We start from the raw sequence: 57,671 nt of genomic DNA, 5'->3' as shown, positions 1-57,671 counted from the left end.
GCCGGAAAATCGACGTGCAGTTCGGAGTTGTAGGAGTCCAGGTTGCCGACGCCGGCGACGGCGCGCATGCCGAACTCGCCCGTGGGCTTCTTGGTCACCAGCGACAGGGCGCCGCCTTCGGTGTTGCGGCCGAACAGGGTGCCTTGCGGCCCCTTCAGGACTTCCACCCGTTCGATGTCGAGCAGGGCGGAAGCGAGGCCGTGCTGACGCGCCAGATAGACGCCGTCGACATAGACGCCGACGCCCTGTTCGCGGGCGGGTTGGTTGGCGTCGTTCGGCACAATGCCGCGAATGCCGATGGTTAGGGCCGATTGGCGCGCTTCAAAGGTGGCGACGCGAAGGCTGGGCACAGCGCCGTCGGCCAGATCCATCAGGCTCTGAACGTGGCGGTTTTCCAGCGATTCCGAACCCATGACCGAGATGGAGATCGGCGTGTCTTGCAGATTGGTTTCACGCTTGGTGGCGGTGACGACGATGTCGGCCAGGCCGGTCGGCGTCGGATCGACGGCGACGGGATCGCTGCCGGCGAAGGCGGAAACGGGCGCGGCGAGAAGCGCGGTCCCCAGCAAAAGCTGGAGGCGGAGTTTGTTTTGACGTTGCATTTATTTCCCCTGCTTGGTCAGGCCGGGGATTAGGGCATTACTGCAATGATCAGTTTAAAGAAATATAACGCACTCGTGCATTATTGTTGAATAGGGTCTCAATCAGTATTCGACGAAAATCAACTCAAAATCCACCCGATCTCCACAATTGTCTAGGCTGTCGCTACGGCGGTCGTGTCGCGGATGAAGCCGCCGCCCAGGACGCGGTCGGGGTCGGTCGAATCGTACAGGGCGCAGGCCTGGCCGGGGGCGACGCCTTCCTCGCCTTCGTCGAAAACCACGCAGACGTCGCCGTCGATCAGGGCCAGACGGGCGGGGGAGGACTGGCGGGTCGAGCGGACACGGGCGAGGACGGGGAGGCCGGACGCAGCGGCCTCCTGGATCGTGGCCTCGTCGCCCAGCCAGTTGGTTTCTTCCAGCGTCAGAGACGCGGTCAGCAGGGCTTCGCGCGGGCCGACGACGACGCGGCGGGTTTCGGGCTCCAGCCTGACGACGAACAGGGGCTCGCCCACCGCGACGTTCAGGCCCCGGCGCTGGCCGATGGTGTAGTCGGTGATGCCGGCATGGCGTCCCAGCACCCGACCGTCCATGTGCACGATCTCGCCGGCCTCGCGCCCTTGCGGGCGCAGGCGGTCGATCAGGGTGCGGTAGTCGCCGGAGGGCACGAAACAGATGTCCTGGCTGTCCGGCTTGGCGGCGATCTTCAGCCCCAGTTCGGCGGCGACGCCGCGCACCTGGGGCTTTTCCAGATCGGCCAGCGGAAAGCGCAGATAGTCGAGCTGGTCCTGGGTGGTGGCGAACAGAAAGTAGGACTGGTCGCGCGAATGGTCGACCGCCTTGCGCATCTGCGAGCGATTGCCGACGGCGGCGCGGCGGACGTAGTGGCCCGTGGCCATGGCCTCGGCGCCCAGGTCGCGGGCGACGTCCAGCAGGTCGCGGAACTTGACCGTCTGATTGCAACGGATGCAGGGGACCGGGGTCTGGCCCTTCAGATAGGAGTCGGCGAACTGGTCGATCACCGCGTTCTTGAACCGGCTTTCATAGTCCAGGACATAGTGGGGGATGCCTATGGTCTCGGCGGCTAAACGGGCGTCGTGAATGTCCTGGCCCGCGCAGCAGGCGCCCTTCTTCTTCAGGGCCGCGCCGTGGTCGTAGAGTTGAAGGGTCACGCCGACGACGTCATAGCCCGCCTTGTGCAGCAGGGCGGCGACGACGGTGGAATCGACCCCGCCGGACATGGCGGCGACGACGCGCGCTCCGACCGGCAGGCCGACCGCCGCCCGAGCGCTCTCGACCGCCGCATCCATGTCAGTGCGGCGGATGTCGGGAACGGGGCAGAGATCTTCGACCAGGGTCATGGCCGCCATTTAGTGCGGAACCGGCGCGATTTCGAGGCTGGGAAACGAAAAGGGCCGCATCCGTCGCCGGACACGGCCCTCTTCGTCTTCGGGGAGAAGCCTTAGGAGCGGTAGCTCTGGATCCGCGTCGTGCGCAGGCCCTGCATGCCCCATTTGTCGATGGCCTTCTGCCAGGCGAGGAATTCTTCCGCCGTCAGGCGGTACTTCGCCAGGGCGTCGTCCAGGCTGAGCAGGCCGCCGCGAACGGCGGCGACGACCTCGGCCTTGCGGCGGATCACCCACCGGTCCGTGTTGGCCGGGGGCAGATCGTTCAGGGTCAGGGGCGTGCCAGTCGGTCCGACCACGTATTGTTCGCCTTTGCTATTCAGGCGTCGCTCTTGCAACATGGGCTTATGCCTCTTTCACCATCACCGTAGTGAGATGACTGTAGGCCTGCCCCTCTAAGGTCGGTTTAAGCGTCGTGGTGAAGAAACGGATAAAATCCGACCTCGCCAGAGGGACTCTGTAAACCTTGCTTGAGCGACGATTCATTAGAACTAACGGTTACTTACTGGCCGATCAGCGTTTGATGTTGATCAGTTCAGCGAGCATTTCGTCCGCCGTGGTGATGATCTTGGACGAGGCGGAATAGGCGCGCTGGGTCGTGATCAGGCCGGTGAATTCCGCCGACAGATCGACCGTGGAAGACTCCAACTGCTGGGCGGCGACCTTGCCCGCGCCGCCGGTGCCTGCGGCCTTCAGATTGTAGGTGCCGCTCTCAAGGCTGACCGCATAGGCGTTGCCGGACACCTCCTTAAGGCTGTCGGGGCTGGGGAAGGTGGCGATGGCGACCTGGGCGATCCGACGCATCACGCCGTTGTCGAAGATGGCGGTGACGAAGCCGCCCTCGTCGATGGTGATCTCGCTCAGATTGCCGAAGGCCGTGCCGTTGGTGACCGTCGATTGGACCACCGAGGCGGTGTTCAGCTGGCTTAGGCCGCCCGCGGAGGTGTTCAGGTCCAGGGTCACGGTCTGGGCCGCGATGCCCAGGCCGTCGGCCCATTTGACCTTGCCGTTGTCGCTCGGATCAGCGGGGTCGATCGTATTGTTCGGATCGGATTCCAGGAAGTTCAGGCTCGCCTGTTCCGGATCGTCGAACAGCCCCTTGCCTGCGGGCCAAGCCTGCATGGTCTCGATATCCAGGCGGCCTGAGGGGGTGAAGGCGATAAGGCCGGTCTTGATCTGACCGTGGGAGTAGGGCGCGCCGGTGACGACGTCGCTGGCCGGCACGGCCACCACTTCCGCATACCATTGGTTCGGTTCGGCGCTCTTCAGGAAGCGGATTTCCAGGTTGCGCTGGCCGCCTTTCGAGTCCGACACCGGGATGTTCATCTTGAAGTCCGGCTTGACGCCCACCGGATTGTCGTCCTCGGCGTTGTACATGGCCATGGAGTTGGCCGAGGGGTCGTACTTGGTCTTGGCCACGCCGTCCGTCGACATGCCGATATCGGCGAAGTTGATCGCGAAGGGCGTGCCCGCGACAGGCGGCGTGCCGCTGGTCGGGGTGATGGTGAGGGCCGTCGCGGTTGCGGTGGCTGAACCGTTGCTTCCCGCAGTGGGGGTGAAGCCCGTCAGGGCGCCGGCGGCGTAGGTCGCGGTGCCGGTGATCTTGGTGATGCCCGTCTTGATCGTCACCTGATAGGTGTTGGCGCCGGTGCGGACGTAGGAGACGTCCACATCATGTTCGACCGGCGGGGTGGCGGCGTCATCGACGCCGTTATAGCGATTGGCGGCGGCGGCGGAGGAAACCGTCTGGGTCGAACGCAGATTGGCGTTGATCTGAACCCGGGTCGTCGGTTCGGCGGTGCCGCCGACCTGGCCGATGTTGATCGAGCGCAGGCGCGACAGGTCGGACGGATCGGTCGAGATGTCGCCGTTCGAATCCACCGGCCAACCCTGAAGATAGAGGCCGGCGCTGTTCTTCAGATAGCCCAGATTGTCGACCCGGAAGGCGCCGGCGCGGGTGAACAGGCGGGTGTCGGTGGCGCCGACGTTCTCGGCCTGGGTGGTGGTGACGAAGAAGCCCTGACCGCTGACGGCCAGGTCGGTGTTCTCGGTCGTGCGCTGAAGCTGGCCTTCCTGGCTCACGAAGGAGCGGGTCGCCGACATCACGCCGCCGGCGGAATAGGAGCCGCCGGTCCGGGTCTGGCTGTTGACCAGGGTCTGGAACTCGCCCTGCGATCGCTTGTAGCCGACGGTGTTGACGTTGGCGATGTTCTGGGAAATCGCCGCCAGGGCGGCGGAGTTGGCGGCCAGGCCGGACACGCCGGCCAGCATTGCGCTGTTCAAGCTCATGAATACGCTCCTTGAATGGAAGTCATCGGGAAGGCGGCGGAGCGCATCATGCGGCCGCCTCCTCGGTCGGGACGTCCGGCTTCTCCGTATCGTCATTGTCTGCGCGATCCGTGATCTCGTTCAGCGAAATCACGGTCGAAAGCGGAAGGATGGAATCGCCGATCACCAGATAGGGGGCGCCGTCGTACATCTCGACGCCGGTGACGCGACCGCGGATCAGGGCCTGGCTTTCGACGGCGGCGCCCGCCTCGTTGGTGGCGCTGACCTTCAGGGTGTAGACACCGCCGTCGTCCAGCTGATCGCCCTGGGTCGTCTTGCCGTCCCAGACGAAGTCGTGCAGGCCCGTCGTCTTGTTCGGGGCGTCGCCTTCCCAGACGACCTTGCCGGCGCTGTCGACGACCTGCAGCTTCGCGCTCTCGGCGTTGGAGGCCAGTTCGTAGCTCCAAGTCGCCTTGCCTTCGTCCAGGGTGGTGGCGGTCCAGGCGGCGGTCACCTGTTTGCCAATATAGTTGGCGGCGTTGTCCAGGCCGCCCCCCGTCTGGGCGGCGACCAGGCTTTTCAGCAGGTCGTTGGTCAGCAGTTGCTGCTCGACGCCCGCCATCTGGGTCAGCTGGGCCGTGAACTCATTGGAATCCAGCGGCGACAGCGGGTCCTGGTTCTTCATCTGGGTGGTCAGCAGGGTCAGAAAGGTCTCGAAGTTCGAGGCCATCATCGCCTTGCCGCTGTTCAGGCGGCCTTGGGCGTCGACGGAAGAGATCGCGGTGGCCATGTGTCAGACCCTCACATCGACGCGGTCGCGCGTCTGGGAATGGTTGGTCCAGGCGCCCGGAGGCGGCGAGACGGGGAGATCGGTCTCGGCGGTCAGCCGGGCGGCGCCGGTGAATAGGGCCTGGCGTTGCTGGTGCTGACGCTCAAAGCCGCCGCCGGACGAGGAATCGCGCTGAGTAAAGTCGAGGGAGTCGTTCGACAGTTGGAAACCGGCGTCCTGAAGCTGGCGACGCAGTTCATCGGCCCGGCCGCGCAGTTCGGCGGCGGCGGCGGGATTGTCGAACGCCAGTCGAGCCGCCAGTTGGCCGTCGGAGCCGATCTCAAGGCTGACGTCGACCCGTCCCAGATCCTCGGGCGTCAGAACCATGTCGAACCGCGTCGAGCGGCCTTCCAGCTTGCGCGCCATCTGGGCGGCCAGATGGGCCGTGGTTTCGATGGTGGCGTGCGAGAGGGCGGAGGCGGACGGCGCCGGACCCGATCCTGCGAGGGTCTCCGCAGCGTGGGCCGTCTTGTGCCCTTCGATCGGCGTCGCCGCATCGGAGGGGGCGGGAGGAACTGACGGAACGGCGGCCTCGGCCGACGCCGCAGCGGCGGGAGCCGCGGTCTGAGCCGAGGACGAAGGCGAGGATGGCGCCGCCGGCGCCGCCTGGGCTGAGGCCGCAGCCGTGTCGGCGTTAGACAACGAGCCGGCCGGGAGCGCCTCGGCCGAGGCCGGCGTGGGAGACGACTCTGCCGCCGGACGACGCTGAGGCGCCGGTTGCGGCGTCGGCTGCGGTGACGTGGAGCCGGCCTTGGCGAGGCTGTCTCGGGACGCCGCCTCGGCGGTCGCAGGCGTCGCGGCGTTCACGGACGTCTGCGCCGTCTGCTCTTCGGCGGGGACGGCCGCCGTTTCGATCGCTGCGATCGCCTCCAGGGCATCGGCCGCCGTCAGGACGGACGCGACGATCGGAGCCGCGGGCGACGCCGGCGCTACTGCAGGCGCAGGCGTGATCGCCGGGCGAACCGTGACCTTGACGTCCAGTCGGGTCGGGTCGATGTCGGGTTTCGCCCCAAGGTCTGGAGCGAGGCTCTGGACGGGGGGCGTCGCGGGCGATTGAGGCTTGGCCTCTTGAGCGACCTTGGCCCCCGTAACCGTAGGCTGTTCTGCGACCTTGGCCTCGAGGGGCGGGGGCGAGGAAGAGCTGGAGGCGAGGTCCGGCGTCGGCTTCATCGTCGCGCCATGTTCGATAGAGGCGGCCGCCTTCAGGGCCGCGGCGACGTCTGACGACGTCTCGGGCTTATCGGACGAAGGCGTCTTCGTGACGGAGACGGTTTCCATCGCGGCGGTCGGCGCTGTTTCAGGCTCGGCCTTCAATGCGATGTGAGCGATCGTCGATTGGACCGGCGCAGCGGGCGCGGCCTGGGTCGCCGACTGCGGGGCGGTCGTCATTGGCGTGGACGCGTCCTCTGGCCCGGCTGCCGTGCCGGCGGTCTCGCCGCTTACGTCGCCAGTTGCAGCCGCCTCTTCTTTGTTTGAGATCGACGGGAAAGAGACCAAGGACGCCGCCGGTTCGGCTGAGACGGTCGCTTGATCGACGCTGATCTCGGCCGTGTCGCCGGGCTGAAGGACCACAGGCGGCGGGGCAATCGGCGCCGGCGCAACCGGCGCAATCGGCGGAGCCGCGAGCGCCGCTTCCGTGTCGGACGCGGGCTCGACGGAGGCTTCAGGCAAGACGGGCGCGGGCGTACCGCCTGATGCCTCGGCGACCACGGGGCCGGGCTGAGCGGTCGCCGTCTCGACGACAGGGTCAGCGGTCTGCGCCGCGTCCTGTTCTTCCGCCATGACGACCACCAAGGACAGAAGCGTCGCCGCACGGTGGGCCGGTTCGACGGGCGTCGCCTCGGTCTTGCCCACGGCCTGAAGCACGTCCCCCAATTTCGAAGAGAACAGCCCAGCGGTTTCGTCGGTCACAGCGCCGGACGCAGCCTCTGGCGCTCCGGTCGAAACCGGAAGCGGGGCGGCGAACAGGGCGGATGCAGACGGCATGAGGGCGCAGGCGGCTTTCAGATGGGGCGGCGCCTGCTGCGCCTGGTGATTCCGTCAGCCCGTCGCAAGCCTCAGGCCAGTTCTTCATTCCTTGTTTTGTAAAGAAAAATCGCGCTCGCCCTACTCGTGTCGCTCATCAGCCTGGGCCTTTCTTGCCGTGCTTTCGCCCCTTTTTGCCCGGCGCCGATCGCCGTGAGGGCGCTGCAAGCTTACGGCGCGCCCGGTCGGCGCCGCCGACACAGCCGCAGTCTGGCCTGACCCTTGCGCCGCATCTTCACCATGAAGTCTGTGCTGTCAGCTATGTCGTTTAAAAACAACGCTCTCCCTGGGCGTCGACAATGCGTCGCCAGGCAAGATTTGCGCGCGACGGGGCAGGGGCTGCCGGGCGCCGGGTCGCCCGAGGCGAAGGGGATGCGTCCATGTCGCTGACGTCCATCATGAATATTGCGACGTCGGGCCTGCAGACGGCTCAGGCTCAGTTGCGGGTCACGTCGGACAACATCGCCAACGTCAACACCGCCGGCTATGTGCGGAAAGTCGTCGATCAGACTTCGGCGGTAACCCAGGGGCGCGGCGCTGGCGTCGACGCCGCGCGCGTTCGGCTGGCGACGGATCGCTTCCTTCAGGCCGCAGGCATGGCCGCCAAGTCGGATGCGGCGCGCGAGACCGTTCGCTACGAGCTTTACGATCAGATCCAGACCCAGTTCGGCGACCCCAGCGGCAACGGCGGCTTCTTCGCCGACATCGACAAGCTGTTCGCAAGCTACGCCACCCTGGCGGAAAGTCCGACGTCGTCGGCGGCGCGTCAGGACACCGTCTATAAGACCCAAGCTCTGTTCAATGAGGCCGCCGGCATCGCCGCCCAGATCCAGTCGGCGCGGCAGGAGGCGGACGGGCGGCTGCAAAGCGCGATCGAGACGGTGAATCCGCTACTGGAACAGATCGATACGCTGAACAAGACGATCTCGGCCGGGTCGATCATCAATCAGGACGTCACCGGCGCTCAGAACGCGCAACAGACGCTGATTAACGAGCTGTCCAAATATATGGACGTCAAGATCGAGCAGCGGCCGAACGGCGGCGTCACGGTGCGGACGGGCACCGGCATGACCCTGGTCGGCGACGGGCACGCCACCCTGTCCTATCAGGCGGCCGGCACGGTCGACGCCACGACCGCCTTCGCCGACATCATGATCACCGAGCCCAACGGCACGCGCTGGCCGCTGCTGGACGGGGTGTCGTCGGGTGAGATTCGCGGACTGATCGATCTGCGCGACACCGATGCGCCCAAGGCCGCGGCGCGGCTGGGCGAGCTGACGGCGAAGCTGGCCGATGAGATGAACCGCGCGCACAACGCCCACAGCAGCGTGCCGGCGCCGGCCAGTTTGAACGGGCGCAACACCGGCCAGTCGCTCGAAAACGCGCTGACGGGCTTCACCGGCAGCACCACCATCTCCGCCGTGAACAGCGCCGGGGTGGTGCAGGGGTCGGCGACGATCGTCTTCTCCGGCGCCACCATGACCATCAACGGCGTCGCGGCTGATCCGACCACCTTCCTGGCGACCTTGAACGCTCAGCTGGGCGGAACGGCCACCGCCACCTTCTCGGACGGCCGTCTGAGGCTGGAAGGGCAGGGCGGGAACGGAGTGGCCGTCGCCGACGACGCCGCGACGCCGAGCGCAAAGGGCGGGCGGGGCTTCTCCCACTGGTTCGGACTGAACGATCTGGTCAGCACGACCACGCCCACCTTCTATGAGACGGGTCTGACCCTGGCCTCGCAACACGGCTTCGACCCCGGCGAGAGCCTGACCTTCCGCATCGGCAGCGAGACGGGATCGCGTCTGCGCGACGTCACCGTGGCTGTGCCCGCCGGGACCGGCACGATGGGTGAGCTGCTGACCGCCCTGAACGATCCGGTCACCGGTATGGGACGCTACGGCGCCTTCAGCCTGGACGCCGCCGGCGCGCTCAGCTTCAGGGCCTATGACGGCGGCACGACGATGAGCATCGTCAAGGACGCCACCACCCAGGCGCCGTCGGGCCTGTCGATGTCGCAGCTGTTCGGCCTGGGCGGGACCGGGGCGACCCGCGCCGGCGCATATTCAGTGCGCAGCGACATTCAGCAGGATCCGGGCAAACTGGCCCTGTCCCAGTTCAATCTGTCAGCGGCGGCGGGCACGGCTGCGCTGAGCAAGAACGACGGGCGCGGCGGCCTGGCGCTGGCCGACGCCGGCAAGAAGAACGTCAACTTCGCCGCCGCCGGCGGTATGGGCGCCGCGACCAAGACGGTTTCGGCCTATGCCGCCGATTTCGCCGGCGACATCGGCGCCAAGGCGTCTGCGGCCAAGACCCGCAGCGAGACGGCCGAGGCCCTGGCGAAGGAGGCCGAAAGCCGCAGATCCTCCGCCGAGGCCGTGAACATGGACGAGGAACTGGTCAATATGACCACCTTCCAGCAGGCCTATAACGCCTCCGCCCGCCTGATCCAGGCGAGCAAGGACATGTACGACACCTTGATCGGGATCCTGAGATGACACGTGTCGCCACTCATGCGGGCTATCAGTCGGCCCTGTTGAACCTGATGAGCGCCCAGAGCCGGGCCCAGCAGGCCCAGGAGCGGATCGCCAGCGAAAAGATCGCCACCGACATGGCGGGCTACGGCCGCAGCGCCGAGCAGTTGACGACCCTGACCGCGACCCAGGAACGGCTGGAGGGCTTCATCGGCGCAGGCCAGAGCGCGGCGGCGCGGCTGGACGCGCAGGACCTGGCCATGGGGCGGATCTACGAAGGCGGCGCCGGCGCGCGCGAAGCCATCGCCAACTCCCTGGCGGCCGGCGGCGTGACCAATCTGATGACCGAGCTGCAACTGCACTATCAGACCATCCAAGGCGGGCTGAACGCTCAGCATCAGGGCAGCTATCTGTTCGGCGGCGGCAACAGCGACGACGCTCCAGCGACCGCCTCCACCATGGCTGATCTGGCCGCCGCTCCCTCCACGGCCTCGACCTTCGCCAATGACACCCTGAAACAGAAGTCGCGCATCGACGAGAACACCTTGGTCGAGACGGGCTTTGTGGCCAGCGAGCTGGGCGGCGGTCTGACGGACGTGTTTCGCACCATCCAATCCTACCAGAACGGCAATGCTGTCGTCATAGACGGCGTGACCTATACCCCCGCCGCGCCCGGTTCGATCACCGGCAAGCCGACCGCTGAGGTAGAGGCCTTTTTGAAGGCGACGCTGAAGGCTCTGGACGCCGCCAATACGGAAGTCACCAACCAGACCGCGAAGAACGGACTGGTTCAGAACCAGGTCAAGTCCGCGCTGGACGCCCATGAGTCGCAGAAGATCGCCTTGGAAAAGCTGATGAACGACAAGACGGGCTATGATCCGGCCCAGGCGGTCACTGATCTGCAGATGGCGCAGGTCGCGATACAGGCGTCGGCCCAGGTGATCAACACGCTGCGCAGCACCTCCCTGCTTGACCTGCTCCGTTAAGCCTTCCCCAAAATAGATTTAAAGCCACGCTGGACGGCGTCGCCGATTGGAACGTATCATGAACATATGGCGCGTCTCGATCTCCGAAAGAAGCTGTCGATCCTTGCAGATGCGGCCAAGTACGACGCCTCCTGCTCGTCGTCGGGGACGTCGAAGCGGGATTCGGTCGGCGGCAGGGGGATCGGTTCGACCGAGGGCATGGGCATCTGCCACGCCTATACGCCGGACGGGCGCTGCGTCAGCCTGCTGAAGATACTGCTGACCAATTTCTGCATCTACGACTGCGCCTATTGCATCAACCGGGCCTCGTCGAATGTGGAGCGGGCGCGGTTCAGCGTGGACGAGGTGGTGGACCTGACGCTGAACTTCTATCGCCGGAACTATATCGAAGGGCTGTTCCTGTCGTCGGGGGTCATTCGCAACAGCGACTATACGATGGAACAGCTGGTCCTGGCGGCTAAGACCTTGAGAGAGGTCCACGACTTCCGCGGCTATATCCACCTGAAGCTGATCCCTGAGGCCGACCCGAAACTGGTGGAGATGGCGGGGCTGTACGCCGACCGACTGTCGGCCAATATCGAACTGCCGCGCGACGAGGCCCTGGCGCGGCTGGCGCCCCAGAAGGACGTCGCGGTCATCAAGAAGGCGATGGGGCAGGTGCGGCTGGGCGTCGAGGCGGCCAAGCCGGGCAAGCGCGACAAGATCAAGCCGCCGAAGTTCGCACCCGGCGGTCAGAGCACTCAGCTGATCGTCGGCGCGGACGGGGCGCCGGACACTGAGATCCTGGACCGTAGCGCCTCGCTGTACGGCGGCTATGGGTTGAGGCGGGTCTATTATTCGGCCTTCAGTCCGATCCCCGACGCCAGCTCGGTCCTGCCGCTGTCGAAGCCGCCGCTGATGCGCGAGCACCGGCTGTACCAGGCGGACTGGCTGATGCGCTTCTACGGCTTTTCCGCCCCCGAGATCGGGGAGGGGACCGCCGGCGGGATGCTGGACCTGGCGGTCGATCCCAAGCTGGCCTGGGCGTTAAACCGGCGTGAGCAGTTCCCCGTCGATGTGAACCGGGCGCCGCGCGAGATGCTGCTGCGGGTGCCGGGCCTGGGGGTGAAGGCGGTGGACCGGATCGTGTCGGTGCGCCGGTATCGGACGCTGAGGCTGGAGGACGTCGGGCGACTGACCCGATCAGTGGACAAGGTCCGACCCTGGATCACCGCCCTGGACTGGACGCCCGGCGGCCTGACCGACGCGGCGGACCTTAGGGCGCGGGTGGCGACGGGGGCGCCGCAACAGTTGAGCCTATTCTGATGCGGACGGCGATGCTGGCGTCGGAAACGGATTTCGACGCCTGGAGGACGGCGGCGCGCGAGATGCGGTTGGCCGGAGTGGAGCCTGCGGCGGCGCGGTTCGTGGTCGAGGGGGCTGAGGCGTCCGGGCAGGGCGGGTTGTTCGACGAGCCGCCTATGGTCGCTCACCCGCCTGCCACGCCTCGTCATCCTCAAGGGGGGGGCGAGCGGAAGGAGAAGGGCTTCTCGGCGCCCGCCGCCTTCGTGGACCTGGCGCGCGAGGTGATCCTGCACCGCTCCGCCGACCGGTTCGATCTGTTGTACCGGCTGCTGTGGCGGCTGAGGGACGAACCGGACCTGATGAAGGTGATCTCCGACCCGGACGTAGCCGAGGCGATGGAGCGGGCCAAGACCGTCAGCCGGGCCTCGCACAAGATGAAGGCCTTCGTCCGGTTCCGGCAGGTCGAGGATGCGCGGGGCGAGGCCTGGGTCGCCTGGTTCGAGCCGCCGCATCGGGTGCTGGAGAAGACCGCCCCCTTCTTCCAGCGCCGGTTCCCGACCATGCGCTGGTCGATCCTGACGCCGGACGGCTCGGCGTTTTGGGACGGGGAGCAACTGGCCTTCGGGCCGCCGGCCACCCGCGACATGGCGCCGGCCGAGGACGAGATCGAGGCGTTTTGGAAGACCTATTACGCCTCGACCTTCAATCCCGCCCGGCTGAAGGTGAAGGCGATGAAGGGAGAAATGGCCAAGGGATACTGGAAGAACCTGCCCGAGGCGGGGCTGATCCCGGAACTGGTGGCCGCGTCGTCGGTTCGGACCGATGTCATGGTCGCCAAGCCCGCTCCTGAACCCAACGCCCGTTTCGCCCGAGTGATCGCGCCGGATCTGCACGCCGCGCGGCCCACAGCGGATGCGGTTCCCGACGATCTGAGCGAGGTCGAGCGCGGGGTGCAGGCCTGTCGCCGCTGTCCCCTGTATCGCGACGCCACCCAGGGGGTCTGCGGCGAGGGGCCCAGCGGCGCGCGTCTGATGATCGTGGGCGAACAGCCGGGGGATCAGGAGGATCTGGCCGGCCAGCCCTTCGTCGGCCCCGCCGGCGGGGTGCTGGACGCCGCCCTGGAAGAGGCGGGGATCGAACGCGCCGATGTCTATGTCACCAATGCGGTCAAACACTTCAAGCATGAGCCGCGCGGGAAGCGAAGGCTGCACAAGACCCCGAACGCGGGCGAGGTCCAGGCCTGCCGCTGGTGGCTGGACGCCGAGCGTCGCCTGATCCGCCCCAGGCTGGTCCTGGCCCTGGGGGCGACGGCGGGACTGGCGGTTCTGGGTCGCAAGCCGGCCGTGACGAAGGAGCGGGGGCGGGCCCTGCCTCTGGACGACGGCTCGGTCGGGATGGTCACCGTTCACCCCTCTTATCTGCTTCGCCTGCCGAATGCGGATTCGCGGGCGGAGGCGCGTCGCGGATTTGTCGATGATCTGATCGCCGCGCGTGGGCTTATAAGCCGGTCCTAGAACCAAACCGGGTCGGCGGCGTTTTAACACGCCGCCAGCGTGGCGGCTGGAGGGGTGATGAGGCGCGCAGGTTCGACACAGTGCACGGGGAAAGCACGGCGCCAATGTCATCGCACGTTGACTAAGGTCCAAGGCTTCACCATTAGCCGAGGCGGTATTTCGGCTGTTCCTTGCGCGGCTTGGGAGCGTTCGAAGGCCTTTCTGACTGCCGGGGCGCGATGAGCCAGACCGATTACGAAATCACGGATGCGGGCGGCGGCGCGGCGAAGCTTCGTCTCGTCGGCGACTGGACGACGACGGCCCTGGGGCGGCTGCCGCAGCGACTGGACAAGGATCTGAACGGGCGGAAGATCGAGAGCCTGGACACCCGCGACCTGGGTCGGTTCGATACGGCCGGCGCCCTGGCCCTGGTGAAGGCTTCGCAGCACGGCGTGCCGAAATCGGCCTGGGCGGACCGACCCGAGGCCGGGCGCATCTACACGATGATCGAGGCGCTGGAGCGCAAGAGCCAGCCGCCGCCGCAGAGACCCAACGCCTTCACCCGCAGCTTCGCCAAGATCGGGCGGGGCGTTGACGACTTCGGTCAGGAGGCCATGTTGTCCTTGGCCTTCCTCGGTCGGTTGATGGCGGCGGTGGTCGAGGCCGCCAAACATCCGGGCGGCATCCGCTGGCCCGCCTGGGTCAGCCAGGGCGAGCGGGCCGGGCTGGACGCCATTCCGATCGTGATGGTGACGAACTTCTTCATCGGCGCGGTGGTGGCTTTCATCGGCGTCGATCTGCTGACCGACTTCGGGGCGCAGGTGTTCGCGGTGCAGCTGATCGGCGTGGCCATGTTCCGCGAGTTCGCCGTGGTGATCGCCTCGGTCCTGCTGGCCGGGCGGTCGGCGTCCGCCTTTGCGGCCGAGATCGGCTCGATGCGGATGAACCAGGAGGTCGACGCCATGCAGGTGATGGGCGTCAATCCGTTCCAGGCCCTGGTGGTGCCGCGCTTGGCGGCCCTGGTGCTGATGCTGCCGCTGCTGACCTTTACGGGCATGATCGGCGGCCTGATCGGCGGGCTGATCGTCTGCTGGAGTTCGCTGAACCTTGGGCCGGCCTTCTTCTTCCAGCGTCTGGTCGAGGACGGCAGCATGGCCCAGCACATGATGGTCGGTCTGGTGAAGGCGCCGGTCTTCGCCCTGGTGATCGCGGCCATCGGCTGCCGCCAGGGCATGTCGGTGGCGGGCGACGTCGAAAGCCTGGGGCGACGAGTGACGGCGGCCGTGGTGCAGGCGATCTTCGCCATCATCCTGCTGGACGCGGTCTTCGCCCTGATCTTCCTGGAGCTGGACATATGACCGACGCTCCCCAAGCCAAGACCGAGACCCTGATCGAGGTGCGCGGTCTGCTGAGCCAATTCGGCGAACGCACCATCCATGAGAATCTGGACCTCGATCTGGAACGCGGCGAGGTGCTGGGCGTGGTCGGCGGGTCCGGGGCGGGCAAGACAGTGCTGCTGAACACCATCATCGGCCTGAAGGAGCCCGAGGGCGGGTCGGTCAAGGTGCTGGGCTATGACCGCGCCACCCTGACCAGCGATGAGGCGGCCGACATCGAGCGCAGGACCGGCATTCTGTTCCAGCAGGGGGCGCTGTTTTCGTCGCTGAGCGTGCTGGAGAACGTCGCCTCCCCCCTGGTCGAACACACCAAACTGCCCAAGGCCGTCATCTATGAGCTGGCCGAGCTGAAGATCGCCATGGTGGGGCTGAAGCCCGAGCACCATCACCTGAAGCCCGCCGAACTGTCGGGCGGGATGAAGAAGCGGGCCGGTCTGGCGCGAGCCCTGGCTCTTGACCCCGAACTGGTCTTTCTGGACGAGCCGACGGCGGGCCTGGACCCGATCGGGGCCGCAGCCTTCGACGAACTGATCCGTCAGCTGTCGGACGACCTGGGGCTGTCCGTCTTCATGATCACACACGACCTCGATAGCCTGTACGCCATCTGCGACAAGGTGGCGGTGTTGGCGGACAAGCGGGTCGTCGAAAAGGCCACGGTGAAAGAGCTGGAAGGCTCCGACCATCCGTGGATCAAGGAATACTTCCTGGGGCCGCGCGGTCGCGCGGCCACAAAGGCGGCTTGAGGAGAGCCAGGTATGGAAAGAGACGCACACTACGCGGCCGTCGGCATCGCCACCGTCGCCCTTCTGGCGGCCCTGGCGGTGTTCACCATCTGGCTGGCCCGGCTGCAGTTCAACAGCGACTATGACCTGTACGACATCGTCTTCTACGGGCCGGTCAACGGCCTGTCGGAAGGGGGCGAGGTGCATTTCAACGGCATCCGCGTGGGCGAGGTGACGGACCTGAATATCGACACCAAGCGCGGCGACCAGGTCATCGCCCGGGTTCGGGTGGACGCCTCGACGCCGGTGCGCGTGACCTCGCGCGCCCAGCTGGAGCCGCAGGGGATCACGGGTCTGAACTATATCCAGATCACTGCGGGTTCGCCCAACAGCGCCCTGCTGAAGGATCAGTATCCGGACAATGTGGTGCCGGTTCTGCAAAGCCAGCCGTCGCCGATCGCGGAACTGCTGAGCGGGTCCGGCACGGTCCTGGCCCAGACGGTGGACGCGCTGAACCGGATCAACCGGGTCATGTCCGACGACAATATCCGCAGCTTCTCGACCAGTGTGAAAAACGTCGAGGCCCTGACGACCGAGCTGGAGGCGCGCAAGGCCATCTTCGCCGAGCTGGAGGAGGCGGTGAAGAACGCCAACGCCACCATACTGGAATACCAGGGGCTGGGCGCCGACATGCGCGCCGTCGTCAATACCGACGGCCGCGAAGCCATCGCCAACATCAACCAGGCCACGGCGGAGGCGCGGGTCGCCATCGCCTCGGCCAATCGCTCGATAACCGGACTGGAGCGGCCGCTGGGCGACTTCGCCACCTCCAGCCTGCCGCAACTGAGCGGAACCATCGAGGAGCTGCAGGAGGCGACGCGCTCGCTGCAGGCCCTGATCGACGACGTCCGCGCCAGCCCGCGCGACTTCATCGGCAAACCGCAATCGAAAGAGCTGGAGGTGCAGCCGTGATCCGTTCCCTGGTCCAACTGGGCGCCGTCGCCGGCGTCGTGGTCTCTCTGAGCGGCTGTTCGCTGCTGTCCACGCCGGACCCGGTGCAACTGTATCGGTTCGGTCTGCCCATGGATGCGCCGTCCGCGGAGGGCGACACGCCGGCGCCCCTGTCGGTGTCGATCCGGCGCATTGAGTTCCCGGAGGCCAGCAGCGACGACCGCATCCTCGGCGTGACGGGCACCGAGACCGCCTATGTCGGCGGGGCGCGCTGGGTGTCGCCGGCTGCGACCCTGTTCGACGACAGTCTGAAGGCGGCCTTCGCCAATCGGGCCGACCAGATCCGGGTGCTGGGCCGACGCGAGCCGGGCACGCCGCCGCTCGTGTTGCAGGTCACGGTGACGACCTTTGAGGTGCGCTACGCCGCGCCGGGGGCGACCCCGGACGTGGTCATCACGGCCAGGGCCCAGCTTCGCTCGACGCCCGAGCGCCGGGACGAGGGCGCCATCCGGCCGGAAGAGGGACGTTCGGTCGAACGGGTCTTCACCGTGACCCAGCCGGCGAGCGAGAACCGGGTCTCGGCCATCGTCGCCGCCTTCGATACGGCGACGCGCGACATCAACACCCAGATCGCCGACTGGACCATCCGCTCGGCGCGCTGAGGGCGGTTCTTCGCCTCAACCGAAGAGCAGCCGGCCGCCCACAGCGCCCGAAACGACCAGGACCGGCGGCGCCCAGCGGCCCTTGGCGAACAGGGCCGCGATCAGGGCGACCAGGAACAGCAGGCCTGCGCCCCACAGGGACGGGGCGCGCTGGGCGGTGGACCACAGCAGCTGGACCGCCGTTGCGGCGATGACGCCGGTCACCGCCGCCGCCACCCCGGCGAGGGCGCGGTGCAGGGGCGGGTGGTCGACCACCGCCTCCAGTCGTTCGAACAGGATCATCGAAAAGGCGAATGCGGGCAGAAACATCCCCGCCGTCACCGCCAGGGCGCCGGTCCAGCCGCCCGCCAGATAGCCGACGAAGGTTCCGAAGATCACCAGGGGGGCGGGCAGGACGCCGGCGACGGCGACCCCGTCCAGGAAGGCGCCGTCCGAGATCCAGCCCCGCCCCACCGTGTCGGCGCGCAGATAGGGAATGGCCGTATAGGCGCCGCCGAAGGTCAACAGGCCGCCCTTCAGTCCCGCCAGGAAGAGGTCCAGGCCTCCCGCCGGCGCGCCCGTCGGTTGGATCAGGGGCGTAGAGAACGCCCCGTCGCCGCGCAGGAAAACGGCCAGAACGACGGCGGCGACGGCGAGGCCTGCGGCGATCCAGGGCCGACCGCCGAAGGCGTAGACCAGACCCCCGGCGACCAGGGGGATCCAGAAGGGGGCGCCGATCAGGCTGGCGGCGCAGGCGAAGGCCGCGACCAGCCACAGCAGCCGATCCTGAAGCGTGTGACGTCCGATCCGCCGCACGGCCCAGACGATCAGGGCCAGGACCACGATCTGCATGCCCAGGAGCGGGCCGGCCCAGGCGGCGCTGTCGGCGACCAGCCGCTGATAGGCCCAGGCCGCCGCCAGCATCAGGAGGAAGCCGGGCGCCATGAAGCCCAGGCCCGCCAGCAGGCCGCCGAGACGGCCCCGCGCCATCATCCCCATGTGGACGCACAGTTCGTGCGCCTCGGGCCCCGGCAGGGCCTGCATGACGGCCAGCAAACGGTTGAAACGGGCGCCGGACATCCAGCGCTCGCGCTCCACCAGGTCGCGACGGATCATGGCGATCTGGGCCACAGGCCCGCCGAAGGCCAGGAGGCCGAAACCGAGGAATTTCAGGAAGAGGGCCGCCAGGGACAGGTGGGGGACCTGGGGTTCCAGTTCATCCACGGCGCTGGCCTCCGGTCTGTCGCGCGGGCCGGGTCAGCCCGCCTTTAGCGCCTCGGAGACCGTATAGACCGCCTCGGTCTTGGCGGCGACCTCGTCCAGGTTGACGCCCTCGGCCAGCTCGATCAGCTCCAGCCCCGCGCCGTCCGGCTTGACGTCGAAGGTCGCCAGGTCGGTGATGATGCGGCTGACCACGCCCGTTCCGGTGAGGGGAAGGGTGCAGGATTTCAGCACCTTGGACTGGCCGTGCTTGTTGGCGTGCTCCATGACCACGACCACGCGCTTGACGCCTGCGACCAGGTCCATGGCGCCGCCCATGCCCTTCACCAGCTTGCCGGGGATCATCCAGTTGGCGATGTCCCCATTCTGGGCCACCTCCATGGCGCCCAGGATGGACAGGTTGATATGGCCGCCGCGGATCATGGCGAAGCTGTCGGCGCTGCTGAAGTAGGACGACTCCGGGATCTCGGTGATCGTCTGTTTCCCGGCGTTGATCAGATCGGGGTCCTCGTCGCCCTCATAGGGGAAGGGGCCCATGCCCAGCATGCCGTTCTCGGACTGGAGGGTCACGGTCATGCCAGCGGGGATGTAATTGGCGACCAGGGTGGGGATGCCGATGCCCAGGTTCACGTAGAAGCCGTCCTGAAGCTCCTGGGCGGCGCGTTCGGCGAGTTGTTCGCGGGTGCGGGGCATTATGCGGTCTCCCGGCTGCGGACGGTGCGCTGTTCGATGCGCTTCTCGGATACGGTCTGGACCAAGCGGTCGACATAGACGCCCGGGGTGTGGATGTGGTCGGGGTCCAGAGAACCGACGGGAACGATCTCCTCGACCTCGACGACCGTGACCTTGCCGGCGGTGGCCATCATCGGGTTGAAGTTGCGGGCGGTCTTGCGGAAGACGAGGTTGCCGCGCTCGTCGGCCTTCCAGGCCTTGACGATGGACAGGTCGGCGACCAGGCCGGTCTCCATGACATAGTCGCGGCCGTTGAAGTTGCGGACTTCCTTGCCCTCGGCGACCAGGGTGCCCACGCCGGTGGCGGTGAAGAAGGCGGGGATGCCGGCGCCGCCGGCGCGGATGCGTTCGGCCAGGGTGCCCTGGGGGTTGAACTCCAGCTCCAGCTCGCCGGCCAGATACTGGCGCTCGAACTCCTTGTTCTCGCCGACGTAGGACGAGATCATCTTGGCGATCTGGCGAGTGCCCAGCAGCTGGCCCAGGCCGAAGCCGTCGACCCCGGCGTTGTTGGAGATGACCGTCAGCCCCTTGACGCCGCTGTCGCGCAGGGCGGCGATCAGGTTCTCGGGGATGCCGCACAGGCCGAAGCCGCCGGACATGACCGTCATGCCGTCGAAGGTCAGACCCTCCAGCGCGGATGTGACGTCAGCGTAGATCTTACCCATCGCTCTCCCTCTTTTCATCGCCTGATGAATATCGGCGTGTTGGGCCACGCCTAACCCGGCGCGGACGACAGGGCAAGCCGGGGATGGTTCGACCGTTCGGCTGTCGGCAAAAAACAGTGTCCGAAGTGTCCGGACTGTCCGATTTGCCCTCGAGACGCGCGACCTTCGGAGAGGTGGGGAAGGGCAATCCAGGCGGCAAGGGCGGCGCAGCATCCGCAAGAGGCCACCGGGCGTATGATTTTCGAAACCGCCGCAACCGCCGATCAGAGCCTCCGATGAACCTGACCAATGTCGCGATCCGTCAGTTTCAGGACGCGCCGTTCCCGGACGTCATCACCCGCCCGGCCATCGACAGCCTGGTGACGGAAGCGCGCAGGCGGCTGGACAAGGACGGCCCGCACGACGAAGCCGCCTTCGCCGCGGAAATGGCCCGGCGCGCCATCGCCGAACACGCCGACGCCGCCAACGCCCAGCACTACGAACTGCCGCCAGAGTTCTTCCGCCTGTGCCTGGGCGAACGGCTGAAATATTCGTGCTGCCTGTATCCGACGGGAGCGGAGACGCTGGACCAGGCCGAGATCGCGGCCCTGCTGGAGACCTGCGCTCACGCCGATCTGTCGGACGGGCAAACCATCCTTGAGATGGGCTGCGGCTGGGGTTCGCTGTCGCTGTGGATGGCCGAGACCTATCCTCGGGCGCGGATCACGGCGGTGTCGAACAGCCACGGCCAGCGGGGTCATATCGAAGCCCAGGCGCGGGCGCGGGGTCTGACCAATCTGACGGTCGTGACCGAGGACATGAACCGTTTCGACACCGACCAGAGGTTCGACCGGATCGTCTCGGTCGAGATGTTCGAGCATATGGCCAACTGGCGCGCCCTGCTGACCAAGGCGAAGTCCTGGTTGAAGCCCGAAGGGCGGATGTTCATCCATGTCTTCACGCACCGCGACGCCCCCTATCGGTTCGATCACACCGACAGCGGCGACTTCATCGCCCAGCATTTCTTCACCGGCGGCATCATGCCCAGTCGCGGCCTGATCCGGCAGTTCCCCGACCTGTTTGCGGTGGAGGAGGAATGGACCTGGAACGGCGGCCATTACGCCCGGACCGCCAATCACTGGCTGGCCAATATGGACCGCAACGCCGCGCGGGTCGCCGTGCTGATGCGCGAGACCTATGGGGCGGACGCCAAGCTTTGGACCCGGCGGTGGCGGCGCTTCTACCTGGCGACCGCCGGTCTGTTCGGCAACGACGGCGGCCGCACCTGGGCGGTCAGCCACTATCGCCTGAAACCGGCCTGAAAACCCGTCTGAGGAGTTTGTCGTGATCAAATATGTCTTCGCCTATCTGGGCGCCGGGATCACCTTCGCGGTGATCGACGCTGTCTGGCTGACCACCATGACCAACCGCTTCTACAAGCCGGTGTTGGGCCCGATCCTGGCCGAGAAGCCGGACATGAAGGCGGCCGTGCTCTTCTATCTGATCTCGATCGCCGGGACGGTCTTCCTCGCCATCGCCCCCGCCTTGAAAGAGGGAAGCTGGACCAAGGCGGCGATCCACGGGGCGGTCCTGGGCTTCGTCGCCTACGCCACCTATGACCTGACCAACCAGGCCACCCTGGCCGCGTGGCAGACCAAGCTGACCGTCGTCGATCTGATGTGGGGCACGGTCCTGACGACGATCTCGGCGACGGGGGGCTATTTCGCCGCGCGCTGGGCCGAGGGGCGGTTCGGCTGAAACTTCCGTTCGCCTGACAAGAGTCAGCCATGGCGCCCGGCGCATGTTAAGCTATAGGTAACCGCTTTACGTCGGAGGGGCGCCCCGCTTTGCGTGTCGGCATAAACGGACTGACCTGGGCGCTGGTCGTCGGGGTGGTGATCGGCCTGGCCCTGACGCCGGACGGGCGCGGCTGGCTGCGTCATCCCACCCTGATGCTGGGCGGATCGGCCGTCGCCTCGGCCAGTCCGCCTGAGAACCGCGCGCCTTCGCCCGAAACCGCCGCACCGCCCGTCGCGCCGACGCCGGCCGTTCAGCCCCTGGTCACGCCCTTGAAGGCGCGACTCGCTGAGGGGCGTCTGAGCGTGGGGGTGTTCGGCGACTCCATGGCCGACGGCTTGTGGGCCGCCCTCTATCGCGATCTCAACCACCAACCCGGCGTGACGGTGACCAAGTTCAGCGAGGTCTCCACCGGTCTGTCGCGCTACGACTATGTGGACATTCAGGCCAAGACCGAGCGCCAGCTGCGCGAGACCCCGGTCGATGCGGCGGTGGTGCTGTTCGGCACGAACGACGCCCAGGGCATCAGCCTGGACGGGGTGATCCACGACTTCGGCACGCCGGGCTGGAAGGCCGCCTACGCCAAGCGGATCGACGACCTGGTCGGCCTGCTGCGCGCCAATGACGTCGCCGTCTATTGGGTCGGCCTGCCCAAGATGAAGCGCACCGGGTTCGACGCCAAGATGGCCGTGATCAATGCGGTGGTGCGCGAGCGGATGACGGCCCTGAACGTGCCCCTGATCGAGACGTCCGCCCTGACGGCGGATGCGGCGGGCGACTACGCCGCCTATCTGCCCGGCCCCAGCGGGCGGCCCCAGCTGATGCGCGCCAATGACGGCATCCACATGAGCATGGCCGGCTATCTTCGGATCGCCGCCCCGGTGGCCGAGCGGTTGAAGCGCGACGCCGGCCTGATCGAGGCGAAGACGGCCTATCCCCGGCTCGACACCCCGCCGACCGGCTGATCATGAGCCTGGGGGCCGTGGGGGCGGCGATACTGATCCTGGCGGGGCAGGCGGACGTGCAGGCCGGAACGGGCGCGGTCGCCTATAGGCCGGTCGCAGCGCCGACGCCGGGCGTGTCTTCGATCTGTCCGGACGGCCTGTGCGGCGAGGCGGCCCTGGAGGGGCTGCTCCAAGCTCTGGAGGCGACGGAGGCCGGCGCGCGCGACCGCCCCGTCCATATCCTGCAGATCGGCGACAGCCATACGGCCGGCGACCGGATCACCGGCGCCGTGCGCGCGCGCTGGCAGGCCCGGTTCGGCGTTGGAGGACGAGGCGTTCTGCCGCCGGGCGTCCCCTACGCCGGCTATGCCCCGATGCAGGTTGAGGTGACGACGACCGATTGGCCGCTGCGTACGGATGTGTTGTCTGGCGGGCGTCTGCCGGTCGGCGTCGGATTCACAGGCAGCGAGGCGGACGTCGCGGACGGCGCGGTGATGACCATCGCGGCCGAAAACAGCGCGGCCTTCGACAAGGTCCAAATCTGCGGAGAGGGTTGGCCGAAGGACGCCGAACTGGCTCTGACGGGTAGCGCGGGCTTGCGGACGATGGTGTTTCCCGGTTCCCGCGACGAAATCTGGCAACCCGTTTGTCAAACCGCGATCTTCGACACGCTCCAGACGCGGCTCGAGATTCGCCCGACGGGCAGGGTGAAGCTCCATGACGTGCGGCTGACGCGACAGGGGCCGGGCGTGGAGCTGTCCAATCTCGGCGTCGTCGGAGGGACCATTCAGGATTTGGTGCTGAGGAACGGCGACTGGACGCGATTGGAGCTGGACGCCTGGCGACCGGACCTGGTCATCATCGCCTTCGGCGTCAATGACGGGTTCGCGCCGAACTTCGACGCCGACGACTATGAGTCCTGGCTGCGCGGAGCCTTGGCGGTCCTGCCTTCGGGGCTGCCTGTACTGATCCTCGGCGCGCCGGAGGGACTGAAGGCCGGAACCGGCGGGCGGTGCGGCGGGCGGGCCGCGCCCGCATCTCTGGCGGTGGTCCGGGACGTGCAGCGTCGCGTCGCGAGCGAGACGGGCGTCGCATTCTGGGACTGGTACGGACGCATGGGAGGCGACTGTTCGGCGGAGCGGCTGGCGACTGCGCCTGAGCCCTATATGCGGCCCGACCGGGTGCATTTCACTTCCCCGGGGGCGGAGTGGATCGGCGGGGTGCTGAGCGACGATCTGCTGGCCGCCTATGACCGCTGGAAGGCGGCGAAGGGGGAGGCGGACTGATGCTGTTTCCGACCCTGGCCTTCGCGGTCTTCTTCCTGTTCGTCTATCTGGTCAGCTGGAGCCTGGATCGAGAGAACGGGCGGCGCAAACTGTTCCTGCTGCTCGCCAGCTGGTTCTTCTACGCCCAGTGGGACTGGCGGTTCGTGGGGCTGCTGATCGTCTCGGCCGTGCTGAACTGGGGCGTGGCGGCCCTGATCGTGCGCAGCGACCGGGCGGGACGGCGCAAACTGTGGGTGGGTCTGGGCGTGGCGGCCAATCTGCTCATCCTGGGCTTCTTCAAGTATTACGGCTTCTTCGTCGAACAGGCTGTTGATCTGCTTGCCCAATTCGGTTGGGAGCGGGACCTGCCCCTGTTGCAGGTGGTGCTGCCGGTGGGGATCAGCTTCTTCACCTTCCAGGGCATCAGCTATGTGGTCGACGTCTATCGCGGCAAGACGGCGCCGGCCGAGAGCCTGCTGGACGTCATGCTGCTGATGAGCTTCTTCCCGCATCTGGTGGCTGGACCCATCGTGCGGGCCTCGGACCTGTTGCCCCAGTTCGCCCGGGTGCCCAGGCTGACGCGCGAGATGGCGACCCATGGGCTGCTGCTGATCGTCTGGGGCCTGTTCAAGAAGGCCGTGATCGCGTCCGAGCTGGCGACGCGGCTGGTGGATCCGGTCTCCTTCGATCCTGCGGCCTATGGGGCAATCGACATAGCGGCGGCGGTCTATGCCTATGCAGTTCAGATCTACTGCGACTTCTCGGCCTATTCGGACATGGCCATCGGCGTCGCGGCCTTGCTGGGCTATTCCTTCCCGCGCAACTTCGACCAGCCGTACCGGGCGGCCTCGATGCAGGCCTTCTGGCGGCGGTGGCACATCAGCCTGTCCAGCTGGCTGCGCGACTATCTGTATGTGCCGCTGGGCGGGGGGCGCAAAGGGCTTTGGTCGTCGTGCATGAATGTGATGATCACCATGCTGCTGGGCGGGTTGTGGCACGGGGCGGCCTGGACCTTCGTGGCCTGGGGCGCCCTGCACGGCGGGGCGCAGGTGGTGGAGCGTTTAGGGCGCGCGTTGGTCAAGGACCGCAAGGTCGTCCCGACCTGGCTGGGGGTTCTGATCACCTTCCACGTCGTCTGTCTGGGCTGGATTCTGTTCCGCGCCGAAACCTTCGATCTGGCGATGCAGATGTTGGTCGGCCTGGGTCGGTTCGAGGGCTTCAGCCTGTTGACGCCCTTTGTGCTGGCGTTGATCGTCGGCGGACTGGCGATGCACGGACTGCCGCCGCGCGCGGTGGAGGGGCTGGCCGAACGGCTGAAGACGGCGCCGTCGCCGACCCTGGGCATCCTCATCGGACTGGCGATCCTTCTGGTCGAGGCGATGCGGCCCGAGGGCGTGGCGCCCTTCATCTATTTCCAGTTCTGAGGCCTTGATCCGACGATGAGCGAGCCGACGGACCCGATCGACCCCTTTCCCACCCGCGCCCAGCCGCCGGTGTCGCCGTTTCCGCCGCTGGAGGAGCCGACGGCCGCCGATCCGCCCAGCGACTGGATCGACGCCGCCGACGCCCATGACTTGCCGACGCGGGAGAACGCCCTGGTCGCCCTCGGTCGTTTCGCCTTTCCCCCCGCCCCGCCGTTGGACGAGGAAGGGGAGGCGGCGCGCGCGCGGCGGTGGACCAGCCAGACCGTGCTGGTCGCCTGCGTCTTCCTGATGATCTTCAACGCGGGATCGGTGCAGAACTGGGCGCGCCAGCAGCCGCCGGGCTGGACTCAGTCAACGATTGATCGACTCGCGACGGTCTGGGTCGAACAACTGGCCCTGCTGGGGGCGGACCAGCCGGTCGAGGGGTTGCGGCAGCTGTGGCGCGAGGCGCAGACGCTGCGGTTCGACGGCGGCCGGGACAAGGCGGCGCCGGACGCCTGAGATCGCGCCGACAGCCAAGGCCGGCGCGATCTTTCGGTGCGGAGCCGGCTTAGTTGACCGTCGCCTTGACGATCTTGCCGGGGCTGCGCGGCGGCTCGCCCTTGGGCAGGGCGTCGACGTGCTCCATGCCGGACTCGACCAGGCCCCAGACGGTGTACTGACGGTCCAGGAAGGTGGCGTCGTCGAAGCAGATGAAGAACTGCGAGTTGGCGCTGTTCGGATCGGCGGTGCGGGCCATGGAACAGACGCCGCGCACGTGCGGCTCGGCCGAGAATTCCTGCTTCAGGTTCGGCTTGTTGGAGCCCGAGGTGCCGGTGCCGGTCGGATCGCCGCCCTGGGCCATGAAGCCGGGGATGACGCGGTGGAAGACGACGCCGTCGTAGAAGCCTTCCTGGGCCAGTTCGGTGATCCGGGCGACGTGGTTCGGGGCCAGGTCGGGGCGCAGCTTGATGACCACGTCGCGGGCTTCGCCGTCTCCGGTGTCCAGGGTGAAGGTCAGGGTGTCGGCCATTTCGGTCGTCCTCTCGGGGTTGATTTGCGGCGGGACATAGCCCGCAACGCCGGTCGGGGCTATGTGGGAACGATGAGTGAAGACGAAAAGCCTCAAGACCGTCGTCGAATGGTGCGGCCGCCCAGCGGCGGAACCGCGGCCGGACGCGGCATGGGCACGAAGATGAAGACGGCCGACACCAAGTCGATGTCGAGCCAGCAGTGGATCAAGCGCCAGCTGTCGGACAAATGGTCGGAACGGGCGCGGGCGGAAGGCTGGCGTTCGCGCGCCGCCTTCAAACTGATCGAGATCGACGACAAGTTCCGGCTGATCAAACGGGGGTCCAAGGTCATCGACCTGGGCGCGGCGCCGGGCGGCTGGGTCCAGGTGGCGCTGAACCGGGGCGCCGGCGCCGTGGCCGGGGTGGACCTGTTGATGATCGAGCCGATCCCCGGCGCGACCCTGCTCCAGGCCGACTTCACCCACCCCGGCGTGGATCAGCAGCTGATCGAAGCCATCGGCGGACAGCCGGACCTGGTTCTGTCGGATATGGCGCACAACACGGTCGGCCACCGCCAGACCGACCACCTGAAGATCATCGCCCTGATCGAAATCGCCGCCGACTTCGCCATCCGCACCCTTCGGCCCGGCGGCGCCTTCGTCTCCAAGAACTTCCAGGGCGGCGACGCCGGGGGCGTTCTGGCGCGACTGCGCGAGGAGTTCGAGACGGTGAAGTACGTCAAGCCGGAGTCCAGTCGGAAGGACAGCGCCGAGGTGTTTCTGGTGGCGTTGAATAAGCGCTAGGCGGCCTTCAGGCCGTCGCGGGTTTACGGGCCGCGCGGCGTTCTTCCATCCGCGACCAGACCCGGTCGTGCAGGGTGAAGAAGACCGTCTGAACCAGGGGCTCGATGACGCCGATGGCCAGGGCGGCGCGGATGTCCTGGGTCAGGGCGAAGGCCACCAGGACGGCGACGGTGAAGTGCATGACGCCATAGGTCACGGTCTTGACCGCCACCTGTTTCAGCGAGCGGGGCAGGGCGTGGCTGTGGCCATGGCCGTGGTTGTCGTGGACGCGGGCCTGTTCCTCGGGCGACATGATGTCGAGCCGAGCGGTGAAGGCCTCGGCCGCCTCTTCGATGTTGGAGGCCATGCGGCGGCGTTCGATCCGGTGCCAGACGCGGTCGTGGATCGAATAGGCGATGGTCTGGAAAAAGGGCTCGACCATGCCCACGGCCAGGGCGATGCGCCAGTCGCGGGTGATGGCGAAGGCCACCAGAATGGCCACCACGAGGTGCATGACCCCGTAGCTGGCGATCTTCAGGGCCAGTTTTCGCGCGGTGCTGAGGATGACGCCGACCATGATGCGAGAATGGTCATTGGGGCGCTGGGTTGCAAACCAATAAAATCTATCACGTCCATAAGCCGCAAGACCCTTGCCGTAGCCCCCCGCATCCCGTTATACGCGGCCCGCAAAACGGAGACTCCCCTATGGAGATACGCGAAGGACTGACCTTCGACGATGTTTTGCTGGAACCCGGTCCGTCCGAGTTCATGCCGGCGATGGTCGATGTCTCGACCCAGCTGACGCGCGGCATCAAACTGAACATCCCGCTGCTGTCGTCCGCCATGGATACGGTGACGGAAAGCCGCCTGGCCATAGCCATGGCCCAGTCCGGCGGCCTGGGCATCCTGCATCGCAACATGACGATCGAGGAGCAGGCCGATCAGGTCCGCGCCGTGAAACGCTATGAGAGCGGCATGGTGGTCAATCCGGTGACGGTGAGCCCCGCGACCACCCTCGGCGAGGTGCGCGAGATCGTTGAGCGCAAGAAGATCACCGGCTTTCCGGTGGTCGATCCCAAGTCGGGCAAGCTGGTCGGCATGCTGACTCACCGGGACATGCGCTTCGAAAGCGATCCGAACGTCACGGCCGCCTCTCTGATGACCACCGGCGACCTGATCACGGTGCGCGAGGGCGCCGGCCGGGACGAGGCGCGCGAACTGCTGCGCACCCGCAAGATCGAGCGGGTCATCGTGGTGGACGAGGATTATCGGGCCGTCGGTCTGATCACGATGAAGGACATCGAGAAGGCCCAGGCCTTCCCCAACGCCGCCAAGGACGAGCAGGGACGCCTGCTGGTCGGCGCCGCCTCGACGGTCGGCGACGCCGGCTTCGAGCGGGCCATGGCCCTTGCTGAAGCCGGATGCGACGTCGTCGTGATCGACACCGCCCACGGGCACTCCGCCTCGGTCGCGGCGGTGGTCGAACGGATCAAGCGCGAGAACAATCGGCTGCAGATCATCGCCGGAAACGTCGCGACCTATGACGCGACGCGGGCCCTGATCGACGCGGGCGCCGATGCGGTGAAGGTCGGGATCGGTCCCGGCTCCATCTGCACCACCCGCATCGTCGCGGGCGTGGGCGTGCCCCAGCTGACGGCCGTGATGGACGCCGCGCGGGCGGCCAAGGGATCGGGCGCCTCGGTGATCGCCGACGGCGGCATCAAGTACTCGGGCGACCTGGCCAAGGCCATCGCAGCCGGCGCGAACGTGGCCATGATGGGCTCGATGTTCGCCGGCACTGACGAGAGCCCCGGCGAGGTCTTCCTGTACCAGGGCCGGTCCTACAAGTCGTACCGCGGCATGGGTTCGGTCGGCGCCATGGCGCGCGGCTCGGCCGACCGCTATTTCCAGAAGGAGGTCTCGTCCGAGAAGCTGGTGCCCGAGGGCATCGAGGGCCAGACGCCTTACAAGGGGCCTATTGGTCCGGTTTTGCACCAGCTCGTCGGCGGGCTTCGCGCCTCCATGGGCTATGTCGGCGCCGGCACGATCCCGGACTTCCAGGACCGCGCCCGCTTCGTGCGCATCACCGGCGCCGGCCTGCGGGAAAGCCACGTCCACGACGTGATGATCACGCGCGAGGCGCCGAACTACAGACAAGGATAAGGCCATGACGACCGAACTGACCTATCTGGCCCTGACGCTCATCCTGGCCCTGGTCCACATTCTGGCGCCGGCCCTGGGGCGGACGGCGCAGTTCGGTCTGGCCTGGAACGCCGGCGCACGCGATACGCCGGCCGGGCCGTCCCGCCCGGTGGTGGGGCGCCTGGAGCGGGCGCAGTCGAACCTGTTCGAGACCCTGCCACTGTTCATCGGCGCGGTGCTGATCGCCCATGTGGTCGAGGCCTCCGGACCCCTGACGCTGTGGGGGACGACCCTCTATTTCTGGGGTCGCGTCGTCTATTTGCCGCTCTACGCCCTTGGCGTTCCCTATATCCGGTCGCTGGTCTGGCTGGTCTCGATCGTGGGACTGGTCATGGTGCTGGCGTCGCTGTTTCTTCTGAAAGCCTAGATTGACCCCAGCCGCCCGTCTCGCCGCCGCCGCCTCCGTCCTGGACGCCATCGCCCAGGGCCGCCAGCCGGCGGAAACCGTCCTGAAAGCCTGGGGGGCCGCCAACCGATACGCCGGGTCCAAGGACCGGCGCGCCATCGCCGACCGCGTCTACAAGGTGCTGCGGGCGCGCGGCCGCCTGTCCTGGATCATGGGCGGGCGTGAGGACGGCCGGGCCCTGGTGATCGGGTCGCTGCACGCCATCGACGGCCTGTCGCTGGAAGAGATCGAGGCCCTGCATGCGGGCGACGGCTACGGGCCGCGGCCCCTGTCGAAACAGGAACGCGGCCGGATCACGGCGGGGGAGGGGGAGCTTCCCGGCTGGGTCGCCGCCGGCCTGCCCGAGTTCGTGGTCGAGGATTTCAAGGCGACCTTCGGCGAGCGTTGGGCCGAAGAGGCACGCGCCCTGATGGCGCCGCGCGCCCCGATCGACCTGCGGATCAATGACTCGGCCGCCACGGTCGAGGAGGTCGAGGCCGAGCTGAAGGCCGCCGGGCTGGACGTTTCGCGCACGCCCTGGTCGGCCGTCGGCCTGCGCGTGCCGTCGGAACCGCCGCCCAACATCCAGGCGCTGGAGGGGTTCAAGTCCGGCAAGTTCGAGATCCAGGACGAGGGCAGTCAGGTCGTCTGCTGGCTGGCCGGGGCGCAACCCGGCGCGACGGTTGTGGACTATTGCGCAGGCGGCGGCGGCAAGACCCTGGGTCTGGCCCAGGCCATGAAGGGGCAGGGGAGATTGACGGCGTCCGACGTGGTCAACAAGCGGCTGGAGAATATCCGCCCCCGCCTGCAACGCGCGGGCGTCGAGGCTGAACTGGTGCTGATCGGTCAGAACGGCGGGGGGCTGGAGGCGCTGAACGGCCAGGCCGATCTGGTCTTCGTCGACGCCCCCTGTTCGGGCTCGGGCACCTGGCGGCGTCGGCCCGAGGACGCCTGGCGTCTGACGGCGGACGAGGTCGAGAAACTGCACGCCGTTCAGGTCCGTATCCTGAGCCAGGCGACCAAGCTGGTGAAACCGGGCGGGCGTCTGGTCTATGTCACCTGTTCGATGCTGGCGCGCGAGAACGAGGCCAGCGCAGACGCTTTCGAGGCCGCCCATCCCGAGTTCAAACCGGTCCCGGTCGCCGACCTGCTGGGCGCGCCGCAACTGACCGACGCCGCCCGGACCAGGTTCGCTGAACTGGCGTCCGGCGCGCGGCTGCGGCTGTCGCCGGCCTCGGCCGACACCGACGGCTTCTTCGCCGCCGTCTATCAGCGGGCCGCTTGATGGGGATGGGGCCGGTTCGGCACGGCGAGGTTTCGGTCCTCTATGTCATGGCTGCGCCCGCCGAATACGGCGACTGTCTGCGCGCCCGCATCCAGCCCCTGATGACCGGCGTCGGCCCGGTGGAGGCTGCCGTGACCCTGACCGCCGCCTTGGCCCGGCTGGAGACGGCGGGCAATCCGCCCGACCTGATCGTGTCGCTGGGGTCGTGCGGCTCGCGGGTGCTGGAGCACGCCTGCGTATATCAGGCTTCTTCGGTCGCCTATCGCGACATGGACGCCAGCCCTCTGGGCTTTCCCAAGGGGGTGACCCCGCTGCTGGACGAGCCTGCGGTCCTGCCTCTGCCTTGCCCAATACCGGGCCTGCCGACCGCCAGGCTGTCGACCGGCGCCAACGTCGTCTCCGGCGCCGCCTATGACGCCATCGACGCCGAGATGGTGGATATGGAGACCTGGGCCCTGGTCCGGGCGGCCCAGACCTTCGGCCTGCCCCTGATCGCCCTGCGCGGCGTGTCGGACGGCCGGAGCGAGCTGAAGGCGTTGGAGGACTGGACCTCCACCCTTTGCCATGTGGACGAGAACCTTGCCGCCGCCCTGGACCGTCTGATCGCCGTGCTGGAGGCCGACGGCCTCGCCGCGCTTGAAATTCCGGCCTTACACGGCCAAGACCCCGCGCAACCTCCCGCCCCGGATTCGATCACGCCATGACCACGCCGCACGACCACCAGAAGGTCCTCATCGTCGACTTCGGCAGCCAGGTGACCCAGCTGATCGCCCGCCGCCTGCGCGAGGCCAGCGTCTATTGCGAGATCCACCCGTTCCAGAAGGCGGAACAGGCCCTGGCGGCGATGAAGCCTGCCGCCGTCATCCTTTCGGGCGGACCCGAGAGCGTCCACGAAGAGGGCAGCCCCCGCGCGCCCCAGGCCGTGTTCGAGGCCGGGGTGCCGGTCCTGGGCATCTGCTACGGCGAGATGACCCTGTGCGAACAGCTGGGCGGCAAGGTCGAGGGCGGCCATACGCGCGAGTTCGGCCGCGCCGCCATCACGGTTCAGAAGGACTCGCCCCTGTTGGCGGGACTGGCCCCGGTGGGCGAGGACGAGGAAGTCTGGATGAGCCACGGCGACAAGATCGTCGCCATCCCCGAGGGCTTCGACGTGGTGGCCTCCTCGGAGGGCTCCCCCTATGCGGTGATCGCCGATGAGACTCGCCGCTTCTACGGCGTCCAGTTCCACCCCGAGGTGATGCACACCCCGCGCGGCCACCAGATGCTGAAGAACTTCACCCACGGCATCGCCGGGCTGAAGGGCGACTGGACCATGGCCGCCTATCGCGACGAGAAGATCGCCCAGATCCGCGAACAGGTCGGCGACGCCAAGGTGATCTGCGGCCTGTCCGGCGGCGTCGACAGTTCCGTCGCCGCCGTGCTGATCCACGAGGCCATCGGCGACCAGCTGACCTGCGTCTTCGTCGACACCGGCCTGCTGCGCAAGGACGAGGCGAAACAGGTCACCACCCTGTTCCGCGAACACTACAACATCCCGCTGATCCACGTTGACGCGTCGAAAGAATTCCTGGGCGAGCTGGCCGGGATTTCCGACCCGGAAACCAAGCGCAAGACCATCGGCCGCCTGTTCATCGAAGTGTTCGACCGCGAGTCCGCCAAGATTGAAGGCGCCGAATTCCTGGCCCAGGGCACCCTCTATCCCGACGTGATCGAGAGCGTCTCCTCGTCCAGCGGCAAGGCCCACGTCATCAAGAGCCACCACAATGTCGGCGGCCTGCCCGACTATATGAAGCTGAAACTGGTCGAGCCCTTGCGCGAACTGTTCAAGGACGAGGTCCGGGCGCTCGGCCGCGAACTGGGCCTGAGCGACGCCTTCGTCGGCCGCCACCCTTTCCCGGGACCGGGCCTGGCCATCCGCATCCCCGGCGAGATCACGCCCGAGGCGGTCGAGACCCTGCAACAGGCCGACGCCATCTATCTGGAGGAGATCCGCAAGGCGGGTCTGTACGACCAGATCTGGCAGGCCTTCGCCGTCCTGCTGCCGGTCAAGACCGTCGGCGTCATGGGCGACGCGCGAACCTATGAAAAGGTGCTGGCCCTCCGAGCCGTCTCCTCCACCGACGGCATGACCGCCGACTTCTACCAGTTCCCCTGGGACGTCTTGGCCAAGACGGCGACCCGCATCATCAACGAGGTCCGGGGCGTGAACCGCGTGGTCTACGACGTGACGTCCAAGCCGCCGGGGACGATCGAGTGGGAGTGAGAGGCGGCGGGCATGCGGGTGCGACCTCTGGCGAAGGTGGGGGTTGCCGACAGGGCGACATTGGCGCTCCGGCTCGGCCAATGCGATCCTGTAGGACTACGGCGCTAGATTTGCAGGACGTATGCTCAGCCTATGCTCTTGAGTTGCGCCATCTATTGGCGCTTGATCCGCATTTGCCCACCCGTGCCCAGGTCGAAATCGCTGCGATCGGGACATCCGCCTCAAGCACTTCCGCCGCGTCGCAACCCGCTTCGACAAGCTGGCAAGAGACATCCTCGCCGCCGTCCTGCTGACCTCGACCCGCCTCTGGCTCAGGGCTTATGAGTCCAGAACCTAGGCGAACGGAGCGTCGACGGTCGTTTTTATCGACCGTCGACGCCGGCTTTGTAACAACTGCGCGACAGCGCCCGAAAAAAGGAGGGCATCCTCCCGGTGCGGGTGATTTCAGAGATCGCGGGCTTGCTGCCTTGTGAAGGCGCGTGCCAGTCTCTGTGGCCATGGGGGTTTCAGAAGACACAGCGCGTTGGCTTGCGCGAAGCGTGATGCCGCATGAGCCTGCGCTGCGCGCATGGTTGCGCCGGGCGGCATCGCCAGCCGACGTTGATGATATCGTGCAGGAAACCTACGCGAAACTGATCGGTGTCGCGGATGTCGGATCCATCCTTAACGTGCGCGCTTATCTTTTTCGCACGGCCCGGTCTGCTGCAGTCGACCGCTTAAGACGGAAGAGCGTGGTGCCGCTCGACGCCGTCGCAGATATTGACAGACTTCAGGTGGCGGCAGATGCGGTGACGCCAGAAGACGAAGTCGCGGGCCGAAACGAACTTCGGCTTCTCGCGAAAATGATTGACCGCCTTCCCGATAAGACACGCCGCATCTTCATTCTCAGTCGGGTCCAAGGACGCTCTCAAAAAGAGATTGCGCGGGAGACGGGATTCCCGGAAAGCACCGTCGAAAAGCACATAGCCAAGGCCTTTGTCCTCTTGATGGCCGCATACGCCGATGGAGGATATGATGCTCCAGATGCGTCTAGGTTGCGAAACGTGCGGATCGGACGAAGGGCGGATGGCAGAGACGGAAACGGCTGAAGAGATCGATCGCCGCGCCGCCCTGTGGGCCGCGCGGCTTGATCGTGGGCCGTTTTCACCGGCGCATCAGCGAGAATTCGACGCCTGGGCGGGAGAGGACCCACGTCGCCTGGGCGCGTTCGCCCGCGCCCGCGCCATAGCGGTTCATACCAGACAAGCGGCGGCCTTGGCAGGCGGACCCGTCGCCGAACAACCGATGGTCGCGCGACGCTCTCTGCTGGCGGCGGGCGTCGCTGTGGCGATGTTGAGCGGAACGGGTCTGGCCGCCGCCTACTGGCGGCGGTCTCAACGTCTCGACACGCAGCGCGGCGAGATTCGCTCGGTAACGCTGGATGACGGCAGCGTCGTCACGCTCAATACCCTGTCGCAGGTCAGCGTCCGCTATACGCGATCTGTGCGGGAAGTCGTCCTCATGTACGGCGAAGCCCTGTTCGAGGTGGCCGTCGATCCCGTGCGGCCGTTCGTCATGCGGGCTGCGGGCGCGGTGCTGACCACCTATGACGGCGCATTCCTGCTGAAGCGGCTGAATCAGGCGCCGCTCGAGATCGTCGCCTTGGCGGGATCGGTCCATATGCGGGTCGGGCGGGACAGGGCGCACATCCTGACCGCCAACCAGCTGATCAGCCTGGCCGGCGGCGAAGCGACCAGCCCTCGTTTCGTCGATGCGCCCCAAACCGGGCGGCTTCTCGCCTGGCGTGACGGAAAGATCGAGTTCCACAACGACAGCCTCGAACAGGCGGCCGCCGAGTTCGCGCGTTTCAGCGACGTTCCGATCCTGCTGGCGGATCGGGACGTGGCCGAAATGAAGATCACCGGCCTGTTCGAAGCGAACGATCCTGCGGCCTTCGCCCGGGCGGCGGCGCGCAGTCTGAACCTCCGCGCGGAAATCAGCTCGACCCGGATTCAGCTTCTTCACGGTTAAATATTTTCCGGACGCTGGAGGATTTCTGTTCCATGAACCGTCTTGTCTATGTCCGGTGCGCCGGGGGAACATAGACAGACGGATCGGGGGATCTCATGGTGTCGTGGAAGAGTTGGCTGGCGGCGGGCGTCGCCGGCGGGGTGCTTGTCGTGGCCGCCCATGGGGCAACTGCTCAGGTGAGGCAGTTCAATGTGGCGGCCCAGCCGCTCGCTCAAGCCATTCCTGACTTGGCGCGTCAGGCGGGCGTGACGATTTCAGCGCCCACCGGCCACCTCACGGGCCGCGTCGGACCCGCCGTCTCGGGGCAGATGGACGTCGAAGACGCGCTCAGCCGCCTGCTTGAAGGCACCGACCTCTACGTCGCCTCGCACGAGGGATCGACCATTATCCTGAAAAAGCGAACGCCCGGCGACGGACGCGCAGCCGAGGTCGAAGAGGTCGTGGTCGTCGGTAGCCGGATCAGGGGGACACGCATAAACGAAGCCCTGCCGGTCACCGTCGTCGACCAGTCTGATCTGGATGCGATCGGCGCCGCAGACGGCGACGATCTTTACCGCTCCATCGCACAGATGGGCGACGTCGGTTTCAATGAGGCGGACAGCGACAACGGCGGGATCAACAATGCGCGGGGCGATGTGGCGTCGATCGATCTGCGTTCGATCGGCACGGGCAATACGCTTGTACTGCTGAACGGCCGGCGATTGGTGCCTCACCCCGGTACGCAGATCGAAGGCTATGTGCCAGTTCAGACGGTCAACACCAACGCCATCCCGACATTCGGCCTGCGTCGGGTCGAGGTTCTCGCGGACGGCGCTGCGGCGCTTTACGGCACCGACGCGGTGGCCGGCGTCGTCAACAACGTCCTGCGCGACAACTTCGAAGGCTTCACGGTCCAGGCCGCCATGGGGCACGACGAAGGGGGAATGGAGGAATATTCCTTCGATTTTCACGCTGGCAAGGACTTCAACAACGGCAAGACCAACGTCTCGATCATGGGCGGCTACCTGACCCGGGATCCGCTCTACATCTGGGAACGCGACTATGCGACGGTCGCGGGGCGGGTGGCCGCCTTCAACGGCCGCGCCTCTGGCCTCGACTATGGGACCTACAGCACGATCACGGCCTGGGCTGAGGGCATCAAGCTGGATCCGAAGACCTACAAGAACGCGGGAACCACCACGCGCGTCAACGGAACGACCCTGACATCTACCGCCGGCACCTTCCACGTTCAGCCCAGCACCAACGCCGGCTGCATCACCGGCGCCTATACGACGGGGACCTGTTTCGACAACTCAACCCTGTCGACGACGAGCGAGGACAACAATCTCCGATATGATCTGGACTCTATGCGGACCATCAGTTCGGCGGTGGACCGCGCCAATCTGTTCACCTTCATCAACCACGAGTTCGATAACGGCGTCGAGTTCTTCGGAGAGCTGAGCTACTACTGGGGCGAGACTTGGTCGCAGCGCCAGCAGGACACGCCGCTGGACACGCAGCGCGTCCTCATGTCGCCGACCGCCTATTGGAATCCTTTCGGCGCCACGGGCGTGACCGCCCGGCTGAGCGGATTGTCCGGGGTGCCGACGACCGGTTCAGCGATCCAGATTCAGGACTACCGTTTCGCCGATCTCGGCTATCGGGAGGTCGAGGTCGAAAACGTCACCACTCGATATCTGGGCGGTCTGCGCGGCGAACGCGTCGGCTTCGATTGGGAAAGCGCCTTGCTCTACAGCAAGGCCGAAACGACCGACGAAATGGACGGGGTCAGCATGACCTTGCTCCAGCACGCGATCAATAGGACGACGCCTGACGCCTATAATCCCTTTGTGGGCGGCGACCTGACCAGTCCCCAGAACGGTGCGACGGGTTTGAACAGCCAGGAGACGATCGACAGTTTCATGGTCAAGGTCTACCGCTATGCCGAGACCGAGCTCATGCAGTGGGACTTCAAGGTCTCCAAGGGCGACTTCTATCCGGTCCCGGCTGGACATGTGGGCCTGGCGGCGGGGGTCGAGGCGCGTCGCGAAACCTTCGCTGAAGATCGCGACCCGCGTCTGGACGGAACCATCACCTTTACGGACCTGGCAGGCGTCGTATCCCAGAGCGACGTGATGGGCGTGTCCTACACCCCGGACAGCTCGGGCGCCCGCAACGTCTACTCGGCCTTCCTCGAACTGGCCGTACCGGTCGTCTCGCCCGAGATGAACATCCCGCTGGTGCAGTCGATCGACCTCCAGATTGCGGGTCGTGTGGAGAACTACACCCTGTTCGGAACGGTCGGGGCCCCGAAGATCGCGCTGGCCTATCGCCCGACGCCTTGGCTGATGTTCCGCAGCGCCTGGTCGGAAGGCTTCCGGGCGCCCAACCTGCTGCAACTCCACCAGCCGGATTTCGAACGCTCCAACAGCCGGCGTGATTACGCCGCCTGTGCGGTGCAACTCGCTATCGGCGCAATCCCGACGCTGACGACCAGCAACGACTACTGCACCAGCGAAGATCGGATCGAAAAACGGTCGGGGAACACGGACCTCAAGGCGGAGACCTCCGAGAACCTCAGCCTGGGCCTGGTGTTCGAACCCGAACTCTGGTCCGACCGGTTCGGCGACCTGACGCTGACCGTCGATTACTGGAAGATCCGGCAGGAGGATCTGGTCGGAATTTTCGGCGGTACGAACCAACTGATCAGGGACTACTACCTGCGTCAGATGGGTAGTTCGAACCCCAATGTGGTTCGCGATACGCCCAACGCCCAGCAGATCGCCGATGCGGCCGCAGCGGGCCTCGCGCCCGTCGGCGACCTCTTGTACATCACCGACGAGTACATGAACCTGCAGCCGCGCGAGTCTGAAGGCCTCGATTTCCGCCTCTTCTACACGCTGCGCGACACCCCGGTCGGCGACTGGCGGCTCAGCCTCAACGCCAGCCAGAAGCTGAAACTGTATCAGGAGGCCAGCGAACAGCATCAGATCCTGCTGGACGCCCTGGCCGACGGCACGATCGCGGGCGTGACGGTCGGCGGCGTGGAAGACCTGATCGGACAGAACGGCCGGCCGGAATGGAAGTTCACCGCGTCCCTGACGTGGGACCTGGGGCAGTGGACCTCAGGCTGGTACACCAGCTACGTCTCCGACTTCGTCGACACCAGCGCCACCTATGTGGATACCGACGACTATTGGGTGGTGGACGAGTGGCTGACCCACAACCTCTATGTCCAATACGAATTCGACAAGGGCGGCCCGCTGGACGGCGCCCGGGTCCGGATCGGCGCGCGCAATCTGTTCGACGAGGACCCGCCGCTGGCCGACGACCGGTTCGGCTACAACGGCAGCGTCCATTCCAACCGCGGCCGCTGGTGGTACGCCAGCATCCGCAAGTCCTTCTAATGGCGACGCCCGGGCGAGGCTGAGGCCTCGTCCGGGCCTCTCTGGAAATCGACATGTCCTCCCTTGCGCCTTCGGCGGGCTTGGCCCGACCGGTGCGGATCGTCACGCGCCTATGGTTCGCCACGCCGCTGTGGCGACGGATCCTGCTGGGTCTGGGGCTGGGCGTGCTCGCGGGCCTGGTGCTCGGAGAACGCGCCCAGGATCTGAAATGGATCGGCGACCTCTTCGTTCGGCTGATCCGCATGTTGGTGACCCCGCTGGTGTTCGTGACCGTCGCCGCCGGCGTGTCGGCCATGTCCGACCCGGCGCGTCTGGGAGCGGTCGGTCTCAAGACCATGGTTCTCTACTTCGGCTTGATGCTGGTGGGCGCCGCCGTCGGTCTGGGCCTGGGCGCGCTGATCCAGCCGGGCGCCGACGTCGATCTAGCGGGCGTCGCGCCCGCGCCTCTGGCCGACGCACAGGATCTCGCCGCCGTCCTCGCCGACATTGTGCCTTTGAACCCTATCGCGGCCATGGCCGAGGGCGACATTCTCGCCGTCATCTTCTTCGCCTTGTTGATCGGCGCCGCCCTGTTGGTGACGGGCGAGGACGGACGCCCCTTGCAGAAAGTTCTGGAGTCCGGATCGGCCGTGCTTCTGCGCGTCGTCCAGTTCGTAATGGAGCTGGCGCCGTTCGGCGTCTTCGCCCTCATCGCCTGGGTGATGGGAACCAGCGGGCCGTCGGCCTTCGTCAGCGTCCTGCGGCTGTCTTTCTGTGTTGTTGTCGGCGCGGCGTTTCAGACCTTCATCGTTCACGGCGCCGTACTGCGTCTTCTGGCGCGAACGCCGGTTCTGCCCTTCTATCGCGACATCGTAGACGCGGTGGCGGTGGCCTTTTCGACCTCGTCCAGCGCCGCGACCCTGCCTGTGGCGCTGCGGGTGGCCCAGAGAAATCTCGGCGTCAGCCCGGCGATCGCCTCGACGGTCTTGCCGCTCGGAGTGACCCTGAGCATGGACGGCGCCGCCCTCTACGTCGGCCTCTTGGCCGCCTTTTCCGCCCAGGTTTTCGGCGTGGCCCTGGGGCCAGCCGACTATCTCGCCATAATGGCGGTCACCGCCATGGTGGCCCTGGGCGCCGCGCCCGTGCCTTCGGCCTCCCTGTTTCTGCTGGCGGCAGTGCTTTCAGTCATCGGTCTGGGGCCGGAGCAGACGGCCTTGATCGTCGGCTTCATCCTGCCCTTCGATCGGCCCCTGGACATGATCCGCACCGTGCCGAACTGCACCAGCGACCTGGCCGTCGCCGTCGCCGTCGCGCGGATGGAGGGCGAACTGGATTTCACAGCCTACAAGGAGAGACCGCTCGAATGACCCGTCCTCAACGCCATCTCTCGGCGCTCCTCGCCGCCCTTCTGGCCGCGGCGCCGGCCGTCCAGGCGCAGGAGCAGCCGCAAGCCCCGCTGAACTCTGATGCAGTTCACCACACGGCGATATCGAACGCCGCCGTCCGGCAGGGCTCGGCCACGGCTGAACAGCGGCTCGGCGAGCGGGTCGTGTTTCGCAGCATGGACGAGCCGCGAACCGAACTGGTCGGCTATCTGTTCCGGCCCGAGGGACCAACGCCCGAATCCGGCGCGCCGGCGGTCGTCCTGCTGCACGGCAGGGGCGGGGTCTATTCGTCCCTGGCCGACGGGGTCTATGAGGCGCGGAACCTGACGCTGCGACTCAAATTCTGGGCCGCGTACTGGACCGACCGGGGGTACTACGCCCTTGTCGTCGACAGTTTCGGGCCGCGAGGCTATCCGACCGGTTTCGCGGCCGGGACCTACAGTTCGCGACCGCCAGAGATCAACGAAGTGACGATCCGCCCCCTGGACGCCTATGGCGCGCTGCGGTTCCTGCGCAGCCTGGAGGGGGTGGCGGATGACCGGATCGGCCTGATGGGCTTCTCCAACGGCGCCAGCACTGTCCTTTCGGCCTTGGCTGACGACAAGCCCGGCGACATGCGGCGGATCGGCTTCCGGGCGGGTCTCGCCCTCTATCCGGGCTGCGGCCTCCAGGGACGGTTCCGGCGGGAGTACAAGACCTATGCGCCGGTCGAGGTCTTCATGGGAACGGCCGACCAGGAGGTGTCGCCCGAAAGCTGCCGGACCCTGGTTGATCGCGCTCAAGCGGCGGGCGCTTCAGTGAACCTGACCCGCTATCCGGATGCGGCCCACGGATTCGACGATCCCAGCCGCAGCCGCCAGGCGGTCGCCGCCAACGCCGCCGCGACTGAGGATCTTCGCGGCCGCGTCGACCGCTTCTTCGAAGTTCAGCTGGCGCCCCGCTGACTCTGGGGCCAGGCGAGAGGGGCGTCGGCGTCAGGCCGACGCCCCTTTTCCGATTCAGGAGCCCGCCGCTGTCGCCGGGCCGTAGAACAGGGCGTTGAACAACAGCCGCACCGAGGCCCGGGCCTGGGCGCGATTGATCACGTCCGGCCCCAGGATGATCAGCCGACCCTGCCCCATAGGCGCATCGACTACGGCGGCGGCGCCGGCCAGTTTCTCGGGCCCTATGGCCCAGCCGCTCGACACCACAGGGGTCGCTGGGTAACGGGCGGCGATCCGGGCGCCGTCGCGCACGGTGAAGGCCGCGTTTTCGTCGAAGAAGACATCCAGTCGCGCCGGCAGGCCGTAGGCCAGGGGCTCGGCCGGATCGACGTCCATCGCCAGCAAGGCGCCGGGGATGAAGAAGTCGGTGGAGGGCAGGGGCCTGTCCGCGTTCGAGAGCACGTCCTCGATCGGCGCCCCCAGGGCCAGGGCCAGTTTATGGGCCGATCCTGCGGTCACGATCGTGCCCCCGGCCTCGGCGAAGCGGGTCAGTTGCGGCAGGGTCTTCTCTCGCGTCACGGCGCCCAGCCAGGACTGATAGGCTTCGGGAATCGTCTCGGGATCCGGCTGTCCGCGCCCGCTCCCGTTGGGGAAGTCGCCGGGCAGCAGATCAGGCGCGAACACCAGGACGTCGAAATCCCTGTTCAGGTCACCTGCGTCGAGACGCTGGGGGTAAACGACCTCGAAGGGGAACTCGAACTGCTCCAGCAGCCAACGGGTCCAGCCTGCGGACATGGAGCCGCCGTAGCGATCCACCAGACCGATCCGCACCGGCTTCAGCGCCATGGCGTCGCCCGCCGGCGCGCGCGACACCGCCTCGGCGTTCAGGCCCAGCTCGGCGACCGCCTGTTCGACCAGGACGCGCGACGTCTCGCTTTCCGGAATCCACAGGGCCCCGGGCGCCAGGGTGCGCGCGCCGAGACGAACCTCGGTCTTCTGCCAGAACACCGGCTGCCCCGCCTTCAGCAGACGGTTGCTCAGGATGAAGCTGTTGATCGCTGCATGATCGACGACGAAGCCCGCGTCGCCCCGTCCGCGAATCTTACCGGCGGGCACGGCGATCAGGTCCGGCACGCGCTCCAGCGGCGCCTCGAACGGATCGAGAATCCGGTCGAACCTCACCCCCATCTGCAGCGCCAGCGTATAGCCGGTCGCGTCATAGGGCAGGACGGGGGGACCGCCGGGATATCGCAGGTCGTGCGGATGATCCTGCGGTTCGAACATGTCCAGCACATGCGGCCGATAGGCCTGGTTCGTCCGCACGACGAACGACCCCGCCGGATAGGAGGTTCCGGCGATGGAGAAGGCGCGGGTCGCGCGATCCACGTCCACGCCGGTCTTGATCAGGCTGTTGAGGAAGGCGATCGCCGTCGGCAGATCGGCCTGGTCCGCCGGGATGACATAGGCGCGCGGATCGCGCAGCGCCGGATCGCGCAGCACCTTGTCGTAAAGGGCGGGATCGGCGGTGCGGCCGGTCTGGCCCGCAGCCGCCTTCAGGGCGTCGATCCGCGACGGCGTGACGCGCCAGGTGTCGGTCTCGCCCCGCGCGATGGCGTTCGCCCCCATACGCCAGATGTTGAACAACAGCCGGTCGCGATTGCGCGAGGCATAGTCCAGCACCGCCCGATTGATCGACAGCGAATAGTCGATCGACTGCCGGAACCGCCAAGTCTGCGGCGCGATCGGGGCCGGCAGATCGTTCCGCGGCAACTGGTTGTCCGGAACCAGGGCGATGCGGCTCGGCGTCGGGTGCCCGGTGATCTCCGTCAACAGGCCGATGGCGTTATGAAAATAGGTGATCGACCGCTCCATCCCGTTGTTCCAGGTCGAATAGGGGGCGCCGCTGCGCATGGTCGCGCCGGGCTTTCCCTCGGCGACCAGCCGGTTGTGCATGGCGGCGGCGACTTCCGACAGGGTGGTCATCGCCAAGGGGTCGTAGTTGTAGTTGAAGGGATCCCGGAACGGCGGCATGAACACGACCGTCCCGGCCGGCGCCGGCTGATGGTGGTTGTAGACGATCTGAGGGAACCACTCCCGGAACAGCATCCGGTTGACGTTGGTCGTCTCCGTCATCGCCGACAGATAATAGTCGCGATTGTTGTCGTGGCCGACGTAGGCCTGATAGAGGCGCGGCAGGCTGGCAAACTCCCGCTTCTCCGGGTCCTCCTCCCGCATGTACCAGTCCGCCACCAGATCCCAGCCGTCCGGATTCAGTGGCGCGAACAGGATGATGACGTCGTCCAGCACCCGCAGGGCCTCGGGATCCTGAGCCGTCACCCATTCATGGACGGCGGCGATCAGGGCCTGGGGCGGCACGGTCTCGGTCGCATGCAGGCCGCCGTCGATCCAGACCACGGCCTTGCCCTCGGCCGCCAGGGCGCGCGCCTCGGCTTCGTCCACGCCTTCGGCCTTGGCCAGACGGCGGGCGATGTCGCGATAATGATCCAGGCGGGCGATGTTCGCCGGAGACGAGACGGCGGCCACATACTGCGTCCGCCCCTCGGTCGTCTTGCCGACCTCCATCAGCTTCATGCGGTCGGACTGGGCGGCGAGCGTGTGGAGATAGGCTTCGAACTGCCGATAGTTGATCAACTGATAATCGTCGCCGACGTCATGTCCAAACGCCGCATTCGGGGAGGTGATATGGTCCGTGTGAGCGGCTGCTGGTCCCCCAAGCAGCGCGCTCGCGATTACAATCGCCGCCAAAATTCGGTTTAACATCTTCTATCTCCGTTCCCGTCCATTGATTTGGACGCACGGCGACCCGGGTTTCCTCCAACATGGCAACGCAGGCGCTCTAGGAAACGCATCGCACAACCGGGACCATGTCGCGGAGCTTGTCTCCTGGCAGGGCCGTCGGGTTTTCTAGATCCACGGTCGGCAATCGCACTCCTTTGGTTGGGACCCGCAGACGCTAGCTCGCTTGGGTGATCGACGCCATCGGTGGTGTTCACGACGCCGCCATAAGAGTGGCCCACCAGAATAACGTCGCCCTATTCCGGTCCTGCGCGAGGTCGATGGAACCTCCTTGGTCGCTACGCCCGACCACGAGCCGGCCGCCATGATCGCCTATGTGGAGGGACTTGGGCGCCGACCGGCCGTCAAGCCGACGGCGCCCGACTGAGCCTTTGATCTGTGTCAGGCCGGCTGTCGGATCCGCGCCCTCGCTTTCCCATATGATCGGCCAGATCGCGACATCAGATGGGATGTCGACGCTGTTCAGGATGTGCGAGGTGGTGATGCGCCCATGGTTTCGGAAGCCAGCGTGTCGCCCGTTTCGCGAGGCGCAGCCCGTCGCGCCAGAATGATCATTCCTATCGACGTCAGGACGGGGCCGGCGGCCATGAAACCGCGCAAATCCTTCGGGGTGGCGTCCGGATGAATTGCGGCGGCGACGATCAGCACGCCCAGCGCCAGGGTGATTTTCGCCAGGGCGCTGAAGATGGCGAAGGCCGGGCCCTGACGGTGGATCGGAAGGCGGGACGCCCAGTCGCTGAAGCTGGCCCATTTCGCCATGCCCAGACCGCCGTTGCCCAGGCCGAACAACCAGGCGCCGATGACGAAGGCGATCGGCGCGTCGAACGGCGCCAGGAGGAAGATCACGGCCCCGGCGGCCTGGAGCAGAGCCGAAACCGTGAAAAGGGCGATGCGGCGCGACGGTGGAAAGACCATGAGCCAGAGCGGTTGGCCGCAGCAGACGCCTGCGGCGGCGGCGATGATGAGGGCGCCGCCCGTCGTCGAGGAAGCGAAGGCGCGGGCCGCGAAGTAAGGCTCCAACTTCTGAAACAGAGAAGGGCCCAACATCATCAGGACCATCATGGCGAACAGGGGCCATAGGGCCGCCAAGCCGAGGCTCGGTCCTTTCAACGGAGACTGCACGTCAAGGTCGGCTGGATCCGAGCCCCTCAGGCGCCGGTTCAACAGAACCGCCGTCGTGATGGCGACCAGGGCCGCGATCAGCGCCAGGACGATGAGCATGACGCCGCCGCCGCCGCGCCGCTCAGCGGCGATCAGGGGCCCGACCACGGCGGCCACGCTCAGATTGCCCAGGCCGCTGGCGAAGATGCGCGTGACCGCAACACGCGATCGCGCCTCAACCTCTGCGGTCGCATTGGCCATCAGGGAGTTCTGAGAGACGTCATAGACGGCGAAGGCGAGGCGAAACAAGACGCCCGTCGTCAGGGCCCAGCCCACGCGCATCGGATAGGGAAGCAGGGCGGTTGCGACCACCCCCACCAAGGCGACGCCGCTAAAGATCGTGCCGAGGGATTGCAGCCCGGCTGCGCGCCTCATGCCCGCCGACCGGCGAAACAGGATGCGCCCAGCCTGAAGATCGAAGATCGCACTGATAAGAAAACCGATCGCCAAGACGCCGGCCATATGGGCGGGCGTCAGACCTGCAACCTCGGTCAGAAAGAAGGCGAACAGAACCTCTCCGCCGTACCAGAACAGACTCTTTCCGTAGTGAGCTGCACCATAGACGGCGGTTGTGGACCACCGGTCACGCCTGCCCAGCACCGAAACGCCCCCTGTCTCCCGGAAGCTTTTCTGACGCGTCCTAGAGGCTTTCACCTTAGCAGCCGCTTGTGACGGTCTCGCAACTGGGGCGCTGGGCGTCGCCGCAGCCAATCTGGGCGGTTTGGGCAGGCAATACCTTAGTCCTGGTCAATGGACGAGGCATCGCCGGCGCGGCCGGGATCAAAGACGGTTTCGCAAACCTGAGCGGTATTCCGCTGAGCGCCGCGGAGCGCGCGGATATCACCCAGGCGGGTTCCTCGGCCGTTTACGGATCAGACGCCCGTCGCTCACCTCACCACCAGATCGAATAGACCAGGATCAGGAAGGCGATGACGCCGACCCCGGCCAGGTTGAAGCCGAGCGAGGTCTTGTAGCTGATCTTGTCCAGCTTGATCTTCATGGCGTCGGGCTTGGCCGGCGCCAGCAGCGATACGACCACCGCCGCGATCAGCGAGACGATGAAGACGACGCCGACGCGGTTCATGAAGGGGAAGATGAACTGACCCGTCTCCTGCAGCCACCAGAAGACGGCCGACAGAACCACCGAGCCGATGGCGGCGGTCAGGGCGCCGGCTTCGGACGCGCGCTTCCAGAACAGGCCCAGCATGAAGATGACGACGATGCCCGGCGTGAAGAAGCCCGTGAACTCCTGGATGAACTGGAAGGCCTGGTCGAAGCCGCCCAGCAGGGGACGGGCGGTCAGGATGCCGATGATCACGGCGGCGACGGCGGCGATGCGGCCGACCGTGACCAGTTGATGCTCGGGCACGTCCTTCTTGATCTTGGCGTAGAGGTCCAGGGTGAAGATGGTCGAGATCGAATTCACCTTGGACGCCAGCGAGGCGATGATGGCGGCGATCAGGGCGGCGAAGACCAGACCCTTAAGACCGACCGGCAGCAGGTTCATCATCGACGGATAGGCCTGGTCCGGCGCCGGCAGGTTCGGGGCCAGCACCAGGGCGGCCATGCCGGGCAGGACCACGATCACCGGCATGAGCAGCTTCAGATAGGCGGCGAAGGCGATGCCCTTCTGGGCTTCAGGCAGGGACTTGGCGGCCAGGGCGCGCTGGATGATGTACTGGTTGAAGCCCCAGTAGCTGATGTTCATGATCCACAGCCCGCCCAGCAGGACGGCGATCCCCGGCAACTCCTGATAGTGAGGATTATCCGGCGACAGGATCATGTCGAACTTGTCGGGGAACTCGGTCAGCAGGGTGTTGAAGCCGGCCAGCGCGCCGCCCGCACCGCCGATGGTCGACAGGGCGATGAAGCCGATGATCAGGCCGCCGCAGACCAGCAGGGCCACCTGGACGATGTCGGTCAGGGCCACGGCCTTCAGACCGCCCCACAGCTGATAGGCCAGGGCGAAGACGCCGATGGCGACGATGGCGTAGTCCTGGTTGAAGCCCGTGACCGTGTGAACGGCGATGGCGCCCAGCCACAGGATCGAGGTCACGTTCACGAAGACGTAGAGCAGCAGCCAGAAGACAGCCATCACGTTTCGGATCGTCGGCCCGTACCGCTGCTGCAGGAACTGCGGCATGGTGACGATCTCGTTGCGCAGGAAGATCGGCAGGAAGAATTTCCCGACGATCAGCAGGGTGAGCGCCGCCATCCATTCATAGGAGGCGATGCCCAGGCCGATCACATAGCCGGACCCGCTCATGCCGATGATCTGTTCGGCCGAGATGTTGGCCGCAATCAGCGAGGCGCCGATAGCCCACCACGGCAGGCTCTTGGAGGCCATGAAATAGTCGGTGGAGGTCTTCTGCTCGCCGCCCTTGCTGCGAGAAACCCACTGGGCCAGGCCGAAGATGAAGACCGCGTAGATCGCCAGGATCGCCAGATCGACGCTTGCGAGCGACATAGTGTATCCCCCCCGTTCGGCCCATTCATTCGAGCTCGAACCGGAGCCTAGGTTAGGCCCCTGAACGTCGCAACGATTTTAATAGATGCGGCTGGACGTGCTGGAGGCGCTGTCCTCCCGGGGGAGGCGGCGATGACCCGCTCGCAGATGTCGGCCGCCCGCGTCCTGCACGCGGCCTCTGGCCTGATGTTCTACGCTCCCTTGGAAGAGATTCCCGAGGACGAGCGTGATGCGACGCAGCGGTGGTCCGGCTCCGCTCAGGCGGTCGCCAAGTCGATAAGGCGTGGGCGGCGCCATCCAGGATTGCCCGTTCGGTAAGGATCGGCGACGCAGAGATGAAATGTTGATGACGCATGTCAGCTTGGTCTGATCGCTCCGTCTCTCTGTCGTCTGCGCCTTCGGCAGACCTCGGGGGATCACACCAATGAACATCAAATCGCGCTATCTGGCGGCGGCGGGAAGCCTGGCCCTGGTCGCGGCCTTCCCGCAATGGGCGGCCGCCCAATCGCAGTCGCAGTCGCAGTCACGGTCCGCCACGACCGAGGCGGAAGAGGTCGCACAGCCCAATCCCGCCGTCCTGGATGACGTCGTCGTCACCGGCTATCTGCAAGGTCTGCGTCGGTCGATCGACGAGAAACGCAAGAACGACATGATCTCGGACAGCGTCAGCGCCGACGACATGGGCAAGCTACCGTCGTCGAACCTGACCGAAGCCGCATCGCGCATTCCCGGCGTCTCGGCCGTTCGCAACCACTTCACCGGCGAAGGCGACCGGGTCGTGATCCGGGGCATGGCGACCGAGTACAACGCCTATGCCGTCAACGGCGTCCGCATGGGCGGCACGGGGTCGCCGAACGACAACTTCTTCCGCGGGGTCCGGCTCAGCTTCCTGCCGACCTCGGGCGTGGACGCCATCACCGTCTATAAGAGTCTGCTCCCCTATATGGACGGCGACGCCATCGGCGGGACGATCGACATCAAGACGCCGACGGCCTTCGATTACGCCCCGACCTATGCGGCCGGTTCGATCGAGGGAACCCTGCTGCAACAGCGCGATGACCGAACCTCATGGGCGGCGGACGTCGCCTTGGGCAAGCAGTTTTCGGATCGGCTTGGCCTCTATGTGACCGGCAACTACTCCGAGCGCGGTTCGCAGTTCGAGCAGATCGGCAACTCCGGGGACAACATGCCCCGCACCTGGTACAGCACGACCGAGAGCCTGGATTTCGATCCCAAGACCTTCGTGTCGCGGGGTCTGGAGATGTCGACCGGCGATACGGATGTGACCCGCTGGGGTTTCAACGGCTCGCTGGACTACCGCGGCGACAACCACAGCTTCCACCTGCGTGGTCAGTACAATGAATATGAGGAAACGCAGTTCAGGAACCGTCTGAACTTCCGCAACGAAGGCGGCACCAAGGTCTCGGCCCGTCTGGAGCAGATGGACAAGACGCGAGGCGACCTGGCTCAGCCCGCTGACGCCGTCGTCGGCTACGACCCCAAGCTGGGGGCGATCTACAACTACACCCCCGCCCAGATCGTGGACCGCGACAAGGACGGAAAGATCACCGACGCCGACAAGGGCGCCGCCGGCTTCTACAGCCTGAACGGCGCCTCGGGCGCCTGGGACCCCAAGGGCTTCCGTCTGCGCCGCTATTGGGAAGGCGGCACGACGGAGGGCGTGCTGCAACTGATCAACCTGGGTGGCGAAAGCCGGTTCGGCGCCTTCACCCTGGACTATGACGCCTCCCATTCGGAGTCGGAAGACAACATCATCGACAGCTACGACATGTATTTCGGCCGCAACGCCTATCTGTGGAAAGGCAACGAGGGCGTCGAGATCGTCAGCCAGGATGATCCGCAGTATCTGAAATGGGTGCTGAACCCCGCCGGCATGGCCGCCGTTCAGGATCTGAAGGAATACACCGCCTCCGGCCTGAGCGGCGAATACGGCGGCGCCAAGGAGACCTTGAATCAGGCCCAGTTCAACCTGCGCTACGAACCCGCCGGGTCCTGGCTGCAAGAGGTGCGGGTCGGCGCCAAATACTACAAGTCCGAGCGTGAACGCCGTCAGGGCACGCTGATCGATCTGGCGCCCAAGGGAACCATGGCTGACTATTCGGCCCTGTTCGGCGAACCGGTCACGGACATGTTCGACGGCCGCTACACCGGCCTCTACCAACTCGGCGCCGTGATCGACACGGACAAGATGATGGCCGAGATCGATCGCGCCAAGGCAGGGAACTCCACCCTGCTGGCCCTGAAAGAGACGGAGTCGCTCGATTACGCCTCCACCTGGTTCTACGACGAACAGGTGGTGTCGGCCTATGTGATGGGCACGGCTCGCTTCGGCGCCGCCGAGATCATCGCCGGGGTTCGAATGGAGGACACCGACAACGAAATCCGCGCCTGGACGGAAGATCCGGTGCGGGGCGAAGACTACGCCCTGGACAACACCGGCTTCACCAACTGGCTGCCGTCGGTGCATCTGAACTATGATCTGACGCCCAGCGCCAAGCTGCGGGCGGCGATCTGGACCAGCGTGTCGCGCCCGGACATCAACCGGATGACCTCGGTCAAGGAATACAGCTACGACCAAGATCCCGACGGCGACGGCAAGACCAATCCGACCACGGAGTGGGTCCTGACCGGCATCGTGCAGGGCAATCCCGAACTGAAGCCGATGACCTCGATCAACTATGATCTGTCGGCGGAGTATTACAACGGCCGGACCGGCGCCTATTCGGTGGCCCTGTTCTACAAGGATCTGGACAAGTTCCTGTACCGGTCGTCCTCATCGGTCATCCGCGACGGCACCCTGGGCGAGTTCGACGATCCGTCGGGCATCTCCGTCTCCATGCCGATGAACGGCCGCAAGGCCGAAATCCACGGCGTCGAGATCAATGCGCGCCAGCAGCTGCATTGGCTGCCGGCGCCGTTCGACGGCTTGGGCGTGGCCCTGAACGCCACCATTCAGCGTTCGTCGGCCGAGACCGGCCTGTCCTGGCATCCGCAGGGTTACACCCTGCCGTTCATGGAGACCCCAGACCACATCGTGAACCTGGAGCTGTTCTGGGAACGCAACGGCTGGGAAGCCTATGTCGCCTATAACTACCAGGACAAGTCGCTGGAAGACATCGAGGACTTCGGCAATGACCCCTATGAGCAGGACTACCACTTTGTGGACCTGATGATGCGGCGTCAGATCACGCCGAACCTGACGGCGACCTTCAAGGTGCAGAACCTGCTGGACAGTTACACCTACTACTACACCTTCGGGTCCGGGAAGGGCGGCGTTCGCGACTATATCGAGAACGGACGCTATCTGAGCCTGAACCTGAACTGGCGTCTCTGACGATGCCCGGCCGCTCGCGGAAGACACTGCGAGCGGCCTTTTCTTCTCCAACCGAGGTATTCCCATGCGCCTGTCCCTGCGCCTCGCCGCGGCCCTGTCTTGCAGCGTCCTTGCCTTCGCCGCCGTCCCGGCCGCCCAGGCTGAGAGCCTGCCCGAGCGGGTCATTGTCAATCTGACCGAAACGCCGGCCACCAGCCTGGCCTTCAACTGGCGCGCCGAGGCCGGGGGCGGGGAGGGGTTTATCGAATATGCACCCCTGACGCCCGGACCGGCCTATCCTCAGACTGCGGTGCGGATCGCGGCGAAACGCACCGCCGCCGCCTTCACGACCCGCGATCAGGAGCAGGTTTCCGCCGACTACTACAGCGTTCAGCTGACCGGCCTGACGCCGAACACCCAATATGTCTATCGCGTCGGCCGCGAGGGCGCTTGGTCGGCGTGGCGTCAGGTAAGAACCGCCGCCGCCGAGGCCCGCCCCTTCACCTTCCTCTATGTGGGCGACGTCCAGAACGACATCCGCTCGATGGGCGGCCTGGCCGTGCGTCGCGCCCTGCGTCAGACGCCGGACGCGGCCTTCATGCTGTTCGCCGGCGACCTGATCAATCGGGCTGACAATGACGGGGAATGGGGCCAGTGGTTCGACATGGACCCGCATCGGCTGGCGGAGACCCCGTCGCTGATGACGCCTGGCAATCATGAATATATGAAGCCCGAAGGCGCGGAGGCGCAGCAGCTGGCGCCCCAGTGGCGGCTTCAGTTCAACCTGCCGGACAACGGCCCCTCCGAATGGCTCAGCGAAACCGTCTATCGCGTCGATTATCAGGGGGTGCGCGTCATCTCGCTGGACGCCGACATGATGGATGAAGACCCTCAGTCGGCACGTGATCAACTGGCCTGGCTCGAGGGTCAGTTGACGGACAATCCGGCGCGCTGGACCGTCATCCTGATGCACTATCCGCTCTATTCGACGGCTAGGGGCCGAGACGGCGCCGAGTTGCGGGCGGTGCTTCAACCCGTGCTGGATCGCCATCACGTCGATCTGGTCCTGGCCGGTCACGACCACACCTATGGACGCGGGCGGCCGCACGATCAGGGCCCGGTCTATATGGTCTCCAACGTCGGGCCGAAACAGTATCCGCTGGGCGACATCGACTGGCCTGTCCGCAAGGGCAGCGGGATCCAGGTGTTCCAGCAGATCGAGGCGACGCCGGATCGGCTGACGGTGCGGGCCTTCACTATGGACGGTCTGCTGTACGACGCCTTCCAGCTCGACAAGACCGGCCAGGGCGCGGCGCGCCTGACCGACCTTAAGCCTGCGACCCCGGAGCTGATCCTGCGACGGGAGGACCGGTGATGCGCCGGCGCGTCGGTCTGGTCGGGCTGATCGCGATCGCGGGGCTGGCGGCGGCGCCGGCCCTGGCCGATCCGGTCTGTGGAGAGACTGCGGCCATGTCGCGTCTTCAGACCGACCTGGCCCAGCCGCGCGGCGTCTTGCTGATCGCGGCTCACCGGGCGGGGCATCTGGATGCGCCGGAGAACTCTTTGGCCGCCGTCGATGAAGCGGTGCGCGAGGGCGCCGACATCGTCGAACTGGACGTCAAGGTCTCGGCCGACGGCGTGCCCTTTCTCATGCATGATCGGACGGTGACGCGGACCACCGGCGGCGTCGGCGAGGCGGAAAGCCTCACCCATGGCCAACTGCGGGATCTGCGATTGGCGAACAGCGCCGAACCGCCGCCGACCCTGGTTGAGGCTCTCCGCAGGACGTGCGGTCGGGTGCTGGTCGATCTGGACATGAAGACGGATCGCGTCGCGGCCGTGGCGGCGGTGGTGGAAGGACTGGGGATGACCGACCAGGTCGTCTTCTTCGACTCGGACGGAGAGGTGCTGCGGGCGGTGCGACGGCTCCTGCCCCGCGCGCACGTCATGCCGCGCGTCGACCGTCCAGACGGTCTAGGGGCCGCGCTCGCGGGACTTGCGGATGTGGCGATCGTGCATGGCGATCCCGACTCCCTGACCCCGGACCTTCGGCGCGGCGTGCGCAGGCTGCCTGCGCGGATCTGGGTCAACAGCCTGGGCGAGGTGGATCACGCCGTGGCGAGCGGCGCACCGGATGTCTGCGCTCGTCTGGAGGGGCTGCTGGCGATGGATGCCAACGTCATCCAGACCGACCGACCGCGCGCATTGCGGCGCGCCGCGGCCGACTGCGGGCTTTCGGCGCGTCCGTGATGGAGGTCCTGCCGTCATGGGGGGACTGGAGGCGGGACGCCCTCGATCCGTCCCGCGTTCGGTCAGGCGGCTTTGGCCGGTCCAGCACAGGTCCGACCCCCGATCCGGTCGGCGGCCGGTTCAAAGCGGCGTCGGCGTCGGTGCGCGTGAGGACGCCCCGCCGGGGGCGGGGACTGATACTCGAGATCGTGCTGGGCGAGGACGCCTGGTTCTGTGTCAGCGACGAGGCGGGCCTTTATCCCACGCGCCGCCACAGGGTCAGCGCCGGCGCGCCCTTGCGCCTTCGCCTTCCGGTTCGGGCGGACGGCGGCTACGACCTGACCGTCTCGCGCCTGGGCGGCGACTTCAGGCGGCGATTTTCGGGGCGGCTGGCGTCGAAAGACCAGGTCAGAAGCTGCGGCTGATCGCCAAGGTCACCGTGGGCCCAGTACGGATGTATTCGCGCAGATCCTCCGATCCCGAACCGAAGGTGTACCAATAGGTATGACTGTTCAGCAGATTGCGTACCTGGATCGAAGCGAAGCCGTCTGCGCCCCACCGCCGCCGAAGACTGACGTCCACAAAGCTGTAGGGCTGTTCGTAAGGGTCGTTGGCGAAACTATCCATGCCTTCCAGGAAGCCCGACTGGCGGTTCCAGCCGGCCGCCGCCTCCCATCCGCCGCCTTGCCAGAACAGTTCGACGCTCGCCAGGGTCTCGGGCGTCTCGGTGAAGGGGAGGCGATCGCCGCGGCGCCAGCTGATGTTGGCGTCGGCGCGGCTGACCTGCCAGGTCAGGTTGGCTGAGACGCCCAGGCCGTCCAGCGGCGCGGGCGCCCAGTCCAGATTGTGACGGATCGCCAGTTCCATTCCGCTGATCCGCGCCTTGCGCCCGTTGGCGTAGGCTCGCACGGGCGCGCCGTTCTCTTCCCCCCGCTCTATCAGCCCGCCGTCGCGAATCGAGCTGGTGGAGGCCCGATAGAGGAAGTTGCGGATATCCTTGTGAAACAGGGCGGCTGACCAGGCCGTTGATCGACCATAGCGTTCCAGCGACAGATCATAGCCGACCGCCTCCATGGGTTTCAGATCCGGATTGCCCTGGCGGATTTCCTGAAGGGTCCAGTCGGTCTTGGGATTGGTCTTGCCGTCCCGGTCGGGGTCCTGGTCATAGACATACTGCCGCGCCGTCGTCATTCGGGCGATGTCGGGCCGGGCGAAACTGGTCCAGACCGCCGCCCGCAATACCCTGTCGCCGTGAAAGGAGCGGCGCAGGTGCAGAGACGGCAGCACATTGGTGAAACTGTTGCGGCGATGGTCTCGGCCGTCGCCGCGAAGCGCGTCCAGGATGGGATAGCCGACGTCGGATCGGGTGTGTTCGATCCGGACGCCGCCCGTGATCTGGGTCTCGTCCCATCGGGCGGCGGCCATGACATAGGCGGCGGCGTCCTGTTCCTTCAGCCGAAAGCGTTCTGTGCTGGTCTGAGCCTTGAACTTGGGATCAATGGTGAAATAGGCGCTGTCCCCGCGATAGGCCCGGTCGATCTCGGCCGCCATCCGCCGATTGTCCAGGACGACGCCCAGGCGGTGGTCGCCGACATAGCGGCCGTCGAACAGGTCGGTGACCGGCGTACCGAACAAGCCGTCCAGGTCGGCCAGGGTTTCCGGTCCGATCAGGTCGGGCCGGGCGGCGCCTGAGTTGCGGCGGCTGGAGCGCATGTATCGCCCCCCGACTTGTATCGACTCCAGCCAGCCGCTGCTCGGCGTATAGGTCAGATCGAACTGCGCCTGGCCCAGGGTTTCGGACGTGCGCTCCCACTCCTCGCCCAGATGTCTAAAATCAAAGGCGGCGGGGTCCTGAACCGCAGCCATGCCTGCGGGGTTGAGCCCCCACAGCCGAAAGCGCGGGTCGCCGGTCTCGATCACCTTTATCCCGCGATTGCCCAGCCATTCGACCGCGTCCGTCCGGAATTCCAGAAGCGCGCCGCCGTCCAAATCATCCCTGGACCGCGACAGCGACAGGTCATAGGCGATCCGCCAGGGACCGCCCCATCGCCGTCCGCCCAGGTTCAGGGAAGACAGGAGGCCCGATTCACGGGTCGATTCCCAGAACCGTCTCAATCGGAACCCCATCGGATCCCACACGCCCGAAGCGCCCGCCAGGCTGTAGACGGAGCGGACCTTGCGGTCGGCGTCGGTGATCCGTCCGTCTCCGTCCACATCCTTCACGTCTGCGGTCGAATAGCCGTAGATGCGCCCCAGGCTGGGATCAGAGCCAACCACCATGGCGTCCGGCTGAGCCAGACCGGTTCTCCGGCTGTCCACCTGGACCAGCCGCTCGGTCCCCGCCAGGCCGTCGTTGCGGAAGTTCAAACGGTTTCGATACTCCTCGCCCTCATAGCGGTTGTACTGAAGCCGCAGGTGAAGGTCCTGGTGCGCGCCGCGCCAGTCCAGGCTTCCGTTCAGACCCAGGCGACGCACCTGGGTCTCGCCGACCGCCAACTCCATGCCCCTCATGACGAACTGGTCGAAATCCCAGCCGGTCGAATAGACGGTGTCGAACCAGACGGTCGGCAGGTCGTCGCTGTCGCCGCCGACCATCTCGAACTGCGAGCGGGCGTCGCTCCAGTTGGCGGCGACGAACAGACCCAGCCGATCGCCGAACCGATGCGAAACCGCCAGGGCAGCCTTGCCCGATTTCGGTCGGTCGAACCGGGTCAGCCAGCCGTGCTCGACCGACAGCCGCACCTGGTCGCGGTCGGTGTCGAAGGCTGTGGGGGTCTGGATGTCGATCAGCCCGCCCAGGGCGTCGCCGTCCAGATCGGGCGTCAAGGTCTTGCGCACGATCAGGTTCTGGATCCCCTCGGGCGGCAGATAGCTGAGACGGACGCCGCGATAGAATTTGTCCGCCCGCGACCCGGCGCCGCCAAAACGCACGCCGTTGATTCGATAGGCGTTCCATTCGGTGGACATGCCGCGAACCGTCAGTCGGTCGCCTTCGCCGGTCTGATGGTTGCGGACGGCGTTGACGCCAGGCAGGCGCGAAAGACTTTCCGCCAGATTGTTGGTGGGCAGCAGGCCTTGATCATCGGCGCTGACCACGTCGCTGACGCCGTCATAGGCGCGTTTGATCGCCAGGGCGTCGTCGATCGCGCCCTTGCGTCCCAGGACCACCACCTCTTCGAGCTCGGCCGCAGGCTGGGGCTGGGGCTGAGGTTGCGGCTGGGCGCGCTCGACGATCAGGGTCCGGCCCACGATCCGGCCCCGCAGATCGGGGTGGGCGGCCAGCAGCCGGTTCAGGGCGGTCCAGGCGGTGGTTCGGGCCTGTACCCCCGGCGTGCGGCGGCCCCCCACCAGATCGGCGTCCGCCAGCACCGCCAGACCCGATTGGCGCGACAGCGCCCGAAGAGCCTCGGCCATGGGGCCGCTGGATATCTGAAATCTATGGGCTGTTCGGTCAGGTGTGGACTGAAGGTCCCGAGCTTCAGCCTGTGCCGGCAGAAGTCCCGCCGCAAGCCACAGGCTCGTCGCCGCTACGGCGCTCCACAGCCTTGCACGGCCCGCCCCCATGCCTGGCTTACCGCTCGATCAGCAGACGGCCGGAGGCTTCCCTGCGAAGGGTCAGGCCCTGCATGTCCGCGACGGTGGTCAGGACGTCCTGAGGCTCAGAGGCGGCGAACCGCCCGCTGATCCGGCGGCGGCTCAAGGCGGGATCGGCCAACTCGGCCTTCAGCCCCGGCGATCGGCGCTTCAGCTCGATCAGCAGGTCGGCCAGGCTCATATTGTCCGCGTCGATCCATCCCTCGGTCCAGTCCGGCGTCGTCACATCGGCGTCCAGCCGCTGGATCGGCCCGGCGGCGCCGTCGCTCAGCAATCGGCGGCCAGCGGTCAGAACCTGACGGCGCTCGGGATGGTTCAGTGGAACCACCTCGACCCGACCTTCCAGAACCGTGACCTCCACCGCGCCGCCGCTGCGTTCATCGACGTTGAAGCGGGTGCCCAAGGCCGTGATGCGGTGGGTCGCCGTAAGGACGGAAAACGGACGTCTGGCGTCCTTGGCCACTGAGAAGAAGCCTTCGCCGCTGAGCCAGACGTCGCGCCGTTCCGGTCCGAAGGCCGTGCGGACGCGGCTGTCGCCGTTGAGCTGGATCAGAGAGCCGTCCTCCAGCGCCGCCTGAAGACTTTGTCCCGCCACGCCCTCCAGCCTTTGTTCGACGACGACGGGCGCAGAGGGCCACATCAGCACGGCCAGCGCCGCGCAGGCCGCCGCCGCTAAGCCGCCGACCCAAAGCCGTGAAGACCAGCGGTGGAACAGCCGAGGCGCAGGATGGAGGCCGGCGCGCCGAGAACGTCCGGCTTCGGCCGCCAACCGCGCAGTGACCGCGGCAAGGGCGGGATCGGTCAGCAGGCGCTCCTGGGCGTCCAAGAGGCGCGCGCGGTCCGGGGCCTCCGCAAGCCAGGCGCGCAGCGCCTGGTCAGCCGCCGCATCCATCTCGCCGCAGCGGCGCCGGTCGGCCCACAGGGCGGCCTGTTCTTCTGGGGTGGGCGCAGACGGCCTCATCGGGCGCGCTCCATGTCCACCGCGCGGCGGACCTCAACGGCCGCGCGGCTGAAGTGTTTCTGGGCCGCCTCGACTGAAATGTTCAGCCGGGCGGCGATCTCGGCGTAGCTGAGATCGGCGGACTGTCTCAGCACAAAGACTTCGCGCCTCAGCCGCGGCATGCGCTGAAGCGCACGGGTGAAAAGGTCCGCTCTCTGCTTCATGTCGAGAACCTCGAATGGAGAGGGGGCGTCCGACGCCGCCGCCTCGTCGATCGCCTCGCCGGCCGACGGAGAGGCGACGCGCCTGCGATCGCTCAGCAGGTTCAGGGCCACCCGGAAGGCGTAGGCCACCGGATCCTTCAGCGGCGCAGCCTGAGATCGCGCCAGGACGCGGGCGTAGGCCTCCTGACTGATGTCGTCGGCGTCCTCATCATTG

General features: G+C 66.6%; 48 protein-coding genes and 1 pseudogene (2 of these 49 cut by a window edge). 32 read left to right on the top strand and 17 right to left on the bottom strand.

Going from position 1 to position 57,671, the window contains the following annotated elements; all coding sequences use genetic code 11:
- From GGQ93_RS07395 to GGQ93_RS16255, 6 genes are all read right to left on the bottom strand, one after another.
- Positions 1 to 602, bottom strand: partial view of a TonB-dependent receptor gene (locus tag GGQ93_RS07395; RefSeq protein ID WP_183216038.1) — the 5' portion only. Its footprint begins 1,717 nt before the window's first position; only the first 602 of its 2,319 coding nucleotides appear in the window; the start codon lies at positions 600 to 602; the stop codon falls past the left edge of the window.
- A 152-nt stretch (positions 603 to 754) separates the two neighbouring features.
- Positions 755 to 1,969, bottom strand: a complete 1,215-nt coding sequence (mnmA, locus tag GGQ93_RS07390; protein WP_183216035.1) for a tRNA 2-thiouridine(34) synthase MnmA — start codon at positions 1,967 to 1,969, stop codon at positions 755 to 757.
- A gap of 92 nt (positions 1,970 to 2,061) precedes the next feature.
- The gene (gene sciP / locus GGQ93_RS07385) at positions 2,062 to 2,346 is read right to left on the bottom strand and encodes a CtrA inhibitor SciP (RefSeq protein ID WP_054765220.1); all 285 of its coding nucleotides are present in this window, start codon (positions 2,344 to 2,346) and stop codon (positions 2,062 to 2,064) included.
- A gap of 172 nt (positions 2,347 to 2,518) precedes the next feature.
- Positions 2,519 to 4,294: a flagellar hook protein FlgE gene (flgE, locus tag GGQ93_RS07380; protein ID WP_054765221.1), complete on the bottom strand. Its 1,776-nt coding sequence runs from the start codon at positions 4,292 to 4,294 to the stop codon at positions 2,519 to 2,521.
- Between the two features lie 46 nt (positions 4,295 to 4,340).
- Entirely contained in the window at positions 4,341 to 5,063 is a 723-nt protein-coding gene (locus tag GGQ93_RS07375) for a flagellar hook assembly protein FlgD (RefSeq protein ID WP_054765222.1), read from the bottom strand.
- A gap of 3 nt (positions 5,064 to 5,066) precedes the next feature.
- A complete protein-coding gene (locus GGQ93_RS16255) occupies positions 5,067 to 7,088 on the bottom strand; it encodes a flagellar hook-length control protein FliK (protein WP_224764292.1) in 2,022 nt (673 codons plus the stop codon).
- Positions 7,089 to 7,507: 419 nt separating this feature from the next.
- On the opposite strand from GGQ93_RS16255, the gene flgK reads away from it, so the two are divergent.
- The 8 genes from flgK to GGQ93_RS07330 all read left to right on the top strand — a co-directional run bounded on the left by flgK (position 7,508) and on the right by GGQ93_RS07330 (position 17,093).
- On the top strand, positions 7,508 to 9,622 hold the full coding sequence (gene flgK, locus GGQ93_RS07365; RefSeq protein ID WP_182713715.1) for a flagellar hook-associated protein FlgK: 2,115 nt from the start codon (positions 7,508 to 7,510) through the stop codon (positions 9,620 to 9,622).
- Positions 9,619 to 10,584, top strand: coding sequence for a flagellin (locus GGQ93_RS07360; RefSeq protein WP_152949832.1), 966 nt, complete (start codon positions 9,619 to 9,621; stop codon positions 10,582 to 10,584). Before flgK ends, GGQ93_RS07360 begins: the two co-directional genes overlap by 4 nt.
- Positions 10,585 to 10,650: 66 nt before the next feature.
- Positions 10,651 to 11,889, top strand: coding sequence for a putative DNA modification/repair radical SAM protein (locus tag GGQ93_RS07355; RefSeq protein WP_183216033.1), 1,239 nt, complete (start codon positions 10,651 to 10,653; stop codon positions 11,887 to 11,889).
- Positions 11,889 to 13,382 carry a UdgX family uracil-DNA binding protein gene (locus tag GGQ93_RS07350; protein WP_183216031.1) on the top strand — a complete coding sequence of 498 codons (1,494 nt, stop codon included), beginning with the start codon at positions 11,889 to 11,891 and terminating at the stop codon, positions 13,380 to 13,382. Before GGQ93_RS07355 ends, GGQ93_RS07350 begins: the two co-directional genes overlap by 1 nt.
- A gap of 218 nt (positions 13,383 to 13,600) precedes the next feature.
- Positions 13,601 to 14,719 (top strand): MlaE family ABC transporter permease, encoded by a 1,119-nt coding sequence (locus GGQ93_RS07345; protein ID WP_152949835.1) that lies wholly within the window; start codon positions 13,601 to 13,603, stop codon positions 14,717 to 14,719.
- Complete coding sequence (locus GGQ93_RS07340; protein WP_152949836.1) at positions 14,716 to 15,501, top strand: ABC transporter ATP-binding protein; 786 nt, start codon at positions 14,716 to 14,718, stop codon at positions 15,499 to 15,501. The genes GGQ93_RS07345 and GGQ93_RS07340 overlap by 4 nt, the downstream gene beginning before the upstream one ends.
- 12 nt (positions 15,502 to 15,513) lie before the next feature.
- Entirely contained in the window at positions 15,514 to 16,452 is a 939-nt protein-coding gene (locus GGQ93_RS07335; protein WP_054765229.1) for an MlaD family protein, read from the top strand.
- Positions 16,449 to 17,093, top strand: a complete 645-nt coding sequence (locus GGQ93_RS07330) for an ABC-type transport auxiliary lipoprotein family protein (protein ID WP_183216029.1) — start codon at positions 16,449 to 16,451, stop codon at positions 17,091 to 17,093. Before GGQ93_RS07335 ends, GGQ93_RS07330 begins: the two co-directional genes overlap by 4 nt.
- A 15-nt stretch (positions 17,094 to 17,108) precedes the next feature.
- On the opposite strand, the gene chrA is transcribed toward GGQ93_RS07330, so the two are convergent.
- Genes chrA through GGQ93_RS07315 form a run of 3 tightly spaced genes read right to left on the bottom strand, consistent with a single transcriptional unit; the run spans position 17,109 to position 19,690 of the window.
- On the bottom strand, positions 17,109 to 18,296 hold the full coding sequence (chrA, locus tag GGQ93_RS07325) for a chromate efflux transporter (RefSeq protein ID WP_224764291.1): 1,188 nt from the start codon (positions 18,294 to 18,296) through the stop codon (positions 17,109 to 17,111).
- Between the two features lie 33 nt (positions 18,297 to 18,329).
- On the bottom strand, positions 18,330 to 18,986 hold the full coding sequence (locus GGQ93_RS07320) for a 3-oxoacid CoA-transferase subunit B (protein WP_183216027.1): 657 nt from the start codon (positions 18,984 to 18,986) through the stop codon (positions 18,330 to 18,332).
- Positions 18,986 to 19,690: a CoA transferase subunit A gene (locus tag GGQ93_RS07315; RefSeq protein WP_182713708.1), complete on the bottom strand. Its 705-nt coding sequence runs from the start codon at positions 19,688 to 19,690 to the stop codon at positions 18,986 to 18,988. The genes GGQ93_RS07320 and GGQ93_RS07315 overlap by 1 nt, the downstream gene beginning before the upstream one ends.
- A 275-nt stretch (positions 19,691 to 19,965) precedes the next feature.
- On the opposite strand from GGQ93_RS07315, the gene GGQ93_RS07310 reads away from it, so the two are divergent.
- The 6 genes from GGQ93_RS07310 to GGQ93_RS07285 all read left to right on the top strand — a co-directional run bounded on the left by GGQ93_RS07310 (position 19,966) and on the right by GGQ93_RS07285 (position 25,600).
- Complete coding sequence (locus tag GGQ93_RS07310) at positions 19,966 to 20,991, top strand: SAM-dependent methyltransferase (RefSeq protein WP_183216025.1); 1,026 nt, start codon at positions 19,966 to 19,968, stop codon at positions 20,989 to 20,991.
- A gap of 22 nt (positions 20,992 to 21,013) precedes the next feature.
- Positions 21,014 to 21,427: a DUF2177 family protein gene (locus GGQ93_RS07305; RefSeq protein ID WP_054765234.1), complete on the top strand. Its 414-nt coding sequence runs from the start codon at positions 21,014 to 21,016 to the stop codon at positions 21,425 to 21,427.
- 89 nt (positions 21,428 to 21,516) lie between these two features.
- Entirely contained in the window at positions 21,517 to 22,431 is a 915-nt protein-coding gene (locus GGQ93_RS07300; RefSeq protein WP_183216023.1) for an SGNH/GDSL hydrolase family protein, read from the top strand.
- A 2-nt stretch (positions 22,432 to 22,433) separates the two neighbouring features.
- Positions 22,434 to 23,696, top strand: a complete 1,263-nt coding sequence (locus GGQ93_RS07295; protein WP_183216021.1) for a GDSL-type esterase/lipase family protein — start codon at positions 22,434 to 22,436, stop codon at positions 23,694 to 23,696.
- The gene (locus GGQ93_RS07290) at positions 23,696 to 25,099 is read left to right on the top strand and encodes an MBOAT family O-acyltransferase (RefSeq protein WP_183216019.1); all 1,404 of its coding nucleotides are present in this window, start codon (positions 23,696 to 23,698) and stop codon (positions 25,097 to 25,099) included. Before GGQ93_RS07295 ends, GGQ93_RS07290 begins: the two co-directional genes overlap by 1 nt.
- Before the next feature lie 15 nt (positions 25,100 to 25,114).
- Entirely contained in the window at positions 25,115 to 25,600 is a 486-nt protein-coding gene (locus GGQ93_RS07285) for a hypothetical protein (RefSeq protein ID WP_054765238.1), read from the top strand.
- 49 nt (positions 25,601 to 25,649) lie between these two features.
- Here GGQ93_RS07285 and GGQ93_RS07280 read toward each other — a convergent pair whose 3' ends face one another.
- Positions 25,650 to 26,111, bottom strand: coding sequence for a peptidylprolyl isomerase (locus GGQ93_RS07280; RefSeq protein WP_183216017.1), 462 nt, complete (start codon positions 26,109 to 26,111; stop codon positions 25,650 to 25,652).
- A 72-nt stretch (positions 26,112 to 26,183) separates the two neighbouring features.
- On the opposite strand from GGQ93_RS07280, the gene GGQ93_RS07275 reads away from it, so the two are divergent.
- Complete coding sequence (locus tag GGQ93_RS07275; RefSeq protein WP_183216015.1) at positions 26,184 to 26,894, top strand: RlmE family RNA methyltransferase; 711 nt, start codon at positions 26,184 to 26,186, stop codon at positions 26,892 to 26,894.
- Between the two features lie 7 nt (positions 26,895 to 26,901).
- On the opposite strand, the gene GGQ93_RS07270 is transcribed toward GGQ93_RS07275, so the two are convergent.
- On the bottom strand, positions 26,902 to 27,450 hold the full coding sequence (locus GGQ93_RS07270) for a DUF2061 domain-containing protein (protein ID WP_183216013.1): 549 nt from the start codon (positions 27,448 to 27,450) through the stop codon (positions 26,902 to 26,904).
- Between the two features lie 128 nt (positions 27,451 to 27,578).
- Between GGQ93_RS07270 and guaB the strand changes: the two genes are divergently transcribed.
- The 11 genes and pseudogenes from guaB to GGQ93_RS07215 all read left to right on the top strand — a co-directional run bounded on the left by guaB (position 27,579) and on the right by GGQ93_RS07215 (position 40,712).
- Positions 27,579 to 29,036 (top strand): IMP dehydrogenase, encoded by a 1,458-nt coding sequence (gene guaB / locus GGQ93_RS07265; RefSeq protein WP_183216011.1) that lies wholly within the window; start codon positions 27,579 to 27,581, stop codon positions 29,034 to 29,036.
- Positions 29,037 to 29,040: 4 nt separating this feature from the next.
- On the top strand, positions 29,041 to 29,442 hold the full coding sequence (locus tag GGQ93_RS07260) for an MAPEG family protein (RefSeq protein ID WP_152949845.1): 402 nt from the start codon (positions 29,041 to 29,043) through the stop codon (positions 29,440 to 29,442).
- Between the two features lies 1 nt (position 29,443).
- Complete coding sequence (locus GGQ93_RS07255) at positions 29,444 to 30,745, top strand: RsmB/NOP family class I SAM-dependent RNA methyltransferase (protein ID WP_183216009.1); 1,302 nt, start codon at positions 29,444 to 29,446, stop codon at positions 30,743 to 30,745.
- Positions 30,746 to 30,750: 5 nt separating this feature from the next.
- Positions 30,751 to 31,449, top strand: a complete 699-nt coding sequence (locus GGQ93_RS07250; RefSeq protein ID WP_183216007.1) for a 5'-methylthioadenosine/S-adenosylhomocysteine nucleosidase — start codon at positions 30,751 to 30,753, stop codon at positions 31,447 to 31,449.
- Positions 31,446 to 33,008 carry a glutamine-hydrolyzing GMP synthase gene (guaA, locus tag GGQ93_RS07245; protein ID WP_183216005.1) on the top strand — a complete coding sequence of 521 codons (1,563 nt, stop codon included), beginning with the start codon at positions 31,446 to 31,448 and terminating at the stop codon, positions 33,006 to 33,008. Before GGQ93_RS07250 ends, guaA begins: the two co-directional genes overlap by 4 nt.
- 217 nt (positions 33,009 to 33,225) lie before the next feature.
- A pseudogene (locus tag GGQ93_RS07240) lies at positions 33,226 to 33,345 on the top strand (IS5/IS1182 family transposase); the annotation flags it as partial.
- A gap of 205 nt (positions 33,346 to 33,550) precedes the next feature.
- The gene (locus GGQ93_RS07235; protein ID WP_182713699.1) at positions 33,551 to 34,096 is read left to right on the top strand and encodes an RNA polymerase sigma factor; all 546 of its coding nucleotides are present in this window, start codon (positions 33,551 to 33,553) and stop codon (positions 34,094 to 34,096) included.
- Positions 34,074 to 35,018 carry a FecR family protein gene (locus GGQ93_RS07230; RefSeq protein WP_183216003.1) on the top strand — a complete coding sequence of 315 codons (945 nt, stop codon included), beginning with the start codon at positions 34,074 to 34,076 and terminating at the stop codon, positions 35,016 to 35,018. The genes GGQ93_RS07235 and GGQ93_RS07230 overlap by 23 nt, the downstream gene beginning before the upstream one ends.
- A gap of 95 nt (positions 35,019 to 35,113) precedes the next feature.
- Positions 35,114 to 38,404: a TonB-dependent receptor gene (locus GGQ93_RS07225; RefSeq protein ID WP_183216001.1), complete on the top strand. Its 3,291-nt coding sequence runs from the start codon at positions 35,114 to 35,116 to the stop codon at positions 38,402 to 38,404.
- 53 nt (positions 38,405 to 38,457) lie between these two features.
- Positions 38,458 to 39,750: a dicarboxylate/amino acid:cation symporter gene (locus tag GGQ93_RS07220; RefSeq protein WP_183215999.1), complete on the top strand. Its 1,293-nt coding sequence runs from the start codon at positions 38,458 to 38,460 to the stop codon at positions 39,748 to 39,750.
- A complete protein-coding gene (locus GGQ93_RS07215; protein WP_183215997.1) occupies positions 39,747 to 40,712 on the top strand; it encodes a dienelactone hydrolase family protein in 966 nt (321 codons plus the stop codon). The genes GGQ93_RS07220 and GGQ93_RS07215 overlap by 4 nt, the downstream gene beginning before the upstream one ends.
- Positions 40,713 to 40,766: 54 nt before the next feature.
- Here GGQ93_RS07215 and GGQ93_RS07210 read toward each other — a convergent pair whose 3' ends face one another.
- Both GGQ93_RS07210 and GGQ93_RS07205 read right to left on the bottom strand, forming a co-directional pair.
- Positions 40,767 to 43,343, bottom strand: coding sequence for a M14 family metallopeptidase (locus GGQ93_RS07210; protein ID WP_224764290.1), 2,577 nt, complete (start codon positions 43,341 to 43,343; stop codon positions 40,767 to 40,769).
- Positions 43,344 to 43,970: 627 nt separating this feature from the next.
- Positions 43,971 to 45,269: an MFS transporter gene (locus GGQ93_RS07205; RefSeq protein ID WP_183215993.1), complete on the bottom strand. Its 1,299-nt coding sequence runs from the start codon at positions 45,267 to 45,269 to the stop codon at positions 43,971 to 43,973.
- 68 nt (positions 45,270 to 45,337) lie between these two features.
- On the opposite strand from GGQ93_RS07205, the gene GGQ93_RS07200 reads away from it, so the two are divergent.
- Positions 45,338 to 45,580 carry a TonB-dependent receptor plug domain-containing protein gene (locus GGQ93_RS07200; RefSeq protein ID WP_152949854.1) on the top strand — a complete coding sequence of 81 codons (243 nt, stop codon included), beginning with the start codon at positions 45,338 to 45,340 and terminating at the stop codon, positions 45,578 to 45,580.
- On the opposite strand, the gene GGQ93_RS07195 is transcribed toward GGQ93_RS07200, so the two are convergent.
- Positions 45,562 to 47,136: a sodium/sugar symporter gene (locus tag GGQ93_RS07195; RefSeq protein ID WP_183215991.1), complete on the bottom strand. Its 1,575-nt coding sequence runs from the start codon at positions 47,134 to 47,136 to the stop codon at positions 45,562 to 45,564. The genes GGQ93_RS07200 and GGQ93_RS07195 overlap by 19 nt on opposite strands.
- Positions 47,137 to 47,268: 132 nt before the next feature.
- Here GGQ93_RS07195 and GGQ93_RS07190 point away from each other — a divergent pair, with 132 nt between their 5' ends.
- From GGQ93_RS07190 to GGQ93_RS16405, 5 genes are all read left to right on the top strand, one after another.
- Entirely contained in the window at positions 47,269 to 47,454 is a 186-nt protein-coding gene (locus GGQ93_RS07190; RefSeq protein ID WP_054765350.1) for a hypothetical protein, read from the top strand.
- A 106-nt stretch (positions 47,455 to 47,560) separates the two neighbouring features.
- Positions 47,561 to 50,491: a TonB-dependent receptor gene (locus tag GGQ93_RS07185; protein WP_183215990.1), complete on the top strand. Its 2,931-nt coding sequence runs from the start codon at positions 47,561 to 47,563 to the stop codon at positions 50,489 to 50,491.
- Positions 50,492 to 50,555: 64 nt separating this feature from the next.
- Entirely contained in the window at positions 50,556 to 51,845 is a 1,290-nt protein-coding gene (locus GGQ93_RS07180; protein ID WP_183215988.1) for a purple acid phosphatase family protein, read from the top strand.
- Positions 51,845 to 52,720 carry a glycerophosphodiester phosphodiesterase family protein gene (locus GGQ93_RS07175; RefSeq protein WP_183215986.1) on the top strand — a complete coding sequence of 292 codons (876 nt, stop codon included), beginning with the start codon at positions 51,845 to 51,847 and terminating at the stop codon, positions 52,718 to 52,720. Before GGQ93_RS07180 ends, GGQ93_RS07175 begins: the two co-directional genes overlap by 1 nt.
- Before the next feature lie 146 nt (positions 52,721 to 52,866).
- Positions 52,867 to 53,124, top strand: coding sequence for a phospholipase domain-containing protein (locus GGQ93_RS16405; protein ID WP_183215984.1), 258 nt, complete (start codon positions 52,867 to 52,869; stop codon positions 53,122 to 53,124).
- Here GGQ93_RS16405 and GGQ93_RS07165 read toward each other — a convergent pair.
- The 3 genes from GGQ93_RS07165 to GGQ93_RS07155 form a co-directional block, all read right to left on the bottom strand.
- Complete coding sequence (locus GGQ93_RS07165; protein WP_183215982.1) at positions 53,108 to 56,113, bottom strand: TonB-dependent receptor; 3,006 nt, start codon at positions 56,111 to 56,113, stop codon at positions 53,108 to 53,110. The genes GGQ93_RS16405 and GGQ93_RS07165 overlap by 17 nt on opposite strands.
- Positions 56,114 to 56,270: 157 nt before the next feature.
- Positions 56,271 to 57,254, bottom strand: coding sequence for a FecR family protein (locus GGQ93_RS07160; protein WP_183215980.1), 984 nt, complete (start codon positions 57,252 to 57,254; stop codon positions 56,271 to 56,273).
- Positions 57,251 to 57,671, bottom strand: the 3' portion of a protein-coding gene (locus GGQ93_RS07155; protein ID WP_183215978.1) for a sigma-70 family RNA polymerase sigma factor. It continues 83 nt past the right edge of the window; the window shows 421 of its 504 coding nt (coding positions 84–504); the start codon falls outside the window, past its right edge; it ends in the stop codon at positions 57,251 to 57,253. The genes GGQ93_RS07160 and GGQ93_RS07155 overlap by 4 nt, the downstream gene beginning before the upstream one ends.

The sequence above is a fragment of the Brevundimonas aurantiaca genome (assembly GCF_014199955.1).
Taxonomy (GTDB): Bacteria; Pseudomonadota; Alphaproteobacteria; order Caulobacterales; family Caulobacteraceae; genus Brevundimonas; species Brevundimonas aurantiaca.
This window is presented reverse-complemented; position numbering and strand designations above follow the sequence as displayed.

Excerpts from the sequence above, each read along its gene's own strand:
- GGQ93_RS07295 (WP_183216021.1), top strand. The coding sequence starts at position 22,434 with ATGAGCCTGGGGGCCGTGGGGGCGGCGATACTGATCCTGGCGGGGCAG.
- GGQ93_RS07175 (WP_183215986.1), top strand. The coding sequence starts at position 51,845 with ATGCGCCGGCGCGTCGGTCTGGTCGGGCTGATCGCGATCGCGGGGCTG.
- mnmA (WP_183216035.1), bottom strand. The coding sequence starts at position 1,969 with ATGGCGGCCATGACCCTGGTCGAAGATCTCTGCCCCGTTCCCGACATC.
- GGQ93_RS07190 (WP_054765350.1), top strand. The coding sequence starts at position 47,269 with ATGACCCGCTCGCAGATGTCGGCCGCCCGCGTCCTGCACGCGGCCTCT.
- flgK (WP_182713715.1), top strand. The coding sequence starts at position 7,508 with ATGTCGCTGACGTCCATCATGAATATTGCGACGTCGGGCCTGCAGACG.
- GGQ93_RS07235 (WP_182713699.1), top strand. The coding sequence starts at position 33,551 with ATGCCGCATGAGCCTGCGCTGCGCGCATGGTTGCGCCGGGCGGCATCG.
- GGQ93_RS07165 (WP_183215982.1), bottom strand. The coding sequence starts at position 56,113 with ATGGCCGAGGCTCTTCGGGCGCTGTCGCGCCAATCGGGTCTGGCGGTG.
- GGQ93_RS07185 (WP_183215990.1), top strand. The coding sequence starts at position 47,561 with ATGAACATCAAATCGCGCTATCTGGCGGCGGCGGGAAGCCTGGCCCTG.
- GGQ93_RS07375 (WP_054765222.1), bottom strand. The coding sequence starts at position 5,063 with ATGGCCACCGCGATCTCTTCCGTCGACGCCCAAGGCCGCCTGAACAGC.
- GGQ93_RS07320 (WP_183216027.1), bottom strand. The coding sequence starts at position 18,986 with ATGCCCCGCACCCGCGAACAACTCGCCGAACGCGCCGCCCAGGAGCTT.
- GGQ93_RS07335 (WP_054765229.1), top strand. The coding sequence starts at position 15,514 with ATGGAAAGAGACGCACACTACGCGGCCGTCGGCATCGCCACCGTCGCC.
- GGQ93_RS07310 (WP_183216025.1), top strand. The coding sequence starts at position 19,966 with ATGAACCTGACCAATGTCGCGATCCGTCAGTTTCAGGACGCGCCGTTC.
- GGQ93_RS07345 (WP_152949835.1), top strand. The coding sequence starts at position 13,601 with ATGAGCCAGACCGATTACGAAATCACGGATGCGGGCGGCGGCGCGGCG.
- GGQ93_RS07290 (WP_183216019.1), top strand. The coding sequence starts at position 23,696 with ATGCTGTTTCCGACCCTGGCCTTCGCGGTCTTCTTCCTGTTCGTCTAT.
- sciP (WP_054765220.1), bottom strand. The coding sequence starts at position 2,346 with ATGTTGCAAGAGCGACGCCTGAATAGCAAAGGCGAACAATACGTGGTC.
- guaB (WP_183216011.1), top strand. The coding sequence starts at position 27,579 with ATGGAGATACGCGAAGGACTGACCTTCGACGATGTTTTGCTGGAACCC.
- GGQ93_RS07360 (WP_152949832.1), top strand. The coding sequence starts at position 9,619 with ATGACACGTGTCGCCACTCATGCGGGCTATCAGTCGGCCCTGTTGAAC.
- guaA (WP_183216005.1), top strand. The coding sequence starts at position 31,446 with ATGACCACGCCGCACGACCACCAGAAGGTCCTCATCGTCGACTTCGGC.
- GGQ93_RS16255 (WP_224764292.1), bottom strand. The coding sequence starts at position 7,088 with ATGCCGTCTGCATCCGCCCTGTTCGCCGCCCCGCTTCCGGTTTCGACC.
- flgE (WP_054765221.1), bottom strand. The coding sequence starts at position 4,294 with ATGAGCTTGAACAGCGCAATGCTGGCCGGCGTGTCCGGCCTGGCCGCC.
- GGQ93_RS07160 (WP_183215980.1), bottom strand. The coding sequence starts at position 57,254 with ATGAGGCCGTCTGCGCCCACCCCAGAAGAACAGGCCGCCCTGTGGGCC.
- GGQ93_RS07260 (WP_152949845.1), top strand. The coding sequence starts at position 29,041 with ATGACGACCGAACTGACCTATCTGGCCCTGACGCTCATCCTGGCCCTG.
- GGQ93_RS07270 (WP_183216013.1), bottom strand. The coding sequence starts at position 27,450 with ATGGTCGGCGTCATCCTCAGCACCGCGCGAAAACTGGCCCTGAAGATC.
- GGQ93_RS07250 (WP_183216007.1), top strand. The coding sequence starts at position 30,751 with ATGGGGCCGGTTCGGCACGGCGAGGTTTCGGTCCTCTATGTCATGGCT.
- GGQ93_RS07350 (WP_183216031.1), top strand. The coding sequence starts at position 11,889 with ATGCGGACGGCGATGCTGGCGTCGGAAACGGATTTCGACGCCTGGAGG.
- GGQ93_RS07180 (WP_183215988.1), top strand. The coding sequence starts at position 50,556 with ATGCGCCTGTCCCTGCGCCTCGCCGCGGCCCTGTCTTGCAGCGTCCTT.
- GGQ93_RS07215 (WP_183215997.1), top strand. The coding sequence starts at position 39,747 with ATGACCCGTCCTCAACGCCATCTCTCGGCGCTCCTCGCCGCCCTTCTG.
- GGQ93_RS07230 (WP_183216003.1), top strand. The coding sequence starts at position 34,074 with ATGGCAGAGACGGAAACGGCTGAAGAGATCGATCGCCGCGCCGCCCTG.
- GGQ93_RS07195 (WP_183215991.1), bottom strand. The coding sequence starts at position 47,136 with ATGTCGCTCGCAAGCGTCGATCTGGCGATCCTGGCGATCTACGCGGTC.
- GGQ93_RS07275 (WP_183216015.1), top strand. The coding sequence starts at position 26,184 with ATGAGTGAAGACGAAAAGCCTCAAGACCGTCGTCGAATGGTGCGGCCG.
- GGQ93_RS07220 (WP_183215999.1), top strand. The coding sequence starts at position 38,458 with ATGTCCTCCCTTGCGCCTTCGGCGGGCTTGGCCCGACCGGTGCGGATC.
- GGQ93_RS07355 (WP_183216033.1), top strand. The coding sequence starts at position 10,651 with ATGGCGCGTCTCGATCTCCGAAAGAAGCTGTCGATCCTTGCAGATGCG.
- GGQ93_RS07280 (WP_183216017.1), bottom strand. The coding sequence starts at position 26,111 with ATGGCCGACACCCTGACCTTCACCCTGGACACCGGAGACGGCGAAGCC.
- GGQ93_RS07225 (WP_183216001.1), top strand. The coding sequence starts at position 35,114 with ATGGTGTCGTGGAAGAGTTGGCTGGCGGCGGGCGTCGCCGGCGGGGTG.
- GGQ93_RS07340 (WP_152949836.1), top strand. The coding sequence starts at position 14,716 with ATGACCGACGCTCCCCAAGCCAAGACCGAGACCCTGATCGAGGTGCGC.
- GGQ93_RS07315 (WP_182713708.1), bottom strand. The coding sequence starts at position 19,690 with ATGGGTAAGATCTACGCTGACGTCACATCCGCGCTGGAGGGTCTGACC.
- GGQ93_RS07285 (WP_054765238.1), top strand. The coding sequence starts at position 25,115 with ATGAGCGAGCCGACGGACCCGATCGACCCCTTTCCCACCCGCGCCCAG.